The organism is Vibrio sp. 10N.222.55.A1 (assembly GCF_041473835.1).
GTDB classification, from domain to species: Bacteria; Pseudomonadota; Gammaproteobacteria; order Enterobacterales; family Vibrionaceae; genus Vibrio; species Vibrio crassostreae_C.
The window spans coordinates 1-57,671 of sequence record NZ_JBFRSX010000046.1; the positions used below are offsets into that span (position 1 = coordinate 1).

At 44.4% G+C, this 57,671-nt stretch carries 47 protein-coding genes and 1 other annotated feature (1 of these 48 running past the window's edge); of the genes, 17 read left to right on the forward strand and 30 right to left on the reverse strand.

The window, feature by feature from the left end:
• Window positions 1-340: 340 nt before the first annotated feature.
• From clpB to rluD, 3 genes are all read right to left on the reverse strand, one after another.
• Window positions 341-2,914 carry an ATP-dependent chaperone ClpB gene (gene clpB / locus AB4493_RS14665; protein WP_017062851.1) on the reverse strand — a complete coding sequence of 858 codons (2,574 nt, stop codon included), beginning with the start codon at window positions 2,912-2,914 and terminating at the stop codon, window positions 341-343.
• 142 nt (window positions 2,915-3,056) lie between these two features.
• Window positions 3,057-3,797 (reverse strand): peptidoglycan editing factor PgeF, encoded by a 741-nt coding sequence (pgeF, locus tag AB4493_RS14670; protein WP_017071396.1) that lies wholly within the window; start codon window positions 3,795-3,797, stop codon window positions 3,057-3,059.
• 2 nt (window positions 3,798-3,799) lie between these two features.
• A complete protein-coding gene (gene rluD / locus AB4493_RS14675; protein WP_017059364.1) occupies window positions 3,800-4,774 on the reverse strand; it encodes a 23S rRNA pseudouridine(1911/1915/1917) synthase RluD in 975 nt (324 codons plus the stop codon).
• Between the two features lie 137 nt (window positions 4,775-4,911).
• Here rluD and AB4493_RS14680 point away from each other — a divergent pair, with 137 nt between their 5' ends.
• The 6 genes from AB4493_RS14680 to yjjX all read left to right on the forward strand — a co-directional run bounded on the left by AB4493_RS14680 (window position 4,912) and on the right by yjjX (window position 12,581).
• On the forward strand, window positions 4,912-5,640 hold the full coding sequence (locus AB4493_RS14680) for an outer membrane protein assembly factor BamD (protein WP_017059363.1): 729 nt from the start codon (window positions 4,912-4,914) through the stop codon (window positions 5,638-5,640).
• A 140-nt stretch (window positions 5,641-5,780) separates the two neighbouring features.
• Window positions 5,781-7,205, forward strand: coding sequence for a lytic transglycosylase F (locus AB4493_RS14685; RefSeq protein ID WP_346393666.1), 1,425 nt, complete (start codon window positions 5,781-5,783; stop codon window positions 7,203-7,205).
• A 424-nt stretch (window positions 7,206-7,629) separates the two neighbouring features.
• Window positions 7,630-7,965, forward strand: coding sequence for a ribosome hibernation-promoting factor, HPF/YfiA family (gene hpf, locus AB4493_RS14690; protein ID WP_004735034.1), 336 nt, complete (start codon window positions 7,630-7,632; stop codon window positions 7,963-7,965).
• A 110-nt stretch (window positions 7,966-8,075) separates the two neighbouring features.
• Window positions 8,076-8,197 (forward strand) — a sequence feature (Phe leader region).
• A gap of 12 nt (window positions 8,198-8,209) precedes the next feature.
• On the forward strand, window positions 8,210-9,385 hold the full coding sequence (pheA, locus tag AB4493_RS14695; RefSeq protein WP_017059361.1) for a prephenate dehydratase: 1,176 nt from the start codon (window positions 8,210-8,212) through the stop codon (window positions 9,383-9,385).
• Window positions 9,386-9,718: 333 nt separating this feature from the next.
• Window positions 9,719-12,097, forward strand: a complete 2,379-nt coding sequence (locus AB4493_RS14700; RefSeq protein WP_372155284.1) for a putative bifunctional diguanylate cyclase/phosphodiesterase — start codon at window positions 9,719-9,721, stop codon at window positions 12,095-12,097.
• Window positions 12,060-12,581, forward strand: coding sequence for an inosine/xanthosine triphosphatase (gene yjjX, locus AB4493_RS14705; RefSeq protein ID WP_017062855.1), 522 nt, complete (start codon window positions 12,060-12,062; stop codon window positions 12,579-12,581). The genes AB4493_RS14700 and yjjX overlap by 38 nt, the downstream gene beginning before the upstream one ends.
• A 128-nt stretch (window positions 12,582-12,709) precedes the next feature.
• Here yjjX and trpR read toward each other — a convergent pair whose 3' ends face one another.
• Window positions 12,710-13,003: a trp operon repressor gene (gene trpR, locus AB4493_RS14710; RefSeq protein ID WP_017059358.1), complete on the reverse strand. Its 294-nt coding sequence runs from the start codon at window positions 13,001-13,003 to the stop codon at window positions 12,710-12,712.
• Window positions 13,004-13,175: 172 nt separating this feature from the next.
• Window positions 13,176-15,125 carry a murein transglycosylase gene (gene sltY, locus AB4493_RS14715; protein ID WP_102321444.1) on the reverse strand — a complete coding sequence of 650 codons (1,950 nt, stop codon included), beginning with the start codon at window positions 15,123-15,125 and terminating at the stop codon, window positions 13,176-13,178.
• 263 nt (window positions 15,126-15,388) lie between these two features.
• On the opposite strand from sltY, the gene ettA reads away from it, so the two are divergent.
• From ettA to AB4493_RS14730, 3 genes are all read left to right on the forward strand, one after another.
• Entirely contained in the window at window positions 15,389-17,056 is a 1,668-nt protein-coding gene (ettA, locus tag AB4493_RS14720; protein WP_017056147.1) for an energy-dependent translational throttle protein EttA, read from the forward strand.
• 90 nt (window positions 17,057-17,146) lie between these two features.
• A complete protein-coding gene (locus tag AB4493_RS14725; protein ID WP_017059356.1) occupies window positions 17,147-17,515 on the forward strand; it encodes a PilZ domain-containing protein in 369 nt (122 codons plus the stop codon).
• Window positions 17,516-17,564: 49 nt separating this feature from the next.
• The gene (locus AB4493_RS14730; protein ID WP_065584727.1) at window positions 17,565-18,596 is read left to right on the forward strand and encodes a M23 family metallopeptidase; all 1,032 of its coding nucleotides are present in this window, start codon (window positions 17,565-17,567) and stop codon (window positions 18,594-18,596) included.
• 129 nt (window positions 18,597-18,725) lie between these two features.
• On the opposite strand, the gene tyrA is transcribed toward AB4493_RS14730, so the two are convergent.
• The 3 genes from tyrA to nagZ form a co-directional block, all read right to left on the reverse strand.
• A complete protein-coding gene (gene tyrA / locus AB4493_RS14735) occupies window positions 18,726-19,853 on the reverse strand; it encodes a bifunctional chorismate mutase/prephenate dehydrogenase (protein ID WP_017062859.1) in 1,128 nt (375 codons plus the stop codon).
• 118 nt (window positions 19,854-19,971) lie between these two features.
• A complete protein-coding gene (locus AB4493_RS14740) occupies window positions 19,972-21,045 on the reverse strand; it encodes a 3-deoxy-7-phosphoheptulonate synthase (RefSeq protein WP_017059354.1) in 1,074 nt (357 codons plus the stop codon).
• A 245-nt stretch (window positions 21,046-21,290) separates the two neighbouring features.
• Complete coding sequence (gene nagZ / locus AB4493_RS14745) at window positions 21,291-22,280, reverse strand: beta-N-acetylhexosaminidase (RefSeq protein WP_372117015.1); 990 nt, start codon at window positions 22,278-22,280, stop codon at window positions 21,291-21,293.
• 121 nt (window positions 22,281-22,401) lie between these two features.
• On the opposite strand from nagZ, the gene AB4493_RS14750 reads away from it, so the two are divergent.
• Together AB4493_RS14750 and murQ are read left to right on the forward strand one after the other, a co-directional pair.
• Window positions 22,402-23,517: an anhydro-N-acetylmuramic acid kinase gene (locus AB4493_RS14750; protein WP_017059352.1), complete on the forward strand. Its 1,116-nt coding sequence runs from the start codon at window positions 22,402-22,404 to the stop codon at window positions 23,515-23,517.
• A gap of 45 nt (window positions 23,518-23,562) precedes the next feature.
• Entirely contained in the window at window positions 23,563-24,483 is a 921-nt protein-coding gene (gene murQ / locus AB4493_RS14755) for an N-acetylmuramic acid 6-phosphate etherase (protein WP_050651903.1), read from the forward strand.
• Window positions 24,484-24,600: 117 nt separating this feature from the next.
• Here murQ and AB4493_RS14760 read toward each other — a convergent pair whose 3' ends face one another.
• Window positions 24,601-24,951 carry a DUF2799 domain-containing protein gene (locus tag AB4493_RS14760; protein ID WP_017059350.1) on the reverse strand — a complete coding sequence of 117 codons (351 nt, stop codon included), beginning with the start codon at window positions 24,949-24,951 and terminating at the stop codon, window positions 24,601-24,603.
• Between the two features lie 354 nt (window positions 24,952-25,305).
• On the opposite strand from AB4493_RS14760, the gene AB4493_RS14765 reads away from it, so the two are divergent.
• The 3 genes from AB4493_RS14765 to btsR all read left to right on the forward strand — a co-directional run bounded on the left by AB4493_RS14765 (window position 25,306) and on the right by btsR (window position 29,568).
• Window positions 25,306-26,796 carry a carbon starvation protein A gene (locus tag AB4493_RS14765; protein ID WP_017062863.1) on the forward strand — a complete coding sequence of 497 codons (1,491 nt, stop codon included), beginning with the start codon at window positions 25,306-25,308 and terminating at the stop codon, window positions 26,794-26,796.
• Window positions 26,797-27,060: 264 nt separating this feature from the next.
• Entirely contained in the window at window positions 27,061-28,731 is a 1,671-nt protein-coding gene (locus tag AB4493_RS14770; RefSeq protein WP_372147709.1) for a LytS/YhcK type 5TM receptor domain-containing protein, read from the forward strand.
• A 105-nt stretch (window positions 28,732-28,836) separates the two neighbouring features.
• Window positions 28,837-29,568, forward strand: coding sequence for a two-component system response regulator BtsR (gene btsR / locus AB4493_RS14775; RefSeq protein WP_017070063.1), 732 nt, complete (start codon window positions 28,837-28,839; stop codon window positions 29,566-29,568).
• 139 nt (window positions 29,569-29,707) lie between these two features.
• Here the strand turns inward: btsR and ispH are convergent, their stop codons facing one another.
• From ispH to murJ, 6 genes are all read right to left on the reverse strand, one after another.
• The gene (gene ispH / locus AB4493_RS14780) at window positions 29,708-30,664 is read right to left on the reverse strand and encodes a 4-hydroxy-3-methylbut-2-enyl diphosphate reductase (protein WP_029235087.1); all 957 of its coding nucleotides are present in this window, start codon (window positions 30,662-30,664) and stop codon (window positions 29,708-29,710) included.
• A 156-nt stretch (window positions 30,665-30,820) separates the two neighbouring features.
• A complete protein-coding gene (gene fkpB, locus AB4493_RS14785; RefSeq protein ID WP_017062866.1) occupies window positions 30,821-31,252 on the reverse strand; it encodes an FKBP-type peptidyl-prolyl cis-trans isomerase in 432 nt (143 codons plus the stop codon).
• Window positions 31,253-31,401: 149 nt separating this feature from the next.
• A complete protein-coding gene (gene lspA / locus AB4493_RS14790) occupies window positions 31,402-31,902 on the reverse strand; it encodes a signal peptidase II (protein ID WP_004739521.1) in 501 nt (166 codons plus the stop codon).
• Window positions 31,903-32,059: 157 nt separating this feature from the next.
• Window positions 32,060-34,936 (reverse strand): isoleucine--tRNA ligase, encoded by a 2,877-nt coding sequence (gene ileS / locus AB4493_RS14795; RefSeq protein WP_372155287.1) that lies wholly within the window; start codon window positions 34,934-34,936, stop codon window positions 32,060-32,062.
• Between the two features lie 63 nt (window positions 34,937-34,999).
• Window positions 35,000-35,935, reverse strand: a complete 936-nt coding sequence (ribF, locus tag AB4493_RS14800) for a bifunctional riboflavin kinase/FAD synthetase (protein ID WP_017062867.1) — start codon at window positions 35,933-35,935, stop codon at window positions 35,000-35,002.
• Window positions 35,936-36,005: 70 nt separating this feature from the next.
• Window positions 36,006-37,568, reverse strand: a complete 1,563-nt coding sequence (gene murJ / locus AB4493_RS14805; RefSeq protein WP_372155289.1) for a murein biosynthesis integral membrane protein MurJ — start codon at window positions 37,566-37,568, stop codon at window positions 36,006-36,008.
• Window positions 37,569-37,819: 251 nt separating this feature from the next.
• Here murJ and rpsT point away from each other — a divergent pair, with 251 nt between their 5' ends.
• Complete coding sequence (gene rpsT / locus AB4493_RS14810) at window positions 37,820-38,080, forward strand: 30S ribosomal protein S20 (RefSeq protein WP_004739529.1); 261 nt, start codon at window positions 37,820-37,822, stop codon at window positions 38,078-38,080.
• Window positions 38,081-38,373: 293 nt separating this feature from the next.
• Here the strand turns inward: rpsT and AB4493_RS14815 are convergent, their stop codons facing one another.
• Together AB4493_RS14815 and nhaR are read right to left on the reverse strand one after the other, a co-directional pair.
• On the reverse strand, window positions 38,374-38,667 hold the full coding sequence (locus AB4493_RS14815) for a metalloregulator ArsR/SmtB family transcription factor (protein ID WP_004735028.1): 294 nt from the start codon (window positions 38,665-38,667) through the stop codon (window positions 38,374-38,376).
• A 100-nt stretch (window positions 38,668-38,767) separates the two neighbouring features.
• Window positions 38,768-39,658 (reverse strand): transcriptional activator NhaR, encoded by an 891-nt coding sequence (gene nhaR, locus AB4493_RS14820; RefSeq protein WP_017059341.1) that lies wholly within the window; start codon window positions 39,656-39,658, stop codon window positions 38,768-38,770.
• Window positions 39,659-40,047: 389 nt separating this feature from the next.
• Between nhaR and AB4493_RS14825 the strand changes: the two genes are divergently transcribed.
• Window positions 40,048-41,193, forward strand: a complete 1,146-nt coding sequence (locus AB4493_RS14825; RefSeq protein ID WP_017059340.1) for a Na/Pi symporter — start codon at window positions 40,048-40,050, stop codon at window positions 41,191-41,193.
• Window positions 41,194-41,748: 555 nt separating this feature from the next.
• Here AB4493_RS14825 and AB4493_RS14830 read toward each other — a convergent pair.
• Genes AB4493_RS14830 through rppH form a run of 5 tightly spaced genes read right to left on the reverse strand, consistent with a single transcriptional unit; the run spans window position 41,749 to window position 47,059 of the window.
• Window positions 41,749-42,600 carry a thymidylate synthase gene (locus AB4493_RS14830; protein ID WP_017059339.1) on the reverse strand — a complete coding sequence of 284 codons (852 nt, stop codon included), beginning with the start codon at window positions 42,598-42,600 and terminating at the stop codon, window positions 41,749-41,751.
• Between the two features lie 9 nt (window positions 42,601-42,609).
• The gene (gene lgt, locus AB4493_RS14835) at window positions 42,610-43,431 is read right to left on the reverse strand and encodes a prolipoprotein diacylglyceryl transferase (protein ID WP_017059338.1); all 822 of its coding nucleotides are present in this window, start codon (window positions 43,429-43,431) and stop codon (window positions 42,610-42,612) included.
• Window positions 43,432-43,488: 57 nt separating this feature from the next.
• Window positions 43,489-44,280 (reverse strand): sulfite exporter TauE/SafE family protein, encoded by a 792-nt coding sequence (locus AB4493_RS14840; RefSeq protein ID WP_017059337.1) that lies wholly within the window; start codon window positions 44,278-44,280, stop codon window positions 43,489-43,491.
• Between the two features lie 8 nt (window positions 44,281-44,288).
• Window positions 44,289-46,538, reverse strand: coding sequence for a phosphoenolpyruvate--protein phosphotransferase (gene ptsP / locus AB4493_RS14845; protein ID WP_017059336.1), 2,250 nt, complete (start codon window positions 46,536-46,538; stop codon window positions 44,289-44,291).
• 2 nt (window positions 46,539-46,540) lie between these two features.
• The gene (gene rppH / locus AB4493_RS14850) at window positions 46,541-47,059 is read right to left on the reverse strand and encodes an RNA pyrophosphohydrolase (RefSeq protein ID WP_017059335.1); all 519 of its coding nucleotides are present in this window, start codon (window positions 47,057-47,059) and stop codon (window positions 46,541-46,543) included.
• Between the two features lie 616 nt (window positions 47,060-47,675).
• Between rppH and mutH the strand changes: the two genes are divergently transcribed.
• The gene (gene mutH / locus AB4493_RS14855) at window positions 47,676-48,341 is read left to right on the forward strand and encodes a DNA mismatch repair endonuclease MutH (protein WP_032546406.1); all 666 of its coding nucleotides are present in this window, start codon (window positions 47,676-47,678) and stop codon (window positions 48,339-48,341) included.
• Between the two features lie 88 nt (window positions 48,342-48,429).
• Here the strand turns inward: mutH and AB4493_RS14860 are convergent, their stop codons facing one another.
• The 8 genes from AB4493_RS14860 to xerD all read right to left on the reverse strand — a co-directional run.
• On the reverse strand, window positions 48,430-48,741 hold the full coding sequence (locus tag AB4493_RS14860) for a DUF6482 family protein (RefSeq protein ID WP_004735016.1): 312 nt from the start codon (window positions 48,739-48,741) through the stop codon (window positions 48,430-48,432).
• Between the two features lie 203 nt (window positions 48,742-48,944).
• Window positions 48,945-49,196 (reverse strand): hypothetical protein, encoded by a 252-nt coding sequence (locus AB4493_RS14865; protein ID WP_004735015.1) that lies wholly within the window; start codon window positions 49,194-49,196, stop codon window positions 48,945-48,947.
• 587 nt (window positions 49,197-49,783) lie between these two features.
• Complete coding sequence (vpsR, locus tag AB4493_RS14870; RefSeq protein WP_136973917.1) at window positions 49,784-51,118, reverse strand: cyclic-di-GMP-binding transcriptional regulator VpsR; 1,335 nt, start codon at window positions 51,116-51,118, stop codon at window positions 49,784-49,786.
• A 271-nt stretch (window positions 51,119-51,389) separates the two neighbouring features.
• A complete protein-coding gene (gene lysS / locus AB4493_RS14875; protein WP_372155291.1) occupies window positions 51,390-52,922 on the reverse strand; it encodes a lysine--tRNA ligase in 1,533 nt (510 codons plus the stop codon).
• Between the two features lie 98 nt (window positions 52,923-53,020).
• A protein-coding gene (prfB, locus tag AB4493_RS14880) for a peptide chain release factor 2 (RefSeq protein ID WP_100208942.1) occupies window positions 53,021-54,119 on the reverse strand; the annotation gives its coding sequence in 2 pieces (ribosomal slippage) (window positions 53,021-54,043 and window positions 54,045-54,119; 1,098 coding nt in all).
• A 235-nt stretch (window positions 54,120-54,354) separates the two neighbouring features.
• Window positions 54,355-56,091 carry a single-stranded-DNA-specific exonuclease RecJ gene (gene recJ / locus AB4493_RS14885; protein ID WP_017059329.1) on the reverse strand — a complete coding sequence of 579 codons (1,737 nt, stop codon included), beginning with the start codon at window positions 56,089-56,091 and terminating at the stop codon, window positions 54,355-54,357.
• Window positions 56,092-56,171: 80 nt separating this feature from the next.
• The gene (locus AB4493_RS14890) at window positions 56,172-56,951 is read right to left on the reverse strand and encodes a thioredoxin fold domain-containing protein (RefSeq protein ID WP_017062874.1); all 780 of its coding nucleotides are present in this window, start codon (window positions 56,949-56,951) and stop codon (window positions 56,172-56,174) included.
• Window positions 56,952-56,977: 26 nt separating this feature from the next.
• Window positions 56,978-57,671, reverse strand: partial view of a site-specific tyrosine recombinase XerD gene (gene xerD / locus AB4493_RS14895; RefSeq protein ID WP_372155293.1) — the 3' portion only. 221 nt of this gene lie beyond the right edge of the window; 694 of the gene's 915 nt are visible here — the last part of the coding sequence; its start codon lies beyond the right edge, outside the window; its stop codon occupies window positions 56,978-56,980.

Consider the following 57,671-nt stretch of genomic DNA (forward strand, 5'->3'; position numbering starts at 1 on the left):
TAAATTGTTAAAGAGCTTTACTTGTTGAGCCTTCCTTTTAGTAAGGAGCCTCTCGAAGTGGACGGCCATTCTAGCGGATTAGATTCCAGTGTCAAACACTTTTTCCAGCTAATTTTTCAAAGCATCTTAAATGCTTATCACCGTCTTGTTACTCAGTTCAAACCGCTTGGTTATCCTTGGCAACGGAGGCGCATTATAGAGAGAATAATCCTTTATACAAGGCTAAAAACGAAAAAAAGCCGCCACCGGCGACCGTTCGAACACTATTCACACAAAGCGTTTAAAATAGGTACGATTAAGCCTTAATTTCGGCCAATCGTACCTACCGTTCTTACTTCAACTATTGGTGAGCAATAATGCGGTCGTTGTTTACTAATAGCTGCACTTTCTTATCTGGATTAATTTTTCCTGCCAGTATCGCTTTCGCTAACGGGTTCTCGACACTTTGTTGAATCGCTCTTTTCAAAGGTCGTGCACCATATACTGGATCAAAACCAACTTGAGAAATTAACTTGAGTGCTTTATCCGAAACTTCAAGCTCATAACCATTGTCTTCCATTCTCTTCTTAAGGTGCTCAAGCTGAATAGCGGCTATCGACTGAATGTGCTCTTGACCCAATGGATGGAACACCACGCTTTCATCAACTCGGTTCAAAAACTCAGGACGGAAATGTTTACCTACCACTTCCATCACTTCATTCTTTATTCCTTGGTAGTCGAGCGTATTGAAGTTCTCTTGAATTCTCGAAGAGCCAAGGTTGGATGTCATGATCACTACCGTGTTTCTAAAATCGACTGTACGACCTTGTCCATCAGTTAAGCGTCCATCATCAAGCACCTGCAATAAGATATTGAAAACATCAGGATGCGCTTTCTCTACTTCATCTAGCAAAATCACTGAATAAGGCTTGCGACGCACTGCTTCTGTTAAGTAACCACCTTCTTCATATCCAACGTAACCCGGAGGAGCACCAACCAAACGAGCAACAGAGTGTTTCTCCATAAACTCAGACATGTCGATACGCACCATTGCATCGTCACTATCAAACATGAAGTTCGCGAGTGTTTTACACAACTCCGTTTTACCAACGCCAGTTGGACCAAGGAATAAGAAAGATCCAATCGGCTTGTTTGGATCAGATAAACCTGCACGGCTACGACGAATCGCATTCGATACCACTTCGACTGCTTCCGCTTGGCCAATAACTCGCTTATGTAGAACACCTTCCATGTTAAGAAGCTTCTCTTTCTCGGCTTCTAGCATTTTAGAAACAGGTATGCCTGTTTGCTTCGATAGCACGTCTGCAATTTCTGCATCAGTGACCTTATTACGCAGCAGCGTCATTTCTTGCATTTCAGCTTGAGTCGCAAGATCTAACTGCTTCTCTAATTCTGGGATTCGACCGTATTGCAATTCAGACATTCGGTTAAGATCACCAGCACGTCTCGCAAAATCCATATCCATACGAGCTTGTTCTAGCTCTGACTTGATGTGTTGCGTGCCAGAAAGCGCGGCTTTCTCTGCATTCCACACTTCTTCAAGCTCTGCGAAATCTCGTTCTTTGTCAGAAAGCTCTTCTTGTAATGTTCGAAGGCGTTTTTCACTGGCTTCATCATTTTCATTGGTAAGAGCTTGCTGCTCGATCTTCAATTGAATGATTTTACGCTCGAGCTTATCTAGCGACTCAGGTTTTGAGTCGATCTGCATACGGATACTCGAAGCCGCTTCATCAATCAGATCAATCGCTTTATCCGGCAGTTGACGATCAGAAACGTATCGATGAGATAGTGTTGCTGCAGCCACGATTGCTGGGTCGGTAATTTCTACATGATGATGAAGTTCATAGCGCTCTTTCAAACCACGAAGAATCGCCACCGTGTCTTCAACCGTTGGTTCATCGACAAGCACTTTTTGGAAGCGGCGCTCTAACGCTGGATCTTTCTCTATGTATTGACGGTATTCATCAAGAGTCGTTGCGCCAACACAGTGGAGTTCACCACGAGCCAACGCTGGTTTTAGCATGTTACCGGCATCCATAGAGCCTTCACCTTTACCAGCGCCGACCATAGTATGAATTTCATCGATGAAGAGAATGATATTGCCCTCTTCTTTAGACAATTCATTGAGGACTGACTTCAAACGCTCTTCAAACTCACCACGATATTTAGCGCCAGCTACCAAAGCACCCATGTCTAATGAAAGTACGCGTCGGCCTCTTAAACCTTCTGGCACTTCATTGTTAATAATGCGCTGAGCCAAACCTTCAACGATAGCTGTCTTACCAACACCAGGTTCACCGATAATGACTGGGTTGTTCTTAGTACGACGCTGAAGTACTTGGATAGTACGGCGGATTTCGTCATCTCGGCCAATTACCGGATCCAGCTTGCCTTGCTCCGCTCTTTCAGTCAGATCGATGGTGAACTTCTCTAACGCTTGGCGTCGGTCTTCGGCATTTGGGTCATCAACTTTTTGACCGCCACGAACCTGCTCGATAGCTTGAGATAATTTTTGCTCAGTAAGACCTAGCTCTTTAAGCAGGTTACCTAAAGGGCCTTTATCTTCAATTGCGGCAAGTAGGAAGACTTCCGAAGAAATGTATGTGTCTTGACGCTTTTGTGCGACCTTGTCACATAGGTTGAACAAAGTACCCATTGCATTCGACAGTTGAACATCACCACCGATACCACTTACTTTCGGTACACGGTCTAATATTTCGCTTAGCTTTGAACGCAATTGAACCACATCAATATTCAGCATGGTGAGCAATGGACGAATTGCACTACCATCTTGATTAAGCAAAGACACCATTAGGTGCACAGGCTCTATATATTGGTGATCACGACCTAATGCGAGCGACTGAGCATCAGATATCGCAATTTGGAATTTACTAGTGAATCGATCGAGACGCATGCCAACCTTCCTACTCTTAGATATGTTTATCTTATGGTTAGAAGATGGATACGGTAACGCGGATTTTCAAGGGATAAGAATGAAGAATAGAGCTGTTATAAAAATATAAATGAGCTGGATGACTGGTTGCACTAGTTAAAGGTTACTCTAACCAAATAAAAGTAGCTTGGCGTCCAGTAATACCATCACGACGATAAGAATAGAACGCATCGGCATCAGCGAAGGTACATAGATTAGAGTCTGTCACAGAAGTTACACCAACTTTGTTCAGTCGTTGCGTTGCAAGCTGAGACATATTCGCTAGCCATTTGCCTGGTTCAGCTTTGGCTTCAAATGCGAGCTTAGCTTGAGAGTCAAAACTAACGAAAGCTTCCAACACATCATCGCCTACTTCAAAAGCTTGTTTGCCTATTGCAGGACCAAGCCAAGCAATGATCTTATTCTCTGAACCTAAGTTTGAAAACTTTGCGACGGCATTTTCAAGAATGCCACCAGCAAGACCACGCCAACCAGCATGAACTGCAGCAACTTGAGTGCCTTTGGTATCAGTAAGGATTACAGGTAAGCAATCGGCTGTCATCGCAGAACAAACAACATCTTTAGCTGTGGTAAATGCACCGTCAGCATCAAGAATATCTGCCGTAGGGTGTAAAACCGTAACGACATCTGTTGAGTGAGTTTGATGTAGCCATACCGGAGCGGCAGGCATATTAGCGTGTTGCTTGAGCCAGGCTCTGTTGTTTTCAACAAGCGAAGTATCATCCCCAACATGCGTACCTAGGTTTAATCCTTGATACGCACCAGTAGAAAAACCATCAAAACGTGTCGAAGCAAATGCTTTCACGTTTTTTGGTGCATTCCAGTTAGGGATGATCATCGACATGATTAAATGTCGTCTTCCAAGTTTTCGCGCGCATCAACACGTAACGCTTCAGCCATCACAACCATGTCATTTGGCACAGGAGCGTGGAACTCAACTTCTTCACCTGTAATTGGGTGAACAAATTTAAGCATAACGGCGTGCAGTGCTTGGCGATCAAAAGAACGAATCATGGTCGTTAGTTCTTCAGATGCACCTTTTGGAATACGAGCACGGCCACCGTATGCAACGTCACCTAGCAGCGGGTGCTGAAGGTATGACATGTGAACACGGATTTGGTGAGTACGACCCGTTTCTAGGCGTAGACGAATACGAGTATGCTCGCGGAAGTGCTCAGCAACACGGTAGTGAGTTACCGCTGGTTTCCCTAATTCATTTACGTCCATTAGAGTACGCTTAGTTGCGTGACGGCTAATGCCTTTTTCTACCACACCACCAGCGGTCATTTTGCCAATTGCAATTGCTTCATACTCACGAGTAATACGACGCTTAGCAAGCGCACGCACAAGACGAGTTTGAGCTGGAACCGTTTTAGCCACAACCATAAGGCCTGTTGTGTCTTTATCAAGACGGTGCACAATACCTGCACGAGGCACTTCTGCAATCTGTGGGTAATGGAAAAGCAATGCGTTTAGTATGGTTCCATCCGGTGTGCCAGCGCCTGGGTGTACAACCAGATCGCGAGGCTTATTGATAACCAATAAGTCATCATCTTCGTAGACAATGTTTAGAGGAATATCTTGTGCTTCCCAGCGCTCTTCATCTGCAAGTTCAGCTTGCAAGATGATCTCTTCACCGCCCAAAACCTTAACGCGCGGCTTTGTAATAACTTCGCCATCCACTTGGATTTTGCCGTCAAGAAGCCACTCTTTAATGCGAGAGCGAGAAAAATCGGTAAATAGTTCAGCGACAGCTTGGTCTAAACGTTGACCTAACTGGCTGCTTTTTACTGTGTCTGTTAATGTGATCTGCTGAGCCATATCGAACTTTTTTAAAAACCGTGAGACTAATACCCATTAGTATGGATAAAATAGAATAATTGCATCATTGTATCTGTTACTGGTTAGAAAGTAACGGAAGCTTACGAAATATTTAATTCAAGGAATCGACGCCTGACATGAAACACCTTACTTTATCGGGTCTATTAGCCGTATCACTCTTGGTTGGTTGTTCAAGTAGTGAAGAGATAGTGCCAGATGTACCACCATCGGTTCTCTACTCTGACGCTCAAGAATCACTGCAGAGCGGTAGCTGGCTTTCAGCAATAGAAAAGCTAGAAGCCCTAGACTCACGTTACCCATTCGGCGCCTATTCTGAGCAAGTACAGCTCGATCTGATTTACGCTTACTACAAAAATGATGACTTGGCACTTGGCCTCGCTACCATTTCACGTTTCCTACGTTTGAACCCAACGCATGAGAAACAAGACTGGGTTCTTTACATGCGCGGCTTAACGCACATGGCGCAAGACCGAAACTTCATGCACGATATTTTTAATATCGACCGTAGTGACCGAGATCCTGAACCAGTGAAACTTGCGTTTGCTGACTTCAAGCGACTACTCGAACGTTTCCCTAGTAGCCCTTATGCTGAAGATGCACAAAAACGCATGTTCGCACTTAAGAACCGCCTAGCAGAGTATGACTTAGCAACCGCTGATTTCTACCTACGCCGCGAAGCTTGGATTGCTGCGATCAACAGAACGCAAGAGCTGCAAAAAACTTACCCAGACACCATTGCTGCGCGTAAGTCTTTAGATATCCAGCTAAAAGCTTATCAACAACTCGGCCTAGATGACGCTGTGTTAAGAACAGAAAAGTTGATTGAGTTAAACCCACTACCTTAATCAAACCTCTTACATCTCAATCCTAAAAGCGCGCTAATTTACTAGCGCGCTTTTTTTCATCTACATATCGCAAACTTGATGGATCGCATAATACACGGTATCTTCAAAAGATAACTTTTAACAAAACATCAACATGGAGTGTGGATGTGAGTAGGTTGTTATTATTTATCTGGATATCGCTATTTAGCCACTTATCCTACGCATTAGAACTGTCTCCATTAAGCAATAAGCCTTACATGGGTGACTTGGATGTGCTCAAAACCAAAGGAACGGTTAGAGTGCTAGTGTCTGCCGATCTTGGTTTCTATTACATCGAGGATGGCAAGCCAAAAGGCATCGTGGCAGAAATGCTCTACCACTTTGAGAAAAGCCTTCGTAAGAAACATCCCTATCTCAATGTTCAAATCATCCCCGTGCAACGAGATGATCTACTTCCCTCTTTAGAGTCTGGCTATGGTGATGTCGCTGTCGCTAACCTAACGATCACCGATAAACGATTACGAACCATCGATTTTTCGGATCCGATGATTAAAGATGGTAAAGAACTCATTATCACAGGGAAAAAGGCCGAACCTATCACCGAAATCAAGCAATTGAGTGGCAAAGAGGTGTGGATACGAGCAAGCTCGAGTTACTTCGAGAGTGTACAAAGAGTTAATAAGGAGCTTAACGAGCTAGGTTTACCACCACTGCATGTCCACTTTATCGAGGAGTCATTACAAGACTACGAGCTGATAGAACTGGTTAACCAAGGTTATATACAAGGCACAATTCTGGATAACCATAAAGCCAAGCTCTGGATCGATGTAATGGAAAACATTCAAGTCCATAACGACTTACCTTTACGAGAAAATGGTCGTATTGCTTGGGCTTTAAGAAAAGACAGCCCTCAACTGAAGAAAGAGATAAACAAATACGTCAAGACCGCACGAACAGGCACCCTGCTTGGGAATGTCATCTACCAGAAATACATCGACAATACTCGCTGGTTAGGCCGAGCACTCAACCCCAATAAAGTAGACCGAGTAGCTAAACTCTCAGATGTCTTTGAAAAGTATTCGAGCAAGTATGAATTTGATCCTTTGATGATGTCAGCTCAAGGTTTCCAAGAATCAGGACTGGATCAGAGCCGGATTTCTCATCGCGGGGCTATTGGTGTGATGCAGGTATTACCGAGTACCGCCAAAGATAAAAACGTCAACATCAAGAACATCCATAAGGTGGATAACAACATCCATGCGGGTGTGAAGTATATGCGCTTTATCAAAGACCGATATTTTGACGACCCGGCAATATCACCCGACAATCAAATCTACTTTACCTTGGCTTCTTACAACGCTGGTCCAGCTAAGATCAGAAAGATGAGGAGCATTGCCAAGCAGAAAGGTTACAACCCAAACATCTGGTTTAAAAACGTAGAAATCATCACTCGCAAATACGTGAGTAAAGAACCCGTAACCTATGTTGCCAACATCAATCGTTACTTCGTAATCTATAAACAATTACAAGCTATCAATGCTATCCGAGAGGACGGCACAGCGAGATTACTGAACACTAACGACTAGGATAGCCTCCATCCCAGAGCTGGGGAGCCAAAGGTATTAGGTAAAGCTGAAAAACACAAAAGCCGCATAAGAATACTTATGCGGCTTTTGTTTATCTAATTCTGAAGAAGCTTATGTAGCGACCTATATTACAAGACCTATATCACAAAACACTATTGAGTAAATTTCAATCAAGCACTTTCCATAGGCTGTAGGATGCCCCTAAAAACTGATTTAATTTTTAGCGAAGCCTTGCCTCCAAGTTATCGTTTTTCATAAGGATAACAAGCATTTTTCGCCAAAAAGATACTAAGACTTGCGTAAGATCACATTTGATTTTAATGCTTATCCCACCCAACCAAAACAAGATCTAGATCACATTCTTTATTCCTAAAAGTCGTAATCTGAAGTTAACCCATGAGGGATACAACAGAGGAAAACTTCTATGAAAATGAACATCACTGGTAAAAACATCGACATTACCTCTGCAATCCGTGATCACATAGAAAGCAAATTTAAAAAGCTAGATAAATGGCAAGTAGACATCATTGGCTGCCAAGCGAGCTTTAGCGAAGAACCAAACAAGAAGAAAAAATTTGAAGCGGTTCTAACCGTACCAAAAGGCCAACTTGTTGCTTCATCAATCCATGACGACCTCTACGTAGCTATCAACGAAGTAGAACAAAAACTAGAGCGTCAACTCAACAAGCTACGCCATAAACCTGAAGCGCGCCGCGCTGAAAAGCCTGAAATCGAAGAGCTAGAAGCTGAAGTAGAATAAGGAAAGAGAACAGATTAAAAAATAGCGCCTCAGGGCGCTATTTTTTTGCTTGACGCTCGTAGCTCGCTTGCTTATTGTGTTTAAACATTCATAAAACAATCACTTTTTATGCACACTCAATCTTTGTTTATTTTTGACTTCTTTTTTCTTCCGTAAATCGGAGGCTAAGTCGTTTTAGAAAAACAAGTCAAAAACGAACAAGAAGCCTCCCACACTAGGGAGGCTTTTTTATAAGGACACATTTATGACTGACCGCTCAATTTCACTGGATGATATCCGCCTTCGTCTTAATGATTTAGACGACGAACTCCTGAAGTTACTTTCAGAGCGTCGCAAGCTAAGTATCGAAGTCGCTAAAAGCAAAGTAGAGACATCAAAACCAGTTCGTGATGCAGTACGAGAACAACAACTATTAGTTAAGCTGATCAACAACGGCAAAGATAAATACGAACTTGATGCGCAGTACATTACCAAGCTGTTTCACACCATCATCGAAGATTCCGTTTTACTACAACAGTCATACTTACAAAACCTAGCGAACCCGCAAAGCCGTAAACCATTGGCTCGCGTTGCATTCTTAGGTTCTAAGGGATCGTATTCTCACCTTGCGAGCCGCGAATACTTCAGCCGCAAGAATATGGAATTGATTGAGCTGAACTGTAATCACTTCAAAGAAGTCGCATCAACAGTAGAGTCTGGCCATGCCGACTACGGTGTCCTGCCGATTGAGAACACCAGTTCAGGGTCAATTAACGAGGTCTACGACCTGTTACAGCATACGACTCTATACATTGTTGGCGAACTTTCTCAACCGATTGAGCACTGCCTTGTTGCTAAAAGTGATATCCGTTTAGAAGACATCAAAACACTCTACTCGCACCCACAACCTCATCAACAATGCAGTGAGTTCTTGAGCCGCCTTAAGGGTGTCAACCTTGAGTCTTGCGCAAGCACCGCTGATGCAATGAAAAAAGTTAAAGAATTGGGTGGTAATGACGTAGCTGCTATTGGTAATGCATCGAGCGGTAAGCTTTATGGACTACAGCCAATCCAGAGCAATATTGCAAACCAAACAGAGAACCACACTCGTTTCATCGTTGTGGCGCGTAAGCCTGTTGAAGTATCGACTCAAATACCAGCGAAAACAACGCTCATCATGTCGACATCTCAAGAGGCGGGTTCTTTGGTAGAAACACTACTGATCCTGCAACGGTTAGGCATCAACATGACTAAGCTAGAATCTCGTCCTATCATGGGTAACCCTTGGGAAGAGATGTTCTATGTCGATTTAGAGGCGCATCTGGATTCAGATAATATGCAACAAGCGATAACGGAACTAACAGCCATTACTCGCCACCTTAAGGTGTTGGGTTGCTACCCAAGTGAGAACATCAAAGCGACTCAAGTTAAGTTGTCATAGCTGAAAGTGAGTATCAGCTTTTAGCTAACATAAGTATTTGGCCTACAGCAGGCCAAATACTTAAATCACCCTCTAGTCGAGTACTATTCTCGCTAAGAAAACTCACCCTAGCATGCCTGAAACACAATTCACTTGTTTCGCACATTCGGCACGCTTACTCTCTCCACTGCTTGAGCCTTTCTAACAAAAACTCATTAGTGGCTTTTTTTATCAATAAAGACAAAACCTTACCCCCTTCACAGGAAATCATCGAACTACGTATAATTAATAGCGAGTAAGCATTAAGTAACATAAACTTATGCGCTTAATTTATAAATAGTGTTGTCATTAACTATGAAGCTAAGTACTAAAATCTTACTACTGATAGCCCCTGTGATACTGATCAGTACCGCGGCTTCTAGCTATATTATTTATTCGACGCAAAAAAGCAGTTTCATCAAACGCGAAGACAACGCACTTCAACTGAACATGGAAAAACTAGCCGGATACTTTCGCCAATCTCGTTCCTTCCTCAATAGCTACTCTTACACCTTGACCCAGAGTGATATGGTGAAGCGTTATTTTCTCACTGACCAAAATCTATCTCGCGATCTTGAACTGGTCAGTAACCTTCGAGAAGCCATTCATTTCCTGCAAGATGACGATGAAAGCTATACAGGTTTAGCACTTCTTAATGGTGTTCGAAAACTGCGTTATTACGCGGATAATAGCAATGACTCACGCACTCAGATCGACAGTAAGATATTGGAGTATGTTGACCAGCACTATCAAGACACCCTAGCAACATCGAGTACCAACTATATTCAAAACTCCCAAGGCGAAGGGATGTTGGTTCACTATGACAAGGTAGACAGAAAAGCGATTTTCCCAACCGCAAGCAATCAACCCGACGATGTGTTCTTTGTTGTTGTCTCTGTCTCTCTCGACAAATTTAATGCGCTGAGAAAACAGATAGAGTTCGACTACCAAACCAGTTTATTCTTCACATCCATAGCGGTTTCTTTGGAAAATGATGTCACCCACTCAGTCAAGCTTGCTCCAGAACTGTACGCCACGGTCGATCCGGCGCAATTCCTATTAGAAAACAAGCTCGATTCAATTTGGAACAAGCTGAGTTTGTCGTTTGCCCTGTCTGCGTTTGTGACTGTCGCTCTTCTACTCATGCTTCTGTCTCGCACTGTGATTACTCCAATAACGCGGCTCGATCGACAGCTACAGCAAGTCGAAAAAAAACAACGTAAGAACATCGAACGCTTGGGCACTCGTGATGAGCTTGGCCGCCTATCACAGCGTTTTTATGACATGTACCAAGAGTTAGATAACACCTACCAACAGACCAAGCTCTTGGCCGAAAATGATCAGTTAACCCAAATAGCCAATAGGCATCAGTTTCAAACCTTCGTTCAGCAATCGTTGCCAAAACCGAGTTCGAATACCGAAACCTGGGTTCTCTATTTTGACTTGGACAACTTCAAGTTTGTGAACGACAAATACGGACATCAAATCGGCGACTCGATTCTGGTCTCTTTTGCTCAGCGTATTTCAGATATTTGTCGTCACTATAAAGAGGAGTTCGACGCTCATTGTATGCCAGCCCGACTTTCTGGAGACGAGTTCGTTGTCTACATTAACGCTCCTAGTCACCGAGGAAATGTCGCGCATCGATTCTCGAATGATTTACTGACTCCACTGCAAAAAGGTTTTGTCACCGAATCAGGCAGCTTTCCGATCACGGTCAGTATTGGTATTGCGACCTACCCTAATGATGGCAACTCAATCGAGAAGCTACTGTCCAACGCGGATACCGCGATGTACCAAGCCAAGCGTGCCGGTAAAAACCAATTTGCTGACTATTCACGGGATTTAGACAAAGCCATTCAGCGCCAAGCAGATATTGAACGTGCGCTTAGAGGTAAGAATTTTGATGATGAATTCAGGCTCGTTTACATGCCCTACATGGATTCCACCGGGACTGATGTTATTGGCGTTGAGGTGTTATTGCGTTGGAATTCAAAGCAACTTGGTTTGGTTCCACCAGATGAGTTCATTCCAATAGCCGAACAAACCGGGCTGTTTGAACATGTTGACCGCTGGGTAATACAGAATGCGTTTGCTTCATTCCATCGACTTCAGGCTCAATTTGATCACTCAATTCAATTGTCGATCAACCTATCTTCTGCTGGCATTGAAACCACTCATCTTGCGGGTTTCATTAAAGAACACGCGGAGTTAAATCGAATTCCACCAAGCCTAATCGATTTTGAAATCACTGAAACCTTTTACTCAAATTCAGAAGGTTTTCCATTGCTGAACGAACTGGCATGCATGGGCTATCGACTTGCGATTGATGATTTTGGTTCCGGTTACACCTCTATCACTCAACTGGTGCAGTATCCAACTCAGAAAATTAAATTGGATAAAGCGTTTTTGGATACCTTGATTGAGACCAATAACCAGAACATCGTAAAACCGGTTATCGGGTTGTGTCATGCTCAAGGGAAAAAGGTCACCGCCGAAGGGATTGAAACTCAAGGCATGCACCAGTGGTTACAGGATGCACAGTGCGATATGCTGCAAGGCTATTACTTTGGTAAACCCATGCCACTAGAAGAATTGAGTGACTGGTACCGACAACATCAACTCAATCTAATCGACAACAAAAAGAATCCGACACATGAAATCTGTAATCATCGCATCGCTGAACCCAGCTAAAATCAACGCCGTTAAAAGTGCGTTCTTATCTGCTTTTCCTGATACTGAATTTGATTTCCAAGGCATCAGCGTCCCTAGTGGTGTCGCCGATCAACCGATGAGCAATGATGAAACCTATCAAGGTGCCGTGAATCGAGTTCACAACGCAACTCAAGCTCAGCCTGATGCAGACTTCTATGTTGGTCTAGAAGCGGGAATAGAAACAAACGTCACCTTTGCCTGGATGGTGATCGAAACGAATGGCCAACGTGGCGAGTCTCGTTCAGCAAGTCTGATGCTGCCACCAGCCGTGCTTGAGAAACTAGAGCATGCAAACGAGTTAGGGGATGTGATGGATGAAGTGTTTGGTACCGACAATATCAAACAGAAAGGTGGTGCCATTGGCCTACTGACACATAACCAATTGTCACGCAGTTCGGTCTATCATCAAGCTTTAATTTTGGCTCTGATCCCATTTGTGAATCCTGAACACTTTCCTATTTAGTATTTGAGGCTTCCTTAAACTTCAAAAGATTCCAAGAACAATCTTCAGAAACAAAAAACGCTAACATCCAGTTAGCGTTTTTTATCGAATTCGTATTCATACTATCGCGTGATAGCTTAATTCCATTATTACTTTAGCAATAGGTCGGCGATCACGACTTTCTCTTGCTCAGATTTGGCCTTTAGCTCATTTGAGCCTCTGGTTATCGTCGCTACGCCTACGCCCAGCATTTGACTCACCTGTCGTTGAGACATATCGCCTTTCATCAGCTCACAGAAGATATTAATTCGAGCAACCAGAGCATCTCGCTCGTCTGGTGTCATCATCATAGTCAACAACAGCTCGTGCTGATCTTTTTCGACAGCCGTCTTTACCAAGTCCATCAGTTGTTGCCAATTATCATATTCAGGTTGTGATGCCATATCTCTACACTTACTTTTAAATTCTGACTTTAAAGAGTCGCTTAACGATTGAAAGCGTTTAACACTTTATACCGAAACACTTGATGCGATCCAATGTAAAAAGGCAGTAAGTGGAAATGGTTAGCACTCACTGCCTTTATTCTTACTCAGTTTCGGGCCAAATGCCGAAGGCTTAGTATTTCGTTTTTGCCTCATGGGGCGCTAAAAACGTCCCTTTCTCACCCAAGATATCTCGATAGTAGGTCTCAAACATCAAGATATTCTGAACGTAGCCACGTGTCTCTTTGAATGGGATCATTTCGATAAATGCAAAGGCATCGAGCTTTTCATCGCTGCGTGAACGCCACTGTTTCACACGGCTAGGTCCAGCATTATAAGCCGCAAACGCAAAGATACGGTTGTCATCATATTGAGCGAGTAAACCATCTAAGTAGTGACTGCCAATCTCAATGTTTTTGCCGACATCATAAAGATCATCGCTGCCCTGATACTTAATCTTATGTTTGTTCGCTGTGTATTGCGCCGTCTTGGGCATAATTTGCATAATGCCACGCGCGCCAACTGGAGAGCGAGCTTCTGAATCCATCGCACTCTCTTGTCTTGCTAAAGACATCAAAGTGATTGGATCGAGATCGTGCTTTTCAGCGTAGAAGTTAAACCACCACTTATGAGCAACAGGGAAGCGCAGCGCAATGTTATCCCACATCTTCGCAGAGATACTCGCTGTTACGGTAAAGTGATTCCAACGCTGTGTCGCAGCGTAAGCGGCAAGCATCTCTTTTTGCTCTTTATCTGCATTGGTCAGTAACCAGCGCCATTCACTTTTCGCTGCCGCAATTTTGTCTCGGTCAATCAGTTCACCAATACGCACCAAAGAGGTGTCGAATGGCTTCACTGTTTCAGCATTGTATTTAAGTGTCGATGTTGGATATTGAACTGGCTTACCTAACTGCTTAGCCGCAGCCACACTGTAGAAATTACGCTGACCCAAGATATCTGACAGTCGCTTATTGCCTTTGTCAGTATCGCCCGTCGCGATTTCAGCTCTGCCCTGCCAATATTGCCAACGAAGCGAAGCCTGATGTTTATCATCCAAGCGCGCTATCCACTCTTTCAAACCCGTCCAATCGGCATGTTGAATTGCTAAGCGAGCACGTCGTTCCAGCAGAACTTGCTTTGATGAACTCGCGAGCATTTTGTCGCGCCACACCATTAACTCTTCAGAGTCGGTGTTGATCAGACGAAACGTTAGGTAATCAGCGAGCTCTTGAGATTTCTCTTTCGAAAACTTCTGAGCCTTGATGACATCATCAAACACCTTTTGAGCACTGCTTGATGATTTCCTTGCTAGCTTCTCGAAAGCAAACTCTGTTTGAGCTTGGTAGAATTCATTCGCTGGATGTTTTTTAGCAAACGCGAGTACATTTTCAGGCTTGTTGTACAACGCCTTCATCTGCTTCGCTTGAGCAATTGACTCATCATGATCCAATTGCTTAATCAGATAGCTCATTAACTTACCGTTACGGCCCTCGAACGCTAGCAGCATTCTATCCAGAATCAGCTCATCAGTTCTTAGCCCAGCTTGATCCCAGCTTTTAAATAAAGGGTCACAAGCGTCATCAACACCACTACCACTCAACCAAAGTTGTTTAGCTCCTTTAAAGGCAAGCTCTTGGTTACCTTGCTCATAATGCGCTCGATAATAAATACATTGGTATTTTTCACCGACAGGCTCTTTGGTTTGAAACTCAAGGATCGTCTTCCACTGTTTTTGAGAAGCCAATGAGTCCAAATAAGGTGCGCGCATTCGATTGGAGAAAGGCAATGCCTTGTTCTCTTCAATGAAAGCATCGACCTCAGCAGGTGTGCGATCACCTAAGCCAATCAGAAAGGCCCGATAATCGGTGTAAGGTGTTAAAGGGTATGTTTGAATTTTGTTACGCAGCGCGGAGTAAGCTTTTAGATCACGGCTGTCTAAAACCTCTTGCGCTTTGTCATAAACGTCACGCTGCATTTCAAGCTCGGATGCATTGCTAGCCATAGCGACCGGAGCCAGTGAAACCGAAGACAAAATTGCCGATGCAGCCACAGCAATTTTCGTATTACCAATGCGGAAAAACATTCGCTCTTTCCTTAGTGCGTGTATGAATACGTGAAGTCTATTTACGCCCGACATCACATCAAATGTAAAGGATTTGAGTGTAAATATTATTAATATTTAACACTTCGCCTCAGAAGCCCATTAAATATAGTTTTAATGACCAATGTGACAATAATAGGTAAGGATTAGTTCAAGAGTGGCTTTTCTGCCCTAGGAGTAACATCTTTGAGGATATTGGTATAAAATAGCAGACAATTTTGAACAATAATTAGGATCGATCGGCAATGGCTGAATACGTATATACCATGTCTCGGGTGAGCAAAACTGTTCCACCTAAGCGTCAAATTCTTAAAGACATTTCTCTTAGCTTTTTTCCTGGCGCTAAAATCGGTGTTTTGGGTCTAAATGGTTCAGGTAAATCTACCCTACTACGTATCATGGCTGGTATTGATACTGATATTGATGGTGAAGCACGTGCACAACAAGGCCTTAAAGTAGGTTATCTACCACAAGAGCCTGTGCTAGACGAATCAAAAACTGTTCGTGAAATCGTAGAAGAAGCGGTTTCTGACGTTGCTGACGCACTTAAGCGTATTGATGCGGTTTATGCAGCTTACGCAGAACCAGATGCAGACTTCGATGCACTGGCAAAAGAGCAAGGCGAACTAGAAGCTCTGATTCAAGCAAAAGACGGTCACAACTTAGAGACTGCTCTAGAGCGTGCTGCTGATGCACTTCGTCTTCCTGAGTGGGATGCGAAAATTGAATTCCTATCAGGTGGTGAGCGTCGTCGTGTTGCTATCTGTCGTCTACTTCTTGAGAAGCCAGATATGCTGCTTCTTGATGAACCAACCAACCACTTGGATGCAGAATCAGTAGCATGGCTTGAGCACTTCCTTGTTGATTACAGTGGTACTGTTGTGGCGATTACCCACGACCGTTACTTCCTAGACAACGCAGCTGGCTGGATTCTAGAACTTGACCGTGGTGAAGGTATCCCATGGGAAGGTAACTACACGTCTTGGCTAGAGCAAAAAGACGAGCGTCTTAAGCAAGAAAAAGCGGGCGAAAGCGCACGTCAAAAGACAATCGAGAAAGAACTTGAATGGGTTCGTCAAAACCCTAAAGGCCGTCAAGCTAAGTCTAAAGCTCGTATGGCTCGTTTTGAAGAATTGACAACTGGCCAATACCAGAAGCGTAACGAAACCAACGAACTGTTCATCCCGCCAGGTGAGCGTCTAGGTGATAAAGTTCTTGAAGTGAACAACCTGACTAAATCGTTTGGTGATCGCGTTCTTATCGACGACCTATCGTTCAGCATGCCTAAGGGCGCAATCGTCGGTATCGTTGGTGCCAACGGTGCAGGTAAATCAACACTATTCAAGATGCTAAGCGGTGCAGAACAGCCAGATTCAGGTACAGTTGAACTAGGCGAAACCGTTAAGCTTGCTTCTGTTGATCAGTTCCGTGACAGCATGGACGACACTAAGACAGTATTCCAAGAGATCTCTGAAGGCGCTGATATCATTAAGATCAACAACTTCGAAATCCCTGCGCGTGCTTACTGTTCTCGTTTCAACTTTAAAGGCAACGACCAACAGAAGATCATCGGTGAGCTTTCTGGTGGTGAACGTAACCGTGTTCACTTAGCGAAACTGCTAAAAGCGGGCGGTAACGTACTGCTACTCGATGAGCCTACCAACGACCTTGACGTTGAAACGCTACGTGCTCTTGAAGAAGCACTGCTTGAATTCCCGGGCTGTGCAATGGTTATCTCGCATGACCGTTGGTTCCTTGACCGTATTGCGACCCATATCTTAGACTACCGTGATGAAGGTCAAGTTAACTTCTACGAAGGTAACTATACTGAGTACACTGAGTGGCTTAAGCAGACTCTAGGCGCACAAGCGGCAGAGCCGCACCGTATCAAGTACAAGCGTATAGCTAAGTAAATAAGCTTGTATTTTGAACAAAGGCCGCGATAATAGCGGCCTTTGATATATCTGGCTTACGTGTAATGCATCGATATAGAGAGATTACTTATGGTTGAAAGACGTCAATTTTCACGAGTTATTTATCAAGTCCCGACTGAGATCTCACAAGGACAAGTAAAGGTATCAGGCTCAGTGCAAGACTTATCACTCCATGGTTTACTCATTCAATGCAATGAATCAAAACAACTTAGCCATGATGTCCCTGTTCAAGTGAGCTTTAAACTCGAAAACAGTGATATCAATATTCAGTTAGAAGCAACGATAGTCTCTACCATCAATACCTCAATGCGTTTACGCATAGAGCATTTAGATATTGATAGTATCAGCCACCTTAAGCGCCTTGTTGAGCTTAATGTTGGTGACGATGACCTGCTTTATAGAGAGATTGAACACCTTACCGACTTAGGTAAGGAATAATATCTCCATTACCCTTTTTCTATTAGAAGCATTTAGTTAATACAGAACCATGTCTAAAAAAGTGTCCATTACTATTCCCTCTAGTCAGGGGGAACAGACGTTTTACTTCGGTCGAAAAGCCGTACTCTTATGCATGACAACCCTGCTCTCAGTACCGATGTTGATTGGTGGTGCAACCTACATGCACCTTGAGAGTAAAAACAAGCTAGCAGCACAAGCCGGTGATGCACAACAGTTAATTGAAACTCTGATTGTTGAAAAAGAGCAGACCGAGTTCTTATACGCGGAACAAGTTGAAACCAACCACAACCTATCTCAAGCCTTAACTGAGAAAGAAGGTACGATTCAATTACTGGGTAAGCGTGTATTCGATGTGGAATCCGTTCTAGGCCTGGCTGATGAAGAGTTACACACCGATGAGGTTTCACTAGAAGACCGTATTGATGCTGCAGCCGTCGATTCCGCGGTAAGAGCTACCATGTTCCGCTTAATTCCTAATGATAGTCCGATGGCTTATCAACGCATCTCGTCTTCATACGGTCGCCGTACTAACCCAATTACAGGCAAACGCCACAACCATACTGGTATCGACCTTACTTGTAAGCGTGGTGAAGATATCTTAGCACCGGCAGATGGTGTGATTGAAACCGTACGCCCAAGCAAGAAAGGCTTTGGTAACTTTATCACCATGCGCCATTCATTTGGCTTCATGAGCTCTTACGCGCATCTGCAAAAATTCAAAGTTCGCAGCGGTCAGTTTGTCAGTAAAGGTGATGTGATTGCGAGCTGTGGTAACTCAGGTAACTCAACTGGGCCACATCTGCATTATGAAGTACGCTTCCTTGGTCGCTCATTGAACCCTCAATACTTGATGGATTGGACACCAGAAAACTTCAATTACGTGTTTGAGAAAGAGAAAAAGGTGAAATGGGGCCCACTCGTTCAGCTGATTGATAACGTGGTTCGCTTGCAGATCAACCTAACTAACGTGCCTTACATCAGTTCAACTATCGACACAGTATCCAGCGATGATAACCGAGTATCGAACGAGAATAACAAAGAGCCTATCGTGACTAACTAGGTTTGTTCGTTTGGCCCATGATGATCCAAATGCATTTCGCCTACTATAGGCCAGATGCAATATCGGCATTCAACACAAACAAAAAGAGCGACCAAATGGTCGCTCTTTTTTATTTTTCAAACCACACTATTAACCGCGATGAATCGAGTCATGTGCTTGTTTTAACAGGCTTTGGCTCTCTTGTAAAAATTGTTGTGAGTAGTCACCAAACCAATCACTCACTTGGTTGAAGCTCTCAACAAACTTAGCCTTATCTTTGCCATCTAGGATTTCTAACGCTTCTCCGAAACAGCTATGGAAGCGTCGAATCATCTCTATATTCTCATCCGAAGACAGAATGATATCACCGTACAAGTTCGGGTCTTGAGCAAATAGACGACCAACCATCGCAATCTCAAGTCGGTAGATTGGTGAGCTTAGCTTCAGAAGCTGATCAATATTCGGGTTCTCTTTACTCAGGTGTAAGCCGTAAGCAAAAGAGGTGAAGTGACGAAGTGCTTGAATCAAGGTCATGCCGTGATCGTGTTCAGCTGCATCCATCTGGCAAAGGCTCGCGCCCCAAATACCAAATTGATTCAGTAGCCATTGGTAGCTCTCAGAACCACGACCATCACTGTAAACAATCACCTGCTTAGCAAGGCTTGGAACATCAGGACCAAACATTGGGTGCAATCCAACCACTGGGCCTTGGTGCATGTTCATCATTGCTTGCAGCGGTTTAGATTTAATTGACGTCAAATCACATAGAATACAATCACTTGGTAGATTACCTAGCTTCGCAATCACACCTTCAGTTAAGTGAATTGGAACAGTCACAACCACAAGTCCTGCATTATCCAAGATTTCATCGGCTGTATCCCAATCTTGGCTGCCAAGGACTTTCACTTCGTAGCCAGACAGTTTGAACATACGACCAAACAAGCCACCAAGTTGACCATTACCACCAACGATCACCACTGAACGTAACTCTGGGTTAAGACACTTAAAGCCAGAATCTTTCTCACTGGCATAAGACTCACGCATAGTACGACGCAAAATATCTTCGATTAACTGTGGTGGAACCCCTATTTTCTCGGCTTCTTGACGACGAGATGCCAGCATCGCAGCTTCACGTTCTGGTACATAAATAGGTAAACCATGTTCACTTTTTACTTCGCCTACTTTCTCTACTAGAGCAAGGCGTTGAGCCAGTAAATCCAACATTTGTTTATCGACAGCATCGATTTGGTCGCGTAATTCGTTCAGTTCAACGGCCATTTTATTCCTTACTAATCTATAAGCCCGTGCCAATCTATCAGCCCACAATCACGTAGGTTCGCTAGCAACAGATCTTAAAATGCCCCATTAGATGAGGCACTTAAATTTAAAACTCTGACTAACCTTTCAAGCGGTTCTCTAAGAACGGGACTAATTCCGTATGTGCGTGTTTCAATAGTGCCTCAGTTGAATCCCAATTGATACACGCGTCGGTAATAGAAACGCCGTATTTCATCTCATTGAGAGGTATATCCGAAGATTGGTTTCCTTCGTTAATATGGCTTTCAATCATCAGGCCGATAATCGACTTGTTGCCTTCACGAATTTGGTGAATCACATCTTCTGCAACTAAAGGTTGGCGACGGAAATCTTTACGAGAGTTCGCGTGGCTACAGTCGACCATTAGCGCTGCCTCTAAACCAGATTTACCCAGCTCTTGCTCACATTCGTGTACCGATACTGAATCGTAGTTCGTCTGCTTACCGCCACGTAAAATCACGTGACCATTTGGGTTACCTTGCGTTGTTAGTAGTGCAACCTGACCTTCGCGGCTGATACCCATGAAACGGTGGCTAGAAGAAGCCGCCTGCATTGCGTTGATTGCAGTGCCTAGGTTGCCATCGGTGCCGTTTTTAAAACCGATTGGCATTGAAAGACCACTTGCCATCTCACGGTGAGTTTGAGATTCAGTCGTACGAGCGCCAATAGCCGCCCAGCTGAAGGTATCTGCTAGGTATTGCGGGCTAATTGGGTCTAATGCTTCAGTCGCTAGTGGGATTTCCATCTCAGCGAGTTCAACAAGTAGTTCACGACCAACATGCAGACCATGCTCAATATCGAAAGTGCCGTCTAGATGTGGGTCATTGATCAAACCTTTCCAACCGACAGTGGTACGAGGTTTCTCAAAGTAAACACGCATAACAATATACAGTTGATCGCTAAGTTGCTCAGATAAGGCTTTTAGGCGTTTCGCGTACTCTTTCGCAGCTTCAATGTCATGGATAGAACATGGGCCACATACAACAAGCATGCGATGATCTTTCTTATGAATGATGTTTGCGATAGTTTGACGAGACTCTTGAATGAAACGACGAGCATTATCACTCAAAGGCAGTTTTGCTTTTAACTCCTCAGGAGTAATCAGTACCTGTTCGTCGATGATATTGACATTGCTTAATTCACTTTTCTGCATAACTCAACCTGTATATTTATTTTTACACCCAACATTTCCATTTGGGCTAACAATCTTTAAAAACACAATAACAGCTAAAAAAACGATTGCAAGTGTAAACAATAAAAAACATTACTGTAAATTTTATATTACACATTGAATTTAGCTCACTCTAAGAGATAAATAGGTTTAAACCATGGATCACACATACAAAAAAGGCGATATTTATCATATCGCCTTATCTAAAATTATTATGTGTTTATTTATCACTCACTGCCTAGCATTCGCTTAATCGTCTCTGAGGTCTCTTTCCACCTAGCATCCGAGTGAAGTGTCGACAAATCAAAGCTGTGTTTTTTAAGCAATGAGTTGGCTAAAGGCACCTCTTGAATCGCTAAGTTATCCAGAGCTTCAATTTGTGCATCTCGTTTATTACACATCAACACCATGTCACAACCTGCATTCAAGGCCGCTTTCGCTCTGTCGGCTGGTCCACCCATTATGGCAGCGCCTTCCATCGTTAAATCATCAGAGAACACCAAGCCTTTAAACCCAAGCTGCTGCTTCAATACTTTCTGTAGCCAATACTGTGAACCACTCGCAGGTTGATCATCATAGTGAGAGAAAACCACGTGAGCTGGCATCATGGCATCCAATATTCCAGCTTCAATTTGCGCCTTGAAGATTGCCATATCGGTTTCGAAGATGTCGTCTCTAGGGTCATATGGCGTCTCTAAGTGTGAGTCAGCAATCACGCCACCATGTCCAGGGAAGTGCTTGCCTGTCGTCGCCATGCCAACCGACTTCATGCCTTTGATGAAAGCGCTGCTATGACGAACAATGGTATCAATATCTTCACCAAACGCTCGGCTACCAATCGCTTTACACTCGTGGCCTTTGTCTAATACTGGCGCAAAGCTCAGATCGATATCATGGGCAATCAATTCTGCCGCCATCAACCAACCCGCTTGTTCTGCTAACTGTTCGCCATTATTCTTAGTCGCGAATTCTTGAGCAGCTGGGATAATTGAAAAGCCATCGCGGAAGCGCTGAACTCGGCCACCTTCTTGATCGACACCAATCAAAATAGGACGTTTCGCTACCTTGCGAATTTCTTTGTTTAACGCCGATAACTGTTTGCTATCGTGGTAGTTTCTAGCAAATAAAATGAGACCACCAACGGTTGGGTGCTCTAAAATTTCTTTGTCTTCCGCAGTCAGTTCGTAGCCTGCAACATCAACCCACAACGGTCCCATATTTATCCCTTATTAAACCTAATTTCATAAACTTCCCGAGGTTATTCTCTTTAAATTTGCTTTACAATGTTTTTAAACCAATCTGTGGAAGACTTTAAGAATGCAGTGCAAGAGCTTAGGAATGGATCATAAAGAACTGTATATCGGTGTGATGTCAGGGACGAGTATGGACGGTGTTGATACGGCCTTAGTGTCGATTGAAGATACGCGCATCACATTGCTTGCTCATGATGAGTTCCCAATGCCTGACGACCTCAAAGTGCGTCTGCTTGAAGTTTGTATTGGTCAGAAAACCGATTTAATTGCCATTGGAGAACTCGACCACCAGCTTGGCCATCTGTTTGGCGATGCGGTTTTGCAACTTCTCGAAAAGTCAGGTACACCTGCATCTTCTGTGACTGCGATTGGTAATCATGGTCAAACGGTATTCCACCAGCCAAGCGGCGAATCTCCATTTACCATGCAGTTGGGTGATGCCAACATCATTGCCGCTAAAACACAGATTCAAACGGTTGCCGATTTCAGGCGTAAAGACATGGCATTAGGCGGACAAGGTGCACCATTAGTCCCTGCCTTCCACCATACTATTTTCCAGCCACAAGACAGCTCAGTTGTGGTGTTGAATATTGGTGGTATCTCGAATATTTCAGTGCTGCGCCCTAATCAGCCAACACTTGGTTATGATACTGGCCCGGGCAATATGTTGATGGACGCTTGGGTTGATAAACACACGGGCGATAAGTTTGACCGTGATGCCCAATTTGCGCTTAAAGGTCAGCTCAATCAAGCCTTTCTCGAACAGTTGTTAAATGAATCTTATCTATCTCAAATACCACCGAAAAGTACTGGTAGAGAACTGTTTAATCTACCGTGGCTAGAGCAACAATTAACAGAATTTAAAGATCTTGCAGCAGAAGATGTTCAGCGCACACTTTGTGAATACACCGCATTGACGATAGCCAATGAAGTGGAGACTTATCGCTTGGGTGACCAGCCTGCACTGTATGTGTGTGGCGGTGGTACACGAAATCCATTGTTGATGAAGAGGCTGTCTGAACTGCTTCCAAGTTGGGAGGTTGACTCAACCACCAGTAAAGGCGTGGACGCCGATTACATGGAAGCGATGGCTTTTGCGTGGCTTGCTCAACGTCATATTCATCAACTGCCAAGCAATTTACCAGAAGTGACTGGCGCAAGCAGAGCGGCCTCTCTAGGCGTTCTCTATCGTGCTGACTAAACAACTTTAGAACCATCATTTTAGAATCACCATTTAAGGATCATTATGAGTAACGACGCTCTCATATCAGCGCTCTCGCACCTCGTTTCGGAGGGGAGAAACCCTGACACTATGGATATTGATCTGCTCACCTCTCTCGAAGTGGTTGAAAAGATTAACCAACAAGACAAGCAAGTCCCGCTGGCGATTGAAGCGGAACTGCCACAGATCGCGAAAGCGGTCGATAAAATTGCTCATGCCTTTCAAAACGGTGGTCGACTGATTTATATGGGCGCAGGCACCAGTGGTCGATTAGGTGTGTTAGACGCCTCAGAATGCCCACCGACTTTCGGTGTTTCGGACAAAATGGTTATCGGCTTAATTGCAGGCGGACCAGAGGCGATTTTAAAAGCCAAAGAAGGTGCAGAAGACTCGCTAACTCTCGGCATTGAAGATCTGAAAGCGATTCAGTTTTCAGAAAATGATGTCGTGGTAGGTATTGCTGCGAGCGGTCGCACACCTTACGTGATTGGTGCACTCAACTATGCCAATCAGCTTGGCGCAGTAACGGTTGCATTATCTTGTAACCCTGACTCTCCAATTGCTGAAATCGCTCAAATCGCAATTAGCCCGGTGGTTGGCCCAGAAGCATTGACTGGTTCAACACGACTCAAATCAGGTACAGCACAAAAGCTGGTGCTTAATATGCTGACCACTGCCAGCATGATTCGCATTGGTAAGAGCTACCAAAACCTTATGGTCGACGTAAAAGCGACCAATGAAAAGTTGGTTGCCCGCGCCGCTCGTATCGTTATCCAAGCAACGGAGTGCGATAAAGCACTGGCGGTGTCGACACTTAAAGCGACTGATTACGATGTGAAGTTATCTATTTTGATGATTCTAACAGGGCTAGATTTAGAGTTAGCCAAGGCTCAGCTTGATAAGCAAAATGGCTTCTTGAGAAAAGCCGTCGAGAATAATCAGTAATCTTAATTTGGCTTGTAGCTTCTCATTTAGACAGCTACTTCAACGACATACAAAAAGACCAGCACACACGCGGTACTGGTCTTTTTTTAGTTTTAATTTTTTATGGCTAGCTTGGGCTTAATAGTCGTTTGAGAACTCGTCCCAGCCGCGTTGCCATTCCATACGGAAACGTTGAGCGTCTTCCGTACCAGAACACACGCCTTCATACACCTGACCAGATAAACCAATCTGATAAGCATGGTTCGGATTACAATATTCAGTCACACCTAGGTGATAACCTTCTGTGTAACTCGCTTGATCGACTGCGCCAAGCTCAGTCATCTCTGAATACGAACGCTGAGTGTGGCCTTTGATACCATCACGATAGCCAATCTCTTGCCAATTGCCTTCAGCTGCTAAATCTTGAACATTGGCGCTGCATCCTGCAAGGCTAAATGCCACGGCGAATAGTACGATTATTTTTTTCATTTCAATCCTTTATATTGTTACTTCACCACTTTCTGACGAAGCGCTGCCTTTGTGGTGATTCTCCGCTGAACGCCTATCGATGTCCACTTATTGTCTAATGTTCGCCACTTTAGGTTCATTCCGACCACTCAGAATCAATAGTCGCCGTTAAGCCAACTCAAACAACCTCTCTATAGAGCTAATAGGCCTCTCGATAGAAATATCGGCCACTCAGCACAGTGAACAAACCACTAAATCAGTTATAACACCGCTAAATTGGCTATTCGACCACTCACTCTCGTAGCGGAAGTTTCTTCTCATCGACTCCTTTAATATACACCCTGACTTAATTAATACATTCAGGGATAACAAATTATGATGTGGTTTCTTACCTGTGTCGCAGCACTCATTGGTGGCTACTTTATTTACGGTACCTTTATCGAGAAGATTTTCGGTATCAATGAAAAACGCCAAACACCTGCTCACACTAAGCAAGATGGCGTGGACTACGTTCCAATGTCGACACCAAAGGTTTACCTAGTTCAGCTGCTTAACATCGCAGGTGTAGGTCCAATCTTCGGCCCTATCATGGGTGCCCTTTATGGTCCAGCAGCAATGCTTTGGATCGTTCTAGGTTGTATCTTCGCAGGTGCAGTACACGACTACTTCTCAGGTATGTTATCTATCCGTAATGGCGGAGCTTCGGTTCCAACCATCACTGGACGTTACCTAGGCAATGGCGCAAAACACTTTATGAACATCTTTGCCATTGTTCTACTGCTTCTTGTTGGTGTGGTATTCGTATCTGCTCCAGCAGGTATGATCACTAACCTAGTGAACGACCAAACTGATTTCGCGATGTCTGCAACTACGATGGTTGTTATCATCTTTGCTTACTACATCATCGCAACGATTGTCCCTGTCGATAAAATCATTGGTCGCTTCTACCCACTGTTCGGTGCACTGCTTATCTTTATGTCTGTTGGCCTAATCACTGCGATTGGTCTATCTGACGAACACCAAATCATGGGGGGCTTTGAGATCAGCGACATGTTCACCAACATGAACCCGAATGACCTACCACTTTGGCCTGCTCTCTTCATCACTATCGCATGTGGTGCTATCTCTGGCTTCCACGCCACTCAGTCTCCTCTGATGGCGCGTTGTATGGAAAACGAGAAGAACGGTCGCTTCGTATTCTACGGCGCAATGATTGGTGAAGGCATCATCGCTCTAATCTGGTGTGCACTTGCTCTGTCTTTCTTCGGTTCGGTTGAGTCTCTGTCTGACGCAATTGCAAACGGCGGCCCAGGTAACGTGGTATACAGCGCTTCATTTGGTCTACTGGGTGTATTTGGCGGTATCCTTGCTTTCCTTGGCGTGGTTATCCTACCAATCACTTCTGGTGACACAGCGTTCCGTTCAAGCCGTCTTATCCTTGCTGAATACTTCAACATGGAACAGAAAACACTGCGTAACCGTCTACTAATGGCGTTACCACTGTTCGTTATCGGTGGCATCCTGACTCAAGTTGATTTCGGTATCATCTGGCGCTACTTCGGTTTTGCTAACCAATCAACAGCCGTAATGATGCTGTGGACAGCTTCAGCTTACCTACTTCGCCACAACAAACTGCACTGGGTAACAACAGTTCCAGCTATCTTCATGACGTCTGTGTGTATCACATTCATCCTGAACAACAGCCAACTGGGCTTCGGTCTACCAATGCAAATCTCAACCATCATTGGTGTGGTGAGTGCGCTAGGTGTTGCGGCTTACGTTATTAAAATTTCAAAAGGCAAAGGCGATATCGACCTAGCTGATGAAGAAGAGAAAGAAGCAAAAGGCGTCACCAAAACAGCCTAGTTCTTTAAGGCTCTTGGGAACAAGAGACCAATCTTCATAGAAAGAGACAAAAGAACAGCCAAACACAACTTCGCTTGCTCCCGTAATCACTCAGTGATTCGTGGAATCTAAGACTAAAGCCCGTCCACTGTGATGGGCTTTAGTGTTTTCAGGCGTTAGTGCTTTCGACTCTGGGAAGCGAATATAACCTACGAAAACACAAGCAAAGCTACCGTTACCAAGCAATGAGCTTTACACTTAACAAGCGTCTCAATAGGTGAAAATATGGAACTCATTCTCTCTCTGCTGCAACAAACCTGCGTCTACTTAGTGATTGCTTACATGCTGAGTAAAACCCCACTGATTCTCCCTTTGTTGAGCATCTCTTCACGCTTAGGCCATAAGATCAGCTGCTACGTTCTGTTCTCCCTGTTCTGCATTATGGGTACCTATTTCGGACTGCAGATCAATGATGCCATCGCCAACACGCGTGCGATGGGTGCGGTAATGGGAGGTCTGTTTGGCGGCCCTGTCGTTGGCTTTGCCGTCGGCTTTACTGGTGGAATTCACCGTTACTCATTAGGCGGCTTCACAGACTTGGCTTGTGCGATTTCAACCACAGCAGAAGGCTTGATTGGCGGCCTGTTACACGTTTATCTCGTGAGAAAGAACAAAGCCAGCCAACTGTTTAATCCGTTAGTGGTTTTCTCGGTAACCCTGTTTGCAGAGATCATTCAGATGCTGATTCTGCTGGCGGTCGCAAAACCCTTCGAACAATCCTATGCTCTGGTCTCCGATATTGCGGCGCCAATGATCATCGCTAACTCGGTCGGTGCAGCACTGTTCATGAGCATCATCCAAGACAGAAAAACCATCTTCGAAAAGTACTCGGCTACCTTCTCACGCCGCGCACTGACCATTGCCGAACGTTCGGTGGGTATTTTGCATGGTGGGTTCAATTCCGATAACGCACAAAAAATCGTACGTATCGTTTATGAAGAGACCAACGTAGGGGCGGTAGCGATTACCGACCGAGAGAAAATCCTCGCGTTCGTTGGTATTGGTGATGAACACCATATTCCGAACACCCCGATTTCATCGCAAAGCACGCTCACTTCGATGGAACAGAACGACATCATCTACCTTGATGGCAAAGAGAACCCATACCAATGCTCCTTGTCGCAGGATTGTAAATTGGGTTCTGCGTTGATTATTCCATTGCGCGCGGGTAACGAAGTGGTCGGCACCATCAAGCTCTATGAGCCAAAGCTGAAACTATTCTCAACTATCAATATGTCGATGGGTGAAGGTATCGCTCAACTATTATCGAGCCAGATCCTATTTAGCAACTACCAGCAGCAGCAAACGCTACTGACACAAGCAGAAATCAAACTGCTGCACGCTCAAGTGAACCCGCACTTCTTGTTCAATGCGCTTAATACTATCAGCGCAGTAACACGTCGTGACCCAGATAAAGCTCGAGAGTTGATTCAACACCTGTCTCACTTCTTTAGAAGCAACCTAAAGCAGAACATCAACACCGTGAAGCTCAAAGATGAACTGGCACACGTCAATGCGTACCTCACCATTGAGAAAGCACGTTTCACCGACCGATTAGAAGTCGAATGGGACATCGACCCACAGTTGTACGAATCTCAACTGCCGAGCTTTACTCTGCAACCATTGGTTGAGAACGCCATCAAACATGGTATTTCGAACATGTTGGAAGGTGGCACAGTAAAGATCTACAGCGAACCTTTCGGAGGTGGGTTCAAGTTAACCGTTGAAGACAATGCAGGTAATTATCAGAAGCCATCTCAAGATCATGTAGGATTAGGGATGGAAATTGTTGATAAACGACTCACTAATTTCTTTGGACAAGATTCAGCACTAAAAATAGAATCTCAACCACAGCAATTTACTCGAATGAGCTTTATCATACCTATACTCAAATAATGGTATTTTCGGAGACGGATCGCTCCGAGTTGAAACATTTAGAAGCAGACATTTAAAAGATAAGCGTGAACCAAGCAGGGATAGAACCAAGATGAAGATTGTAGGATGTTAAAGGCACTAGTTATCGATGATGAGCTTTTTGCTCGCGAAGAGCTGATTGAGCTGCTGACCGAAACCGGAGAAGTGGAAATCATAGGCCAAGCGAGTAACGCGATCGAAGGACTGAAACAGATCAACCTACTCAAGCCTGATGTCGTGTATTTGGATATCCAAATGCCGCAGGTTACTGGGATTGAGCTGTTAAGCATGCTTGACCCAGATACCATGCCCTACGTGGTATTCGTCACCGCCTACGACCAATATGCGATTCAAGCCTTTGAAGATAACGCTTTTGATTACCTACTTAAGCCAGTCGAGCCTTGTCGATTAAACAAGAGCGTTTGTCGCCTGAATAAGGTCATCAAACAAAATCAGAAAGCACCAGAACAGAACATCTCAGCGATTGCTCCCTGTCACTTAGAGCAAATCCCATGTATTGGTCATAACCGCATTGTGATCATGGCAAGCCAAACGGTAGAGTGCGCCTATTCCGATATCAGTGGTGTGCATGTTCGTAGCTCATCGCAAACCGCAACCTCACAGTTAACACTAAAGATCTTGGAAGAAAAGACCGATTTGATCCGCTGTCATCGACAGTATTTGATCAACATAAAATCGATCCAAGAGATCAAACTGCTAGAAAATGGATTAGCAGAGATCATTACCCTGACTGGCTTTGAAGTCCCGGTGAGTCGTCGTTATTTAAAGACTTTAAAAGAGCAACTCGGTCTCCAGTAACGCGTTAGAATTAGACGCCTTGTTCCAAAGCACGATCAAAAAAGCCAACGTATCAACGTTGGCTTCCTGCTGTTTACAAATCAATAGTGTTTGCAAATCGATAGTGTTACGCATCGATCTTGTCACCAATCAATAGAGATTAGTCGACTTGCTTAATCTGTAGCTCTTTTGGTACTTCAAAGAACATGTTCTCTTCACGACCTTGAATCTCTTCAACGTCAGTCGCACCTAGCTCACGAATACGATCTAGAATTTGGTTTACCAGCTCTTCAGGAGCAGAAGCACCGGCTGTTACACCGATTTTCTTTTTCCCTTCAACCCACTCGGTTTGAATGTCTTCAGGACAGTCAGTTAGGTAGCCTGGTGTGCCTAGTTTCTCAGCTAGCTCTTTTAGACGAGTTGAATTCGATGAGTTCTTAGAACCAACCACTATCACCACATCAACGTCATTCGCCATCTCACGCACAGCGTCTTGACGGTTTTGAGTCGCGTAACAGATGTCGTCTTTACGTGGGCCTTGAATCTCAGGGAACACTCGACGTAGCTCTTCAATCACATCTGCAGTTTCATCTACTGATAGCGTAGTTTGGCTAACATAGTGCAGGTTACTTGGATCATTCACCACGAGGTTCTGTACGTCCTCTGGTCTTTCAACCAAGTACATACCACCAGTTTGGCTCGCGTACTGACCCATAGTGCCTTCCACTTCAGGGTGACCTGCGTGGCCAATCAGTACCACTTCCATATGTTTGCGGCTCGCACGAGCAACCTCCATATGAACTTTAGTCACCAAAGGACACGTCGCATCAAATACCGTTAACTCACGCTCTTTCGCTTCTTTACGAACCGCTTGAGAAACACCGTGAGCCGAAAAGATCACGATGTTGTCGTCTGGCACCTCACTCAGTTCTTCGACAAAAATAGCACCACGCTGCTTGAGCCCCTCAACAACAAAGCGGTTGTGTACCACTTCATGGCGAACATAGATCGGTGGCTGATACATTTCGAGTGCACGCTCTACGATGCTGATCGCACGATCGACACCGGCACAAAAGCCACGAGGGTTAGCTAACATTATTTTCATTTCATTGCTCATCATTTACCGCGGTACTAAGGTTGCTTCTATAGAGTTCGCCGTCAGCGAGGTTCGCATTCTACAGTGAAGCGTCTAGACAGTGAAGCTCTGGGTGAGATCACAGCTGTAAGGCTATCTTATTCTAGCGTGAAGACAGCTATTCTAACGTTAAGAGAGTTATTCTACCGTTAAGATATTGACGTCAAAGGTAACGTCTTGACCAGCGAGTGGGTGATTAAAATCAACCGTCACTGAATCACCTGCGATCTCAGTAATAATACCTGGAATTTCCATACCGTCAGGACCTGAAAATGCCATGATAGTGCCCACTTCAACTTCAGAGTCGCCAACAAACTTAGCACGATCCATATAGTGAATATGATCTGGGTTTGGCATACCAAACGCGTCTTCCGCCTTCAGTTCGATAGACTTTTCAGTGCCGGCTTCAAGTCCAAGTAAGCACGCTTCAAAGTTCTCACTTAGGCTGCCATCACCCATGACGAACTTCGCTGGTTTGCCCATGTTCTCCGTACTATCGGCAACTGAACCATCCTTCATTTTAATCGTAAAATGTAGAGTTACTGCTGAATCATTTTTAATTGCTGCCACGTTACTTTCCTTAGACTTCTTTATTATTTGAGGATGCGCTGTGCTTTGCTTCCTTGTTGACTGAAGCATAAAAAAAAGCGCCGTCGGAATCAACCGACAGCGCTTAGGGCTATTCTATTCTGTGAGTCATAGACTGACTTTGAAGCAAGCTATTTGCTTTCGTCTTTCTTACGGAAACCATCTAAGATGATCATCGCAGCACCGATACAGATTCCCATATCCGCTAAGTTAAATGCAGGCCAGTGGTAAGTGCCCCAGTAGAAGTCTAAGTAATCGACAACAAAGCCATGTACGACTCGGTCAAACACATTACCTACTGCACCACCAATGATGATCGCATAAGCAATGTTATTCCACTTCTCTGTTGCTGGTAGTTTGCTCATCCAGTACGTCAGCATACCTGTTACCGCAAATGCGATACCCGTAAATAACCAACGCTGCCAACCACTTTGATCACTCAAGAAGCTAAACGCTGCACCGTAGTTATGCACGTACAAAAAGTTAAAGAATGGCAGCACCTCAATACGGTTTGCCCAACCATAACCCATATTGTCCATGACAAAGAGTTTAATGCCGATATCAGCCAAGAAGACCAATAGAGCCAGCCATAACCAACGTACACCAGATTGTTTTAACGAAACTTCACTCATTTCTATTCCTAGTATTTACGAAGTTGGTATTCATTGTTAGTCACCTTACGTGACCTTGATTACCAACTTGGTTAAACACATTTCCTATAACTAAAAATAACCCCAGTTGATACTGGGGCTATGATTTTTACAAAAAGTTCAGTCTTTCTCTGAGTCGTTATGCGAACTTACGCACTTCGCCTTCACCGTCGATGTTCGACACACAACGACCACAAACTTTCTCGTGACCTTCGATAGTGCCTACATCTGGAGTGTGGTGCCAGCAACGGTCACACTTCTCAGCTTCAGTAGCCGCAACTTCAACGAATAGACCAGCAACGTCTGTCGCTTGCGCTGCATCAGACTTCTCGCTCAGTGGCTTAACAACAGCTGCAGAGGTGATAAGTACGAAACGTAGCTCATCTTCTAGCTTGTTGATTTTAGCCGCTAGTGCATCGTCAGCGTATAGAGTAACTTCAGCTTGCAGTGCACCACCGATCGTTTTCTCTTTACGAGCATCTTCAAGAAGCTTGTTCACTGCGCCACGAACAGACTGGATTTCAGTCCAGAATTCGTTGCTTAGCTCTTCGCCTTCTGCAAGACCAAATAGACCTTCGAACCACTCACCTGTGAATACGAACGTGTCGCGCTGCTCTCCAGTTGGTAAAGAGCTTGGCATTTCGTTCCAGATTTCATCTGCAGTGAACGACATGATAGGTGCCATCCAACGAACTAGAGCTTCTACTATGTAGTAAAGCGCCGTTTGACAGCTACGTTGAGCATGGCTGCCCTGCTTCGCTGTGTACTGACGGTCTTTGATTACGTCTAGGTAGAAAGAACCCATTTCGATAGAACAGAACTGCATTAGACGTTGAGTCACACCGTGAGTGTTGTACTCGCCGTATGCTTTAACAATCTCTTCTTGTGCAGCTTGAGCACGGCCAACAGCCCAGCGATCAAGTGCAACCATCTCTTCAGCAGGAACTAGGTCAGTTTCAGGGTTGAAACCGTTCAAGTTCGCTAGGAAGAAACGAGCCGTGTTACGAATACGACGGTAAGCATCCGCTGAACGCTTCAGGATTTCATCAGAAACCGCAACTTCACCCGTGTAGTCTGTAGAAGCAACCCATAGACGCAGGATATCTGCACCTAACTTGTTGGTTACGTCTTTAGGAGCAACAACGTTACCGATAGATTTAGACATCTTACGGCCGTTACCATCCACTACGAAACCGTGCGTTAGTACTTGCTTGTACGGTGCTTCGTCTTTCATCGCGATAGATGAAATTAGAGAAGACTGGAACCAGCCACGGTGTTGGTCTGAACCTTCAAGGTAAAGATCAGCACTGTGAGTGCGCTCTTCGTTCGGGAAGTTGTACTCTTCACGAGAATCAACAACAGAGAAGTGCGTAACACCTGAGTCGAACCATACGTCTAGCGTATCCATTACTTTTTCGTACTTATCAGCGTCTTCTGCGCCCATAAGTTCAGCAGCGTCTACATCCCACCAAGCTTGAATGCCTTTCTCTTCAACTAGCTTCGCAACTTTTTCAATAAGCGCTGGGCTTTCTGGGTGAAGTTCTGCTGTTTCTTTATGAACAAACAAAGCAATTGGCACACCCCAAGTACGTTGACGAGAGATACACCACTCAGGACGACCTTCAACCATGCCTTCGATACGGCTTTGACCCCATTCAGGCAACCACTCAACACTCTTGATTGACTCTAGTGCTTTAGCACGTAGGCCAGCTTGATCCATAGAGATGAACCATTGTGGTGTTGCGCGGAAGATGATTGGAGTTTTGTGTCTCCAACAGTGTGGGTAGCTGTGCTCGTAAGCGTGGTGATGCAGAAGTGCACCTTTCTCTTTTAGAACTTCTAAAACAGAGTCGTTCGCTTTGAATACGTGCTGACCAGCAAATAGCTCTGTATCTGGCAGGTAAACGCCGTTAGAACCAACTGGGTTAGCGATTTCTAGGTTGTACTTTTTACCAACCACGAAATCTTCTTGACCGTGACCAGGCGCAGTGTGAACCACACCAGTACCTGAATCTGTTGTTACGTGATCGCCAAGAACTGCAGGAACAGTAAAGTCGTAGAACGGGTGGTTGAACTGAGAAAGCTCAAGATCAGCACCTGTAGCAAAACCAAGGTTGTGGAAGTGCTCGATACCTGCACGATCCATTACGTCTTTTGCTAGTTCAGAAGCAACAACGATACGTTGATCAGGCTGGTCGCCATTCGCTTCAACTTGGATAAGCACGTATTCAAGATCATCACGTAGACATACTGCGCGGTTAGCAGGCAGAGTCCATGGTGTTGTTGTCCAGATAACGATAGAAATTTCGCCTTGACCCGCATGACCTTCAGCTAGAGTAAATTTCTCTAGAAGCGCCGCTTCGTCAGCTGCTGTAAATTTCACATCGATAGATGGAGAAACTTTATCTTTGTATTCAACTTCAGCTTCAGCCAGAGCAGAACCACAATCAGTACACCAGTGAACGGGTTTGAAACCTTTAAGAAGGTGACCTTTGTCTGCGATTTTGCCAAGAGAACGAATGATGTTCGCTTCTGTGCCAAAATCCATAGTGCGATAAGGTTTGTCCCACTCGCCCATGATGCCAAGACGTTTGAAGCTCTCTTTCTGACCTTCAACTTGACCCGCAGCGTACTTTCGACACTCTTCGCGGAATTCAGCCGCCGAAATCTTCTGACCAGGCTTACCTTTCTTCTTCTCAACCATTAGCTCGATTGGAAGACCGTGACAGTCCCAACCAGGGATGTACGGTGCATCAAAACCAGAAAGGGTCTTAGATTTGATAATAATGTCTTTAAGAATCTTATTCAGCGCGTGGCCAATGTGAATATCGCCGTTCGCGTATGGAGGGCCATCATGCAGTACGAAAGATTTTTTACCTTTCTTTGCCTTACGGATTTCGCCGTAAAGATCTTCTTTGTACCAACGCTTCAGCATTTCTGGCTCACGATTTGCCAGATTGCCGCGCATTGGGAACCCTGTTTCTGGTAAGTTCAGGGTATCTTTATAATCACTCATCGATTCTTAATTCCGTTATATTGGGCGAAGTTAGACATTATGTTAATCGGTGGAATCATCCGATTAATTCTTTAGCTGAAGCAGCCACACCCTTGCGGCTTCAGCATCCAATTCTATTTGATTCTTTAGTGCGTCGAACGATTCAAATTTTATCTCGTCGCGCAGTTTGTGCAAAAGTCGTACTTCTAACTGTTTACCATATAAATTGGCTTTAAAGTCAAAAAAATGCACTTCCAATTGCTGCCTTACCCCATTAACTGTTGGTCGTTGTCCAATATTAGCAACGCCACCGACAGGAACACCGTCGATATCCAAAGCTTCAACAACATACACTCCCGATACAGGAGAAACACAACGCTTTAATGGAATATTAGCGGTAGGGAAACCGATAGTTCTCCCTAGTTTTCGACCATGGGACACTCGACCACTAATACTGTAATCACGTCCTAACATGGTAGCACTTGCAGCCAAGTCATCGACCGCTAATGCATTTCGTATCTCAGTACTGCTTACTCGTAATTGGTTTAAGCAATAGCTTTGGGTGCTGACCACCTCAAAACCGTACTTCTCGCCCGCCTCTTTGAGCATAGCGAAATTACCGGTACGACCTTTACCAAAGCAAAAATCGTCACCAACCACCAAGAACTTCACACCAAGCTTATCAACCAAAAGATCCTTAATGAATGCTTCCGCGGATAAACTTGCAAAATACTGATTAAAATTAACACACAATAAGCGACTGATATCTAGCTTACTCAGTTGCACGTATTTGTCTCGTAAACGAGTTAAACGTGCTGGCGCTCTATCTCGGGCAAACAGCTCCATAGGCTGCGGTTCAAACGTCATAACAACAGAAGGTAGCCCTAATGCTGCAGCTTGTTTAGAAACCTGACTCAAAACCTCTTGATGTCCTAAATGAACACCATCGAAGTTACCTATGGTTAATACACAGCCATGATGCTGCGCTTTAATATTGTGTATACCTCGGATCAGTTCCATTATGATCAGCTAAAACCTGTTATTTGCATCATTTATTGTGTGAAACCGACGGATTATATACTAATCAGTATTAATCTGTCGCTGCTTTTAAATGTTTTACTCGGATACCTAAAATCAGTACCGAAACAATATAAACAAAGCCACCAAGTCCAATCAAGCCAGTTAATGTCAGCGCTCTCTGGCTAAAGCTCCATTCAAGCCAATGTTGCATATTATCCAGCTGCCATAAAATAGCCGCTACCATCACCACACCTGAGATAATTAATTTGGCACTGAACAACAAGGTTGTCTTAGTTAATTGATACACACCCGCAAGGTGCAATCCTCGATATAACAAGGCCATATTCACAAAGGCAGACAGTGCCGTCGCAATCGCCAAACCCACATAGCCATAAAAATAAGCAAAGATCGCGTTAAACACCATATTGGTCACCATAGCGATAATGCCGTACTTAACCGGTGTTTTGGTATCTTGGCGAGAGTAATAGCCCGGAGCTAAAACTTTAATCAGCATGAAATTAAGCAAGCCTGATGCGTAAGCTACCAATGACATCGATGCTTGCTGTACATCGTGTGGAGAGAACTCACCACGCATAAATAGCACCATCAACATGGGTTTAGCTAAAACGATAAGACCTAACATCGCAGGAATACCAAGCAGCAACACCATGCGCACGCCCCAATCCATGGTATGCGCGAACCCTTCCCCTTGAGCATCTACGTGTTTACGAGACAAAGCAGGAAGAATCACAGTCGCAATCGCGATACCGAATAAACCGAGAGGAAATTCAAGCAGTCGGTCTGAGTAGTACAACCAACTGATAGAGCCTGTTGCGAGGAAGCTGGCAATAAAGGTATCAAACAATAAGTTGATTTGGCTGACCGATACACCGAACAGAGCAGGGATCATTAATGTGCGGATCTTAACCACACCCGGGTCTCTCCATCCCCACTTCGGCTTAACCAACACACCCGCTTTGATCAAGAAAGGCATTTGGAAAATGAATTGGACTAAGCCACCAAGAAACACACCAATAGCCAAACCAATTTCTGGTTGTTCTAAATTAGGTGAGATAAACCATGCAGCGCCTATGATCATCACGTTCAAGAACACAGGAGTAAAAGAAGAGACCGCAAATTTACCTAATGTATTAAGAATGGCACCAGATAAAGCGACGAAGGTGATAAACCATAAATAAGGAAAGGTAATCTTGAGCATAAAGCTCGCTAGCTCAAATTTGGGTGCTGATGGGCCATCATTTAGCCAGTCGATAAACCAACCCGCACCAAACATCGCGGTGATCACGCCAGAGCCCAATACCCCGATGACGGTGACAATAGAAACTAAAACCCCGAGCGTCCCCGACACCTTAGCAATTAAATCTCGTGTCTTATCTTTATCACCTGCGGCGTGATATTCCGTTAATACAGGAACAAACGCTTGAGAAAACGCACCTTCTGCAAAAAGTCGACGTAAGAAATTAGGAATTTTATTAGCGAAGAAAAATACGTCGGCACTCGCTCCTGCCCCCATCAAATTTGCTACTACTACATCACGTACTAGCCCCAATACACGGGAAACAAAAGTCATTGCGCTGACAATCAGGCCTGACTTTAATAGTCGTTTACTCACAGAAACCTCTGACACTGGTTGATTACTTTCAAGCGAGGATAAATACTATCCTGTCCTAAGAAGCATATTTATTAGCATTGGTCTAAAAATGCTGTTAGAATCCCCGCCATCTTAACCGCGATGACCTTTCCATACCAAAGTTTGTTTGGCTACGATTGGTTTTTGCACAAATCATTTGACAATTAAGCGCTAATGAGGGATAGTCCTCGCCCTTAAATTGTCACCGAACTAAGTTTTTGGGAGTTAGACCCTTGGCAAACAGTAAATCTGCTAAGAAGCGCGCTATCCAAGCTGAGAAACGTCGCCAGCACAATGCTAGCCGTCGTTCTATGATGCGCACTTACATGAAAAAGACTATCGCAGCTATCGCAGCTGGTGATAAAGAAGCTGCAACTGCTGCTCTTGTAGAAGTTACACCACTTCTTGACCGTATGGCGACTAAAGGCCTTATTCATAAGAATAAAGCTGCACGTCATAAGTCTCGTTTCGCTGCTGCAATCAAAGCTCTTTAATAGAAATTTGATTACAACGCAAAACGAAAAAAACCGGCCTAGGCCGGTTTTTTTATATCTAAATTTTGAGTAACGCTTTTATTTTACGTGCTAACAGCCGTTTTTCTGACCGATAAACAATTTAAGCAGATAGATAAAACAAACAATCAGAAAAATAAATAGAGAAGCAAATTGGTACGTAGATAGGTAGGTAGATAGATAGATAGGTAAACACTAACGTTCAATGTGAAATGCTAACACTTCCTTGTGTCATTCTATCGCTGATAAGAAATCCCCCTCCCACCAGCAATAAGCTACTTGCAGTAAATACCATGCAGTAGGTTAATCATCGCTTTTACTTCTTCACTACTCAATGTGTAATACACAGTTTGAGCTTCTTTGCGAGTTTCGACCAAACCATCTCTTCTCAACCAAGCAAGATGTTGAGATAAAGCAGACTGACTCAGTTCCAACTTGCCACACAACTCCCCAACCGACAGTTCAGTGCCATGTAATAGGCACAAAATCTGTAAGCGACGCTCGTTAGCCATGGCTTTGAGTAGAATCACAGCTTGTGCTGAGTTCTTCTCCATCTCTTTTAAGTTCATAGTTTGGCTCCCTACAACCTTTACGCCAACTACGGGCTATCAGTATTTCCGGCATATTGCGGAGTTATGATAATCGATATCAATTCATTAACAAACTATCTCACTCGAACAATTTGCTAAAATCTGCGTCACATACGTTTTTTACTGCTGGATGTTGGATCATCCTCTCAGCAAATATGACGTAGTACTCCTCTTTTAACTCTTCAATACCGCCTAATAGTTGCAGTGATGTGTCGTCTTCCACTTCAGACATATAAATCGTCGGTGCTAAAAATATTACGTCATGATGGTAACGAGCAAAAGCCTTCATCAATGCGGCATCATCAAACTCACCTAAAATATCTGGCTTAAGCCCTTGTCTATCAAACCATTGCAGCACTTTACGACCCATTGAGGTTCGGCTGCCAGGGATCAAAAGCTTTCTTTGCTCCAATACAGCAGGGAAATTAACCCCTTCAACCTGACCTGAACTAAAAAAGCTCATTCCACTCTCACCCAGCTTTTTACTGAACAGGCCCGGGCTTTGACTAGAGTCCACCGGACAGTCAGACAAAATCATATCGAGCTTATGTTGAGAGAGTTGCTCAAGTAGCATTTCATGGGTCGATTCAAAACAGCGCAAGTGAATGCTGTTATCTGGAGGGATGGTCGACATCAGTATCTTACTGACGAGTCTTTTAGAGAGCGCATCCGCGACGCCAACATCAAACAGAATATTGGAGTGCTGGCTGTAATTCACGATGTCCAGCATCTCGTAACTCAGGCCAAACATACGATCGGCATATTTAAAGACCAGTTGCCCAAGCTCTGTAGGCTCAACACTTCGGCCATTACGCTTGGTCAACTTGCCATCCATGCGTTCTTCTAAGGCTTTTATCTGCCCCGTTACCGTTTGTGGTGTTAGGAATAGGGCTTCTGCAGCTTTAGTAACAGAGCCTTGCTTGCAAACCATCCAGAAGTAATACAGATGGTTGTAGTTGAGATGCGACATAGATGTGCCGTAATAAAAGAGTAGATACCCTTTTATATCAAATATGACACCGCCACTCAACAAACTCGGAAAAACCTAACCAAACATAGATTTACCACTTATTTTTTCGAAGTGTCTGATTTCATAATGTAATATTTCATCGATTATTTTCAATTTTTTTCTAACTTTTAAGATCTATATCACCTATAGAATTTCCATTAAAAAACAATTTAAAACAACAACTTAAAACAACCACATTGGCAATTGGAATATTTAAAGAGTAAATCATCACAAAAAAGTCGCACCTAAACCAAAATGTAATATTACTGAAATATTTCCCCTCTAACATCACGCTCAGATTAAACAAACAGACCAAACACAGACTTAAACGGTCCAATGGAGAAAACATTATGAACCAAGCTACTACTGCAGCAGCGCCTATCTCGAGCACTACTCGTTGGCTACGCTGGGCTAACTTGGCATTCATGCTTTACCTACTATTACTTTCAGTTTCAATGGTTGGTACAGGCTTCAAATGGGCAACAGGCGAGCAAGCAAAGGTTCTTTTCGAATTTGCTTCACACCCAGTTGCAGGCTTAATGATTGGTTTAGTAGCAACAGCGCTTATTCAATCATCAAGTACAGTTACTTCAATTATCGTTGGCCTTGTGGCAGGTGGTTTACCTGTTGAGCTAGCAATTCCTATGATCATGGGTGCTAACATTGGTACTACGGTAACCAATACGCTAGTTAGCCTTGGTCACGTTCGTTGTAAAGAAGAGTTCAAACGTGCATTCGCAAGTGCGACAATCCACGACTTCTTTAACCTATTAGCCGTTGCTATCTTCCTACCACTAGAGATGGCGTTTGGAATTCTAGAGAAAATTTCTCACTGGTTAGTATCACCGATGCTAGCAACAGGTGATATGAGCATGGGTGGTCTTAACTTCATCAAGCCAATCACTAAGCCTGTTGTAAGTGCGATTAAAGAACCACTATCAACGTTTGGCGACACTGTTGGCGGCATCATGCTTATCGCTCTAGGTATCGCAACTATCTTCGTAGCTATTACTGTAATGGGTAAGCTGATGAAGAGCCTAATGGTTGGTCGTGCTCGTGAGATTCTAAAGAACGCAATCGGTCGTGGTCCAATCCACGGTATCGCTTCTGGCTCTATCGTGACTATCCTTGTTCAGTCTTCTTCTACGACAACAAGCTTGATGGTTCCACTAGTAGGTTCAGGTGTTCTTAAAGTACGTGACGTTTACCCATTCACTCTGGGTGCAAACATCGGTACATGTATTACGGCTCTACTTGCAGCTACAGCAGTGTCTGGTGAGTTCGCAGTATTCGCACTACAAATTGCTCTAGTACACTTGGTGTTCAACATCATGTCAACGGTATTCATCTTCGGTATCCCGTTCCTACGTGAACTTCCAGTTAAAGCGGCAGACATGATTTCAGACATGGCTGTGAAGAACAAAGCTGTAGTGGCTGGTTACCTTGTTGCGGTATTCCTTGTACTGCCTGGTAGCGTGTTAGCTCTTACCGCTTAATAGCAAAATAAACATCGCTTATAGCAAAGCCCGCTACCTCCTAGGTTGCGGGCTTTTTCTTTTTAAGAGCAGATACGGGATTCGGGTAAACGAGTAACGAAGAGCTAAAATCAAATTCGAGATATGAGTAAGCTTGTGACAAGAGCTGAAACTGATACGATATAAGAGTAAATCGGTAAGGTAAGCATTACTCACCAAAGAAGTCCGTTCTAGCTCTTCGTATCCCGCATCTCGTTTACCCGCATCTATATATTTCCGTCATTCCCTACAGCGAGGAACGAGCGTGATAGGGAATCCCACAAACACACCACGAAAGAGACTCCCAACTCCTTCCTTCGTCAGTCTAGGGAATGATGAATCGAAAAAAGATTCGAGATGCGTGTAAGCGAGTATCGAAGAGAAAGAGCCAATGCGCGTTGAGAGTATACGAGTAACATAAAGCATCACACAGCATATGATTTCTCTGCTCTTCGAATCTCGATTACTCGTCACTGTAACTTAGATACAAAAAAGGCTGCACAGAGGCAGCCTTTCAATCAAACAAAGCGAGTGAGATTAAACCGAGAATGGGTACTTAATCGCTTCGTGGCATTCGTAACCTTCAACCCAGAAGTCATCCATCGTTACCCATGTTTCCAAATCTTCTAGAGACTTAATCTGAGGATTGATATGGAATGTTGGGCCAGCTAACGGCTCACGCTTTAACTGGATATCACGCATAGGTGCAAGTTGATCTTCGTAAATATGAGCATTTACTAGCTTATGGTAAGCCACGCCAGCTTTCTTACCCGTGATTTGCGCCATGATAGCTAGGAAGACATACACTTGAACCATGTTGAAGTTCAGGCCTAGGGGTACATCGCAAGAGCGCTGAGTGCTGTTTAGGTACAGAGTATCACCAAGTAGTGAGAAGTGATGGCTGTACATACACGGACGCAAACATCCCATGTGGAACTCACCTGGGTTGTAGAAGTTTAAGATCTCGCCGCGGTCATCAATACCGTTAGTTAGATCATCAACAATCTTCTTCAGTTGGTCGATATGACCGCCGTCAGGTTTTGCCCATGCACGTCCTTGAACGCCATAAACACGGCCCATGTCATCTTCACCCTTGCGGTAAGGGTTATTCAGCCATGCTTCATTCAGGTTAGAATTCGCATCCCAAGTTTTAGTCCCTAGCTTACGAAAATCTTCAGCATTGTCGTAACCACGGATATAGCCAAGCAGCTCAGCAACTGCGGCTTTCCAAAAACTCTTACGCGTTGTTACCAGTGGGAATTGGTTATTACCAACATCATATTCAAGGTCAGCATTGATCACGGTTAGGCAACGCTTGCCCGTGCGTTCATTTTCAATCCAAGTACCGTCATCAACGATACGCTGACAGAGATCTAAATACTGTTTCACACCAATTCCTTACTTCGTTTGTTGTGGTAATTCGTCTTTGTAGTGACCACGCTTGTATGCCCACACCATCATCAGCACACCGATGATAACCATTGGCAGTGACAAAATTTGTCCCATAGAGATAAATCCACCGAACAAACCTAGGTGAGCATCAGGTTCACGTACGTATTCTACTAAGAAGCGGAATGTACCATATCCAGCTAGGAATAACCCTGATACAGAACCAAGAGGACGCGGCTTTTTGATAAACCAGTTCAAGATGAAGAACAGCACGATACCTTCAAGCGCCATCTCGTAAAGTTGAGATGGGTGACGAGGAAGTGGACCACCGTTAGGGAACACAATCGCCCATGGCACATCAGTCACACGGCCCCAAAGCTCGCTGTTCATGAAGTTACCTAGACGGCCCATACCTAAACCAAATGGGACGAGTGGTGCAATCATGTCTGCCACGCCAAAGAAGGTGCGACCATTCTTTTTCGCATACCAGAACATTGCGGTGATAACACCCAGCAAACCACCGTGGAAAGACATACCGCCAGTCCATACCTTAAATAGGTACAGTGGGTCTGCTAGGAAAAGGTCAAAGTTGTAGAAAAGTACGTAGCCAATACGACCACCCAACACCACACCTAGAAAGCCAGCAAACAGTAAGTCTGATACTTGCTCTCGAGTCCAACCACTACCCGGTTGATCAGCTCGGCGATTTGCTAACCAAAGAGCAAACATAAAACCGACAAGGTACATTAGGCCGTACCAACGAACTGAGATTGGTCCTAGTTCAATAAGAACAGGATCGATATTTGGGAATTCGATAAAACCCTGAGACATACTTGGCTCTCTATCTAAATTGATTAACGGTTAGCTCAATGACTAACAGAAAAGACACTACAGCAGCATTGTGGCTGCTATAAACATTAAAAATACCGCAAAGAATTTCTTCAGCACAGGGGTTGGCAATTGAGTGGCCAGTTTCGCACCCACTCGAGTGGTCAAAACTGAGGTACAAGATATCGCGATCAAAGCCGGTAGATAAACATAACCCAAGCTATACGCAGGAAGATCATCGACAGAAGATCCATGCCAAATGAAACCTAGCATTCCCGAAATCGCGATAACACAACCGCATACCGAAGATGAGCCGACGGCTTTACGCATTTCCACACCGTGATGGTTAAGGAAAGGTACCGATAAAGACCCACCGCCAATGCCCGCTAAGCTTGATACCAAACCAATCCCGCCGCCACACAACACGGTTTTAGCTGAACCCGGCATCGATTTTTGGCTCTTGGAGCGAATCGACAATAGCATTTGCAACGCCAACACCAAAACAATCACACCAAAGACTTTTGGTAAGTATTGAGCTGGAATTACATCGGCCACGAAAGAGCCGAGGAAGCCACCTATCACCACACCTGGCATCAACCATTTAACGACAAACATCTCTACGTTACCCAACTTTAGATGGTTAATCGCAGACGATCCCGACGTAACGATGATGGTTGATAGCGAAGTAGCCAATGCCATTTGCATCGCAAACTCTTGGGGGATACCCGCTTTAGGAAGCAAAAACAGTAAGGCAGGAACAACCAGCAAACCACCACCAATGCCTAGCAAGCCTGCTAAAACACCAACAATAGCACCAAGGCCCGCTAACAAGCCTATCAGTTCATATGACACGTTAAATCCTATTTTTTACCTGCTCGAATGAAGCCTGTAAATTCACGCTCTTCGAAATAGTTCAGCATCATACTATATATGTCACTACCATACGGTTTTGAAAGTGCCTTATTTGCCAAATCCTGTAATTCAGCCAAGTTCGATTGACGAATCAAATATTTGGTTCTTGCGACATTCGAGGTATTCATACTTAACGTCTCATACCCCAATCCAATCAATAGCAGCGCGCCCATCGGGTCACCGGCTAACTCGCCACAAATACAAACAGGTAATTGATATTGCTTACAAGTATCATGAATTTGTTTTAATGCCATGATCACCGCAGGGTGCATTGATTCATAGACATCGGATACTCGTGAATTGTTCCGATCAACCGCTAATAAATATTGGGTTAAGTCGTTGGTACCGACTGAAACAAAGTCGACCTTATGCGCAATCAGCGGCAGTATGTACAGCATGGATGGCACTTCAATCATGATACCAACGCGAGGCATACGCACTCGGTTATCAAGCTCATGCACTTCATCATACGCTTGTTCAATCAACTGTAGCGCGTCATCCAACTCCTGTGCACCAGAGATCATCGGCAGCAAAATACTCAAGTTATGGCTTTCACAGCTCGCACGTAGCATGGCACGTAACTGAATAATAAAGATGTCAGGATGATCGAGCGTAAACCGAATACCACGCCAACCAAGGAATGGATTGTCCTCTTCGATAGGAAAATACGGTAAGGCCTTATCACCACCGATATCGAGTGTACGCATCACCACTTGTTTCTCTGGGTAGCTTGCCAGTACAGAACGATACTGCTTGAATTGTTCATCCTCTGACGGGAATCTTTGCTGCAACAAGAAAGAAATTTCAGTTCGATACAGCCCTACGCCATCAACGCCTTGGTTGATAGCGATGTTAGTGTCTGCACTTAAACCCGCATTAAGCAGAATTTCGACTTGCTTGTTGTCTTGCGTTTTTGCCGGTAGGTACAGCTCGCGATTGACCATAGAGGAGAGCTCACTCTCTTCTAGAATCAGCCCTCGATACTCTTTGAGCAGGCTTTTAGTCGGCTCAATAAAGATCTCACCGCTATACCCATCAACAATCGCTCGCTTGCCATTAGCTTGAGCTAGGTTGAGGTTTACCCCCATGACGGAAGGTATGCCAAGCGCTCGAGATAAAATCGCTGCGTGCGAGTTCGCCGCCCCTTCCAAGGAAATCACCGCTAAGAGCTTTTCTTTGGGAATAGACGCTAATACCGAAGCGGTTAACTCACGAACCACTAGGATAATCGGCTTATCTAACGTGCGAAGTTCATGTTCAGAGTTGTGGAGGAAATAGAGCAGCCTTTGTCCGAGCTCTCGGATGTCTTGTGCTCTCTCACGAAGATACACGTCCGACATACGAGCAAAGCGATTAGAATAACTCTCTACAACCTGTCTTAGTGCCCAATCGGCTTTATCGCCTTTCTGGATTTGGCTTTTTAGATCCTTACGCAGCATAGGATCGTTGAGTAAGTGAGTAAACAGGTCAAAGATCGCCAACGCATCTTTATTGATTTCGCTATCTAAGCGCTTTCGCATGCGCTTAAAGTCATTGAGGGCGTTTTCAACCGCTACCGCCAACAACTCATGCTCTCTCTCTATATTGAGCGTCGAAGCAGGATAAACATCGGTGAGTTCAGGCTGAGTGTTGTCCCACCATAAGTCACCAATCGCCACGCCCGATGAAGCTGCAATACCTTTAGTAGCCGGTAGCTTCTGTTGCTCTAACAGCCAATGGCCTTGAGTTTGGGCGTGCGCCACAATAACGGCAAGTTGTGCAGAGAGCGTGACAAGGAAGGATTCTTCCATCTCACTAAATAAACGTGGGGTCTTCTGTTGAATGACCAATACACCGAGCACTTGCTTGCGGTGGATAATCGGAGTACCGAGAAAAGAGTGATAGACGTTTTCTCCAAGCTCTGGAAAAAACTTATAAGCAGGGTGAGCAGACGCTTGTGCAAGGTTGATAGGTTCAGCACTTCTTTTAACAAGGCCAACCAGACCTTCGTCAAAACCAATGTGAATGCTATTGCCTTTGAAGATCAGGCCTTGAGTTGCCATCAACTCAAGGCGCTGCATATCATTATTTGCCAAATATACGGTGCAACATTCCGTCTGCATCGCACTGCATGTCTCTTTAACCAAAATATCAAGAGCCGTCGACACATCTTCAACTCTTGATACGTGTTCAACTATTTCCCTTAGTTGACTGAGCATGCTTAACCTCTACGCAATTTGCGCTTTCCTTTTATTTTTCGCTCTTTAAACGGCATTGCTAAAGATGCGAACTCTTTCATCGCTCGACGGTAAACATCTCGCTTGAAAGAAACAACTTGTCGAACTGGGTACCAGTAACTCACCCAACGCCAACCATCAAACTCAGGTGTACTTCCACGCTGCATATTGATATGCGATTCATCGCAATCTAAGCGCAAAAGGAACCACTTCTGTTTTTGTCCAATACAGACAGGTTTAGAATCCCACCGAACCAGTCGTTTGGGTAGCTTGTAGCGTAACCAATGACGACTTGTCGCGACGATCTTTACATCCTTTTTAGTAAGGCCAACCTCTTCATACAACTCGCGGTACATTGCCTGTTCCGGAGTCTCACCTTCATCTATTCCCCCTTGAGGGAATTGCCATGAATGTTGCCCGTATCGTTTAGCCCAGAAGACCTGACCATGGTTGTTACAGATTACAATACCAACATTTAATCGGTAACCATCGCCATCTATCACTGGCCAACCTCTATCTAAATTTTTAATTACTCTGATTTTTCCACATATCCCCAATCGGAGCAAACTTAGTGACGTGATAAGCGCTATATTTATGAATAATAACTAGGAATATGGATAAGTTTTGCTCAAATTCTAGTTACCCACACAATAGTGAGACATAGACCACATTTATTCACCTTTTCTGTGAATAACTATGTGAAGAATTACCCGCAATCGTTTTTTTTAATCCATAGATTCATCAACACCAAAAACAACAAATCAGTCAAAATAATTTTATTATTATATAAATCAGTAAATTAAAATAACATTCTAGTTTTAAAAAACATTAGAAATGTAAAAGATCTTTCAGAAACCTGACATGGTTAAAGATCAACCACTCCGATGTTTATCCACACTACTAAGTGAAAGATTCATTTTGAACCCCATTTGGCAAGCATTTTATCCACCATAAACCCCTGTTTATTTATCCACTAAATTAATATTTCAATTAATTACCTTTATGTCCTGTGGATAACCCTGAGTTTGATCCCTTCTCTCGCAAGGAGATCATTTCTTAACCAGTCGTCATTTGGTGATAACTTCTGATAAAATCATTTTTTTGATCATGCCTTTTATTATGAAACCAGAACCACAAACACAACAAGAGCTGTTAGAGCGCGCGTATGCCATCGCCGGAATGACCTTTAAAGAGCTCGCTGACGAAGCTGAGATGGTGATGCCAAACGACCTTAAGCGTGATAAAGGCTGGGTTGGGCAGCTATTGGAATGGCACTTGGGTGCACCTGCAGGCAGTAAGCCAGAACAAGATTTTGCCAAGCTCGGTATCGAGCTAAAAAGCATTCCGATTAGCTACTCTGGCAAGCCACTCGAAACCACCTTTGTGTGTGTTGCTCCTTTGATGGGTGTGCAAGGCATAACTTGGGAAACCAGCCACGTTCGAAACAAGCTGTCTAAGGTGTTGTGGATCCCTGTCGAGGGAGAAAGAGAGATCCCGCTAGCAGAGAGGCATGTAGGATCCCCATTATTATGGACACCTAGCCAAGCTGAAGACGAACTCTTGAAGCGAGATTGGGAAGAACTGATGGAGTTGATCGTTTTAGGCAATGTTGAACAGATAACAGCAAGACACGGTGAAGCACTGCATTTACGTCCGAAGGCTGCTAACAGTCGTGTGTTAACGGAAGCTTACGGTGCAAGCGGAAAACCTATCAAAACTAAACCACGTGGTTTCTATCTGCGAACTCAATTCACCCATAAATTACTGACAACACATTACGCATAGATCGTTTAATCGAGCCTCGATAGCCAAAACTATCAGTGCGTTAAAAAACAGTCTGGAATTAGAATCAATATCTCGCTACCAACGCCTCTTAATGAGGTTTGAGCGCCAGTTCAATATCACAGTAGCTTTGGCTTGGCTCATTACCAAACTCATCATAGGCGTTGTGTAAGCGAAGATACGCCTTTTCAAAGCCGAGCCGGAGTAACTCCTCTTTCACTTGATCCAAGGATCCAAAGTGAAGCGGCTCGCCGTCTTGCTTTACCGGTTCTAGCTTATGTTTGTACTCCACCGCCAATAGATATTCTGAAATATCAGAACAGCCAATAACGTACACTTTGGGTGTTTGATAAGAGTCTTTGTGCTCTCCATGTAACCACATGTCTAACTGATGCTTTTGCATAACCGGCCTCCCTTGCTCTCTATAGCTTAGTAGAACTCTATTTCTTTACTAGGGCACGTTGATTTTTCTCGATTAAAAAAACAAAAAAGAGAAGCCAATGCTTCTCTTTTTTGTCCAGTTCTAGTTCAAAAGCGCTCACTTTTGACACCTAACTATCACCGTCAATGATTTAGGGGGTTGAAAGGTGCGATCAACCCCGCAGATTACGTCGGTATTCGCGCACTTAAGACACGACGAAGGTGACGTACTCGACGTTCAATCGTGACGACTTCTGGTTCAGAAAAACCAATCGGTCGACCGTCAGCTTCAAGACCAATATCTCTTAGTAAGTGAGTATTGTTCCATGGTAGATCATATGAACTGCGACGAACTTTTCGTTGCCATTCACGCTCTTCACGACGAAGGTCTGCACGGATAAGGACTGTTGCTAATTTTAAATATACTGAGTGACGCATAATAACTCTCCAGTTGTTGAATAAACTGAGGAAAAATAGCGTGTTAGATCGTATGAGGGTTTCTCACTTAGCTGCTATTTTTCCGCAGCCAAATAAGGATACGGATCTATTAGTTAGGTTTATCTTGGGTGTTTCGATCGGCCATGGCTGATGTTTGTGACATAACAGTCACCATGTCAGAACACGGATCAAACGACGCGCAAATATGCTGTATAAAATCGAAATGTTTCATTTGCGCCTCCAAGCTAACTAAGAAATCCAAAAAGAAATGGGGTAGTGAAAGCAGACAAGTCTTTGTTAAAACGCTGCTTTCACGGTTAAAGTCTAACCAAGTGAGTATATTATTCAACCGCTAATTGGCTCACATTTTTAAAACAATGCATTCACCTGGAATATCAGTTGCATATTCATTTATATATAAGATATTCACTATTATTATATAAAATCACAGAACATATCTCTTAGTGACCTAGGGGGCATCTCTCAATTGTTCGAATGTGAACACAGCGACTAACAACAAAAAGAGCCACGCATGATGCGTCGCTCTTAAATTTACATTAACAGATTGAATCACTTAGCAAAGAATTCTAAATAACGCCCTCAGAAATAAGGCTGTGTTTATTCAATAAACGGTACATCGTTGCTCGTGATACTCCGAGCTCCTTAGCAGCCAACGAGACCTGTCCACCGTAAGATTCCAATACAATCAACAATGCATCGCGCTCTGAACGCTCACGAATGCTTTTCAAACTGCGACGTTCATCATTCTGTTTTGGTAAATCAAGTTGGTGATCTTCTATGATCACGGCATCCGACATCAGAACAACACGCTTTATCTGATTCATCAGCTCACGAACGTTGCCTGGCCAGTGGTAGCGATTCATTGAACGAATAGCATCCTCTGAGAAACTCTTAGCCTGAGCATTAAACTCTTTCGAGTACTCACGTAAGAAATGATTCGCTAACACAGAAATATCGCTCACACGTTCTTTTAAGCTTGGAACATGAATACGCAGAACATTGATATAGTGATAAAGCTCTTCATTGAAGTCGCCCTCGATCAACGCCTTCTCGATATCAGAGGAGTTCGCGGCCAGAATACGCACATCGACAGATTTAGGTCCATTCGCAGTTTCAATCTTACCTTCTTGTAGAAAGCGCAACAGGTTCAGTTGTTGATTGCGTGGCATCGCTAAAACATCATTAAGCAAGATGGTTCCGCCATCGGCTTCTTCCAACATACAAGGCGCAGTCGCTGACTGTGCTGATATGCCAAACACCTCGGCCTCTATTCTCATTTCAGACAAGGCACGACAGTTAACCGTTAAAAATGGTTTCTGTGCTCGCGACGAATTTTGATGAATCGAGCGTGCAATCGTCTCTTTACCAGCCCCACTCTCGCCATAAATCAAGATACTGACATCAGTCGGCCCAATACGCTTTACTTGGTCTCTCAAGCGCTTCACGGCCACAGAATCGCCTAGCAGTCCCATGTTGTTATTGATGCCGTAGTTTGGCCATACCTTCTGCTCAAGCTTAAGCATACCCAGTTGGTGACCAATGGTACTCAGCAATTGAGCATCTGGGATTGGTGCCGTGAAAAAGTCGATACAGAAGTTGACGATAAACTGGCAGATCGTATCAGAGCTTAATTGAGATTCACGGATAAAGGCGAGCCATCTCACCTGCTTGTTATTGCTCACAAGGTTAGCAATACCGTTAAGACTGAACTCATCATGACTAAGATCGACAATACCAATACATGGGCCAATATCAGCAATCAAGGCATCGGCTTTTCGTAAATCTGCACACTGGGTACACTGCCAACCCACTTGTTCTAACACTGATAACCAGGGTTCGTACGCACCACCAACGACGATAAGAGAACCTGGTAAGGAATCCATCTTAAATTGAGTTCCCATCCTTCTTCCTTATTCTATTTTTATTTAAATCAGACTAATACGAGTCACTGCTTCATCGTTCGACAAAATGCCGCGAGAGCGTATTCAGCGCAGAGACGTATAGTAGTGAGACTATCTTAGATTTTATGTCTCAATAGTAAGACTATGTCAGAAATAACGATTTTTCGAATCAAGAGTGCGGTACAGACTAGGTTTTGAAGCCCCAAAACAGAAAAAGCCACCCGAAGGTGGCTTTTTAATTACATAGGCTGTTACGCCCTATAAGCGAGAATTACGCCTGTGGACGCATTGCCGGGAACAAGATCACGTCACGGATTGTGTGCGTGTTTGTAAATAGCATCGCTAGACGGTCGATACCGATACCTTGACCCGCTGTTGGCGGTAGGCCGTGCTCTAGTGCAGTAATGTAGTCTGCATCGTAGTACATCGCTTCGTCATCACCCGCGTCTTTCGCGTTAACTTGCGCTTTGAAACGCTCGTCTTGGTCTTGTGCATCGTTAAGCTCAGAGAAACCGTTCGCTACTTCACGGCCACCGATGAAGAACTCAAAACGGTCTGTGAAGAATGGGTTGTCATCGCTACGACGTGCTAGAGGAGAAATGTCCGCTGGGTAGCCAGTGATGAACGTTGGTTGAATTAGCTGAGGCTCAGCCGTTTCACCAAAGATCTCTTCTAGAAGCTGACCACATGTCCAGAACGTTTCTACGTCTACGTGTACAGATTTTGCGATAGCAACCATCTTCTCACGGTCTTGTAGATCTGCTTCTGTTAGCGCTTGAATCTCAGCGTGCTCAGGGTTGTAGTTTTTGATTGCATCGAACATGCTCATGCGAGCGTAAGTACCACCGAACTCAACCGTTTCGTCACCGTAAGGCATAGAAGTAGAACCAAGAACGTCCATTGCTGCCGTGCTTAGCATCTCTTCTGTCAGATCCATAAGGTCTTTGTAGTCAGAGTACGCTTGGTAGAATTCCATCATAGTGAATTCTGGGTTGTGACGTGGAGATAGACCTTCGTTACGGAAGTTACGGTTGATCTCGAATACACGGTCAAAACCACCCACCACTAGACGCTTAAGGTAAAGCTCTGGTGCAACACGTAGGTACATGTCGATGTCTAGTGCATTGTGGTGAGTGATGAATGGACGTGCAGTTGCGCCACCCGGGATCACGTGCATCATTGGCGTTTCAACTTCTAGGTAGCCTTTCGCGCTCATGAAGTTACGGATTGAAGATACAAGCTTAGAACGCACGATGAATGCATTGCGAGAGTCTTCGTTCACGATTAGGTCAACGTAACGCTGACGGTAACGCATCTCTTGGTCAGTGAGACCGTGGAACTTCTCTGGTAGAGGACGAAGTGCTTTAGTCAGCAATTCAAACTCTTCCATGTTCACGTAAAGATCGCCTTTACCCGATTTATGAAGCGCACCTTTAACACCGATGATGTCACCGATATCTAGGCCTTGGTACTTCTCTTTCAGTACTTTTTGTACGTCTTTCGCTGCGTATGCTTGGATACGACCAGAAGTTTCTTGAATCGCAAGGAATGGACCACGCTTCGCCATAACACGACCAGCGATCGCAACGATGTGGTTAAGCTCTTCTAGCTCTTCCTTAGTCTTCTCACCGAATTCCGCTTGAAGATCGCCAGCTAGGTGCTCACGACGGAAGTCATTTGGGTGACCGTTAGCTTTGCAGTTTTGGCGGATGTGATCCAGCTTGCTGCGGCGCTCAGCGATTAGTTTGTTCTCTTCAGGTGAAGAAGCTTCTTGTGCGTTTTCGTTTTGAACAGCATCAGTCATTAGAGATGTACCCTGCTTTTAAAATTTGGACCGCTATATTTTTGCAAATATAGGCATTTTTACCAATATTATTGGTAAAGCTTAATAGTTGATAAAGCTTACAGACCTGATTTCAGGCTAGCTTCAATAAACTTGTCTAAGTCACCGTCAAGAACCGCTTGAGTATTACGGTTTTCGATGCCGGTGCGTAAATCTTTGATACGAGAATCATCCAGCACGTAAGAGCGGATTTGACTGCCCCAACCGATGTCTGATTTCGTCTCTTCGCTCGCTTGTTTTTCAGCATTTTGTTTTTGAATCTCAAGTTCAAAAAGCTTAGCACGTAGCTGCTTCATCGCTTGATCTTTGTTCTTATGCTGCGAACGGTCATTCTGACACTGAACCACAGTGTTAGTCGGAACGTGAGTAATACGTACCGCTGATTCCGTGGTGTTTACGTGCTGACCACCAGCGCCAGAGGCACGGTATACGTCAATACGTAGGTCAGAAGGATTAATGTCGATCGTAATGTTGTCATCAATCTCAGGATAGATAAACGCAGATGCAAACGAAGTATGACGACGACCACTTGAATCAAATGGTGACTTACGAACTAGACGGTGAACACCAGTCTCTGTGCGTAACCAACCGTAAGCATACTCACCAGAAATACGTACCGTTGCGCCTTTAAGGCCAGCAACATCACCATCCGACACTTCGATAACTTCAGTCTTGAAGCCTTTCGAATCTGCCCAACGTAAGTACATGCGCAACATCATTGAAGTCCAGTCTTGAGCTTCTGTACCGCCCGAACCTGACTGTAAATCGATGTAGCAATCTGATGCATCGTGATCACCAGAGAACATACGACGGAATTCCAGCTTCTCTAGCTTAGCTTCAAGCTCGGCCAGTTCTGGTTCAATTTCATCGAACGTTTCTTGATCTTCTTCTTCAACCGCAAGCTCTAATAGGCCATCAACATCCTCAACACCTTGGTCAAGTTGGTCGATCGTTTCTACTACCGCTTCCAATGCAGAACGTTCTTTACCTAGCGCTTGAGCACGCTCAGGTTCGTTCCATACATCCGGTTGTTCTAATTCTGCGTTTACTTCTTCTAGACGCTCTTTCTTAGCGTCATAGTCAAAGATACCCCCTCAGGATATTTGTGCGCTCAGACACATCCTGCAGACGGTTTTTTATAGGATTGATTTCAAACATTTTAGCTCATCATTTATGAGTAGAATTTAACCGAAGAATTGTACTCAAAAGTGTGACGGAGATACAGAATTTTTTAGAGTGGTGAACCAAGATTCAACAACTTAATGGGATATAAAATTGACAGGCATAAAAAACACGTAAATTTTGTAAGGACAGGAAGGAAAACAAGCCCTGTTTTTGAACAGAGCTTGTTGAATTTGGCACTATATGATGAGCATTATTGAGCCCAAAATCACTATTTGGCTTCGATATGATCAATCATCAGCTGCAAAGATTGGTTGCCACGAAACTCGTTAATATCGAGCTTAAATGCAAGGTGCACAGTTTTCACCGAAGCATCAGGCCAGCGGCGTAGGTCCACATTAAAGGCGATACCATCAATCATCACATTGGTCGGGTGACCTTTGTAGAGCGGCTCCAACATCAACTTAAGATGTTTTTCACCCACCAACTTTTGATGCAGTACTTTAAATTCACCATCGAAGATTGGCTCAGGGAAAGCTTGTCCCCACGGGCCACCTGAACGCAGCGTTTCAGCGGTGTGCATCGAGAACTCTTCTGGTAACAGCTCACCATCAGACAAGATAATGCCCTTCAGTGCTGTTTCTCCAAGTTCATTCTTCACCACATCATTGAACAGCTTGCTGAAGCGTTCAAAGTCCTTTTCCATGATGGTTAAACCAGCCGCCATTGCGTGGCCACCAAATTTAAGAATCAAGCCAGGGTTTTGAGTATCAATTCGGTCCAATGCATCACGCATGTGCAGACCCGGAATTGAACGACATGAACCTTTGATACTGCCTTCGCCGCCATCTGCAAACGCAATCACTGGGCGGTGGTATTTGTCTTTGATACGCGAAGCCAAAATACCAATCACACCTTGGTGCCAATCACGTTGGAATAGTGCCAAGCCAGAAGGTAGGTCGTCTTTACCAAATTCAAGGCGCTCACAAAAAGCCATCGCTTCTTGCTTCATACCCTCTTCGATCTCTTTACGTGTTTGGTTCAAGCCATCTAACTCACTCGCCATTCGACGAGCCGCATGGATGTTGTTACTCATTAGCAGCTCAACACCAAAAGACATGTCGTCTAATCGACCAGCTGCATTGATACGAGGACCAAGAGCAAAGCCAAAGTCAGACGCCACCAAACGCTTAGCGTCTCGCTTAGCAATTTCGATCAAGGCTTGAATGCCCGGACGAGCTTTACCCGCACGAATACGTTGCAAACCTTGATGAACTAAAATTCGGTTGTTTTCATCGAGTGGAACCACGTCGGCAACCGTACCCAGCGCCACAAGGTCAATCAGTTCCATCAACTTAGGTTCTGTCATGCCGCGCTCTGCAAACCAACCCAATTTACGCATGTGAACACACAATGCCATCATCAGGTAAAAAGCGACACCAACTCCCGCTAGGGCTTTCGAAGGAAAAGCACAACTTTCAAGGTTTGGGTTAACCATAGCATCGACCATTGGCAGTTCATTGCCCGGCAAGTGATGATCGGTAACCAGAACCTCTAGCCCTTTCTCTTTAGCAAAGCGAACACCTTCAATTGAAGATACACCGTTGTCGACCGTCATGATCACTTCAGCACCAAGCTCGATTGCCTGTTCAACAACCTCAGGGCTCAAGCCATAACCATCTTCAAAACGGTTTGGTACCAGATAGTCGACGTTAGAGCTGCCGAGCATACGTAACGCTAAAACAGACAGCGCCGAGCTGGTCGCGCCATCGGCATCAAAGTCACCAACAATGATGATGCGTTTTTGCTGCTGAATAGCTTTGAACAACAGCTCAACCGCAGCATCAATGCCGCCCAGTTTTTGATAAGAGTGCAAGCCTTTCGCTGCTGTCTCTAGTTGGTCGGCACTGTCGATTCCACGACTCACATAAATGCGCTTTAACAAGTCAGGTAAGTGAGCAGGTAAGACTGAAATGTCGACCTCAGGACGGCGTTGGATCTCTATCATATAAAAATGGGCCCGCTATCAATCAGGCCACTCCTTAAATCAAAAACATGGGGGATAAATTGGCAATACAGAAAACGAGATTATTGCTCTAAACGTTGAAGAAGTTGTGCTGGCGGTAAGTAACCACTCACCAACTCACCACTTGCTAGCACGATAGCCGGTGTGCCATTGATGCCAAGCTCACGACCCAGTTGGTATTGTTTAGCAATGATCTGCTTTTGCTCTGCTAGGTCTTTACCAGACGCTGGCATTTGACGGTTTACTTTAGCGTCATGCATCGCTGTTTTTGGATCATCTGACGCCCAGATTGCTGCCATTTGATCGGCAACTTGCCCTGTCGCACCTTGGCGTGGGTAAGCCATGTAACGAACGGTGATACCCAAATCGTTGTAGCCTTGCATTTGGCTGTGCAGACGAACACAGTAGCCGCACGTAATGTCAGTAAATACCGTCACAACATACTTTTCGTTATCGGCTTTGTATTCAATAACCGTATCCGACATCGCTGCCACTTTTTCAGCATTCAGCGGAGCTTGACGCTCAGCCAAAACATCACTGAACTTTCCGTTTTCATCCAAAGAGTAAAGAGTGCCGGCTAGAAAGTGATCGCCCTCTGGAGAAGAAAAGATAATGCCGCTGTTGGTTTGAACTTCTAAAAGACCATCGATATCCGAAGGCACAATCTTATCGACCTTAATACCGATTTTTTCAAAACGCTTAGTTAACGCAGCTGTATCAATAGCTTGAGCTGGAGCAGCTTCTACGGCTGTTGATGTTGTTTCTACTTTCGCTTCTGATGCATTACATGCAGTAATCATAAGAGGAAGCGCTAGTAGAGGAAGACGGCGTAATACGCTCATTAAGTTCACCTTAAAAATAAATGGATTTAAGCACGTGGGTGATGCTGCGCGTGAATTTGCTTCAGCCTTTCAGTCGCCACGTGAGTATAAATTTGGGTTGTCGATAAGTCACTATGCCCAAGTAACATCTGTACGACCCTGATATCTGCGCCATAGTTCAGTAAATGCGTCGCAAAAGCGTGTCTCAATACGTGTGGTGACAACAGCTCTGTATCGATCCCAGCGACGACCGAGTAGTGCTTAATACGATACCAGAACGTCTGACGGGTCATTTGCTTGGCGCGTTTACTCGGAAAAACCACATCAGAACTGTTTTCGCCAAGTAGATGTGGACGACCTTGTTCAATAAAAGTCTCTATCCAATCCACCGCATTTTCGCCCATTGGTACTAAGCGCTCTTTGCCACCCTTACCAATAACACGCACCACGCCCTGTCTTAGGCTGATGTTTTCCATCGTCAAGCTAACCAGTTCTGTCACACGCAAACCGGTTGCATAGAGTAACTCAAGCATCGCCTTATCGCGAAGCTCAATCGGATCGTTCGGATCTGGCGCATCGAGCAAAGCATCAACCTGCTCTTCGCTCAAATCTTTCGGCAAGCGTTGCGGCAGCTTCGGGCTGATCAACAAGGCACTTGGATCATCGCCTCTGATTTTCTCGCGGTGCAAATATTGGAACAAGCGACGAATCGCCGACAACATACGGGCACGAGAGGTCTGC

Coding starts and splice junctions, on each gene's coding strand:
- clpB (WP_017062851.1), bottom strand. CDS start 2,914: ATGCGTCTCGATCGATTCACTAGTAAATTCCAAATTGCGATATCTGAT.
- pgeF (WP_017071396.1), bottom strand. CDS start 3,797: ATGTCGATGATCATCCCTAACTGGAATGCACCAAAAAACGTGAAAGCA.
- rluD (WP_017059364.1), bottom strand. CDS start 4,774: ATGGCTCAGCAGATCACATTAACAGACACAGTAAAAAGCAGCCAGTTA.
- AB4493_RS14680 (WP_017059363.1), top strand. CDS start 4,912: ATGAAACACCTTACTTTATCGGGTCTATTAGCCGTATCACTCTTGGTT.
- hpf (WP_004735034.1), top strand. CDS start 7,630: ATGAAAATGAACATCACTGGTAAAAACATCGACATTACCTCTGCAATC.
- pheA (WP_017059361.1), top strand. CDS start 8,210: ATGACTGACCGCTCAATTTCACTGGATGATATCCGCCTTCGTCTTAAT.
- AB4493_RS14700 (WP_372155284.1), top strand. CDS start 9,719: ATGAAGCTAAGTACTAAAATCTTACTACTGATAGCCCCTGTGATACTG.
- yjjX (WP_017062855.1), top strand. CDS start 12,060: ATGAAATCTGTAATCATCGCATCGCTGAACCCAGCTAAAATCAACGCC.
- trpR (WP_017059358.1), bottom strand. CDS start 13,003: ATGGCATCACAACCTGAATATGATAATTGGCAACAACTGATGGACTTG.
- sltY (WP_102321444.1), bottom strand. CDS start 15,125: ATGTTTTTCCGCATTGGTAATACGAAAATTGCTGTGGCTGCATCGGCA.
- ettA (WP_017056147.1), top strand. CDS start 15,389: ATGGCTGAATACGTATATACCATGTCTCGGGTGAGCAAAACTGTTCCA.
- AB4493_RS14725 (WP_017059356.1), top strand. CDS start 17,147: ATGGTTGAAAGACGTCAATTTTCACGAGTTATTTATCAAGTCCCGACT.
- AB4493_RS14730 (WP_065584727.1), top strand. CDS start 17,565: ATGTCTAAAAAAGTGTCCATTACTATTCCCTCTAGTCAGGGGGAACAG.
- tyrA (WP_017062859.1), bottom strand. CDS start 19,853: ATGGCCGTTGAACTGAACGAATTACGCGACCAAATCGATGCTGTCGAT.
- AB4493_RS14740 (WP_017059354.1), bottom strand. CDS start 21,045: ATGCAGAAAAGTGAATTAAGCAATGTCAATATCATCGACGAACAGGTA.
- nagZ (WP_372117015.1), bottom strand. CDS start 22,280: ATGGGACCGTTGTGGGTTGATGTTGCAGGCTACGAACTGACTGCGGAA.
- AB4493_RS14750 (WP_017059352.1), top strand. CDS start 22,402: ATGGATCATAAAGAACTGTATATCGGTGTGATGTCAGGGACGAGTATG.
- murQ (WP_050651903.1), top strand. CDS start 23,563: ATGAGTAACGACGCTCTCATATCAGCGCTCTCGCACCTCGTTTCGGAG.
- AB4493_RS14760 (WP_017059350.1), bottom strand. CDS start 24,951: ATGAAAAAAATAATCGTACTATTCGCCGTGGCATTTAGCCTTGCAGGA.
- AB4493_RS14765 (WP_017062863.1), top strand. CDS start 25,306: ATGATGTGGTTTCTTACCTGTGTCGCAGCACTCATTGGTGGCTACTTT.
- AB4493_RS14770 (WP_372147709.1), top strand. CDS start 27,061: ATGGAACTCATTCTCTCTCTGCTGCAACAAACCTGCGTCTACTTAGTG.
- btsR (WP_017070063.1), top strand. CDS start 28,837: ATGTTAAAGGCACTAGTTATCGATGATGAGCTTTTTGCTCGCGAAGAG.
- ispH (WP_029235087.1), bottom strand. CDS start 30,664: ATGAGCAATGAAATGAAAATAATGTTAGCTAACCCTCGTGGCTTTTGT.
- lspA (WP_004739521.1), bottom strand. CDS start 31,902: ATGAGTGAAGTTTCGTTAAAACAATCTGGTGTACGTTGGTTATGGCTG.
- ileS (WP_372155287.1), bottom strand. CDS start 34,936: ATGAGTGATTATAAAGATACCCTGAACTTACCAGAAACAGGGTTCCCA.
- ribF (WP_017062867.1), bottom strand. CDS start 35,935: ATGGAACTGATCCGAGGTATACACAATATTAAAGCGCAGCATCATGGC.
- AB4493_RS14815 (WP_004735028.1), bottom strand. CDS start 38,667: ATGAACTTAAAAGAGATGGAGAAGAACTCAGCACAAGCTGTGATTCTA.
- nhaR (WP_017059341.1), bottom strand. CDS start 39,658: ATGTCGCATCTCAACTACAACCATCTGTATTACTTCTGGATGGTTTGC.
- AB4493_RS14825 (WP_017059340.1), top strand. CDS start 40,048: ATGAACCAAGCTACTACTGCAGCAGCGCCTATCTCGAGCACTACTCGT.
- lgt (WP_017059338.1), bottom strand. CDS start 43,431: ATGTCTCAGGGTTTTATCGAATTCCCAAATATCGATCCTGTTCTTATT.
- ptsP (WP_017059336.1), bottom strand. CDS start 46,538: ATGCTCAGTCAACTAAGGGAAATAGTTGAACACGTATCAAGAGTTGAA.
- mutH (WP_032546406.1), top strand. CDS start 47,676: ATGAAACCAGAACCACAAACACAACAAGAGCTGTTAGAGCGCGCGTAT.
- AB4493_RS14860 (WP_004735016.1), bottom strand. CDS start 48,741: ATGCAAAAGCATCAGTTAGACATGTGGTTACATGGAGAGCACAAAGAC.
- AB4493_RS14865 (WP_004735015.1), bottom strand. CDS start 49,196: ATGCGTCACTCAGTATATTTAAAATTAGCAACAGTCCTTATCCGTGCA.
- vpsR (WP_136973917.1), bottom strand. CDS start 51,118: ATGGGAACTCAATTTAAGATGGATTCCTTACCAGGTTCTCTTATCGTC.
- lysS (WP_372155291.1), bottom strand. CDS start 52,922: ATGACTGATGCTGTTCAAAACGAAAACGCACAAGAAGCTTCTTCACCT.
- recJ (WP_017059329.1), bottom strand. CDS start 56,091: ATGATAGAGATCCAACGCCGTCCTGAGGTCGACATTTCAGTCTTACCT.
- AB4493_RS14890 (WP_017062874.1), bottom strand. CDS start 56,951: ATGAGCGTATTACGCCGTCTTCCTCTACTAGCGCTTCCTCTTATGATT.